Source organism: Brasilonema sennae CENA114 (genome assembly GCF_006968745.1).
In the GTDB taxonomy this organism is placed as follows: domain Bacteria; phylum Cyanobacteriota; class Cyanobacteriia; order Cyanobacteriales; family Nostocaceae; genus Brasilonema; species Brasilonema sennae.
In genome coordinates this window covers 461,373-519,043 of record NZ_CP030118.1, presented here as the reverse complement: position 1 = coordinate 519,043, position 57,671 = coordinate 461,373, and the positions used below count along the sequence as shown (strand labels likewise).

Annotated in this window: 54 protein-coding genes and 1 pseudogene (1 of these 55 only partly in view); 24 read left to right on the top strand and 31 right to left on the bottom strand. The window is 43.0% G+C overall.

Annotation, left to right across the window (positions count from 1 at the left end):
- The 3 genes from DP114_RS02155 to DP114_RS02145 form a co-directional block, all read right to left on the bottom strand.
- A protein-coding gene (locus tag DP114_RS02155; protein WP_216669964.1) for an alkene reductase crosses the window boundary here: on the bottom strand, positions 1 to 127 show its 5' end (the start). Its footprint begins 980 nt before the window's first position; the window shows 127 of its 1,107 coding nt (coding positions 1-127); its start codon is at positions 125 to 127; its stop codon lies beyond the left edge, outside the window.
- A 159-nt stretch (positions 128 to 286) separates the two neighbouring features.
- On the bottom strand, positions 287 to 955 hold the full coding sequence (locus DP114_RS02150) for an antibiotic biosynthesis monooxygenase family protein (protein WP_246163030.1): 669 nt from the start codon (positions 953 to 955) through the stop codon (positions 287 to 289).
- Positions 956 to 1,000: 45 nt separating this feature from the next.
- Complete coding sequence (locus DP114_RS02145) at positions 1,001 to 2,182, bottom strand: RNA-guided endonuclease InsQ/TnpB family protein (protein WP_169264248.1); 1,182 nt, start codon at positions 2,180 to 2,182, stop codon at positions 1,001 to 1,003.
- A gap of 57 nt (positions 2,183 to 2,239) precedes the next feature.
- On the opposite strand from DP114_RS02145, the gene DP114_RS02140 reads away from it, so the two are divergent.
- Positions 2,240 to 2,401 carry a CopG family transcriptional regulator gene (locus DP114_RS02140; protein ID WP_169264249.1) on the top strand — a complete coding sequence of 54 codons (162 nt, stop codon included), beginning with the start codon at positions 2,240 to 2,242 and terminating at the stop codon, positions 2,399 to 2,401.
- Positions 2,394 to 2,546 (top strand): hypothetical protein, encoded by a 153-nt coding sequence (locus DP114_RS02135; protein ID WP_172195148.1) that lies wholly within the window; start codon positions 2,394 to 2,396, stop codon positions 2,544 to 2,546. The genes DP114_RS02140 and DP114_RS02135 overlap by 8 nt, the downstream gene beginning before the upstream one ends.
- A gap of 139 nt (positions 2,547 to 2,685) precedes the next feature.
- Here DP114_RS02135 and DP114_RS02130 read toward each other — a convergent pair whose 3' ends face one another.
- Positions 2,686 to 5,916, bottom strand: a complete 3,231-nt coding sequence (locus DP114_RS02130) for an efflux RND transporter permease subunit (RefSeq protein ID WP_169264250.1) — start codon at positions 5,914 to 5,916, stop codon at positions 2,686 to 2,688.
- A 156-nt stretch (positions 5,917 to 6,072) separates the two neighbouring features.
- On the bottom strand, positions 6,073 to 7,449 hold the full coding sequence (locus DP114_RS02125) for an efflux RND transporter periplasmic adaptor subunit (RefSeq protein WP_171975325.1): 1,377 nt from the start codon (positions 7,447 to 7,449) through the stop codon (positions 6,073 to 6,075).
- Between the two features lie 658 nt (positions 7,450 to 8,107).
- Here DP114_RS02125 and DP114_RS02120 point away from each other — a divergent pair.
- Both DP114_RS02120 and DP114_RS02115 read left to right on the top strand, forming a co-directional pair.
- Positions 8,108 to 8,560 (top strand): peptidoglycan-binding domain-containing protein, encoded by a 453-nt coding sequence (locus tag DP114_RS02120; RefSeq protein ID WP_171975324.1) that lies wholly within the window; start codon positions 8,108 to 8,110, stop codon positions 8,558 to 8,560.
- 142 nt (positions 8,561 to 8,702) lie between these two features.
- A complete protein-coding gene (locus tag DP114_RS02115) occupies positions 8,703 to 9,074 on the top strand; it encodes a hypothetical protein (protein WP_171975323.1) in 372 nt (123 codons plus the stop codon).
- Between the two features lie 99 nt (positions 9,075 to 9,173).
- Here DP114_RS02115 and DP114_RS02110 read toward each other — a convergent pair whose 3' ends face one another.
- The 7 genes and pseudogenes from DP114_RS02110 to DP114_RS02080 all read right to left on the bottom strand — a co-directional run bounded on the left by DP114_RS02110 (position 9,174) and on the right by DP114_RS02080 (position 16,516).
- A complete protein-coding gene (locus tag DP114_RS02110) occupies positions 9,174 to 11,852 on the bottom strand; it encodes an MGH1-like glycoside hydrolase domain-containing protein (RefSeq protein WP_171975322.1) in 2,679 nt (892 codons plus the stop codon).
- 417 nt (positions 11,853 to 12,269) lie between these two features.
- Positions 12,270 to 12,497, bottom strand: coding sequence for a Nif11-like leader peptide family natural product precursor (locus DP114_RS02105; protein ID WP_169264255.1), 228 nt, complete (start codon positions 12,495 to 12,497; stop codon positions 12,270 to 12,272).
- 467 nt (positions 12,498 to 12,964) lie between these two features.
- Entirely contained in the window at positions 12,965 to 13,705 is a 741-nt protein-coding gene (locus tag DP114_RS02100; RefSeq protein ID WP_171975321.1) for an SDR family oxidoreductase, read from the bottom strand.
- Positions 13,706 to 13,852: 147 nt separating this feature from the next.
- Positions 13,853 to 14,569, bottom strand: coding sequence for a pirin family protein (locus DP114_RS02095; protein WP_171975320.1), 717 nt, complete (start codon positions 14,567 to 14,569; stop codon positions 13,853 to 13,855).
- Between the two features lie 536 nt (positions 14,570 to 15,105).
- A pseudogene (locus DP114_RS02090) lies at positions 15,106 to 15,231 on the bottom strand (DNA starvation/stationary phase protection protein Dps); the annotation flags it as partial.
- Positions 15,232 to 15,256: 25 nt separating this feature from the next.
- Positions 15,257 to 15,829, bottom strand: coding sequence for a DUF3124 domain-containing protein (locus DP114_RS02085; protein ID WP_171975319.1), 573 nt, complete (start codon positions 15,827 to 15,829; stop codon positions 15,257 to 15,259).
- Between the two features lie 9 nt (positions 15,830 to 15,838).
- Positions 15,839 to 16,516, bottom strand: coding sequence for a potassium channel family protein (locus tag DP114_RS02080; RefSeq protein ID WP_169264259.1), 678 nt, complete (start codon positions 16,514 to 16,516; stop codon positions 15,839 to 15,841).
- A 944-nt stretch (positions 16,517 to 17,460) separates the two neighbouring features.
- On the opposite strand from DP114_RS02080, the gene folD reads away from it, so the two are divergent.
- The 3 genes from folD (at position 17,461) to DP114_RS02065 (ending at position 19,972) form a co-directional block, all read left to right on the top strand.
- Positions 17,461 to 18,339, top strand: a complete 879-nt coding sequence (folD, locus tag DP114_RS02075; protein WP_169264260.1) for a bifunctional methylenetetrahydrofolate dehydrogenase/methenyltetrahydrofolate cyclohydrolase FolD — start codon at positions 17,461 to 17,463, stop codon at positions 18,337 to 18,339.
- Positions 18,340 to 18,452: 113 nt separating this feature from the next.
- Positions 18,453 to 19,379, top strand: a complete 927-nt coding sequence (gene crtE, locus DP114_RS02070; RefSeq protein WP_169264261.1) for a geranylgeranyl diphosphate synthase CrtE — start codon at positions 18,453 to 18,455, stop codon at positions 19,377 to 19,379.
- 119 nt (positions 19,380 to 19,498) lie between these two features.
- Positions 19,499 to 19,972, top strand: a complete 474-nt coding sequence (locus DP114_RS02065) for a divergent PAP2 family protein (protein ID WP_169264262.1) — start codon at positions 19,499 to 19,501, stop codon at positions 19,970 to 19,972.
- 34 nt (positions 19,973 to 20,006) lie between these two features.
- On the opposite strand, the gene DP114_RS02060 is transcribed toward DP114_RS02065, so the two are convergent.
- The 4 genes from DP114_RS02060 to DP114_RS02045 all read right to left on the bottom strand — a co-directional run bounded on the left by DP114_RS02060 (position 20,007) and on the right by DP114_RS02045 (position 23,079).
- The gene (locus DP114_RS02060; RefSeq protein ID WP_171975318.1) at positions 20,007 to 20,738 is read right to left on the bottom strand and encodes a hypothetical protein; all 732 of its coding nucleotides are present in this window, start codon (positions 20,736 to 20,738) and stop codon (positions 20,007 to 20,009) included.
- Between the two features lie 390 nt (positions 20,739 to 21,128).
- Entirely contained in the window at positions 21,129 to 21,458 is a 330-nt protein-coding gene (locus DP114_RS02055) for an MgPME-cyclase complex family protein (protein WP_171975317.1), read from the bottom strand.
- An 87-nt stretch (positions 21,459 to 21,545) separates the two neighbouring features.
- The gene (locus DP114_RS02050; RefSeq protein WP_169265097.1) at positions 21,546 to 22,241 is read right to left on the bottom strand and encodes a nuclear transport factor 2 family protein; all 696 of its coding nucleotides are present in this window, start codon (positions 22,239 to 22,241) and stop codon (positions 21,546 to 21,548) included.
- 115 nt (positions 22,242 to 22,356) lie between these two features.
- Positions 22,357 to 23,079: a pyridoxine 5'-phosphate synthase gene (locus DP114_RS02045; RefSeq protein ID WP_171975316.1), complete on the bottom strand. Its 723-nt coding sequence runs from the start codon at positions 23,077 to 23,079 to the stop codon at positions 22,357 to 22,359.
- Between the two features lie 407 nt (positions 23,080 to 23,486).
- Between DP114_RS02045 and DP114_RS02040 the strand changes: the two genes are divergently transcribed.
- The 13 genes from DP114_RS02040 (at position 23,487) to DP114_RS01980 (ending at position 35,194) form a co-directional block, all read left to right on the top strand.
- On the top strand, positions 23,487 to 23,747 hold the full coding sequence (locus tag DP114_RS02040) for a DUF4926 domain-containing protein (protein ID WP_169265099.1): 261 nt from the start codon (positions 23,487 to 23,489) through the stop codon (positions 23,745 to 23,747).
- Positions 23,748 to 23,919: 172 nt separating this feature from the next.
- On the top strand, positions 23,920 to 24,168 hold the full coding sequence (locus DP114_RS02035) for a type II toxin-antitoxin system Phd/YefM family antitoxin (RefSeq protein WP_169265100.1): 249 nt from the start codon (positions 23,920 to 23,922) through the stop codon (positions 24,166 to 24,168).
- Between the two features lie 122 nt (positions 24,169 to 24,290).
- Positions 24,291 to 24,860 (top strand): REP-associated tyrosine transposase, encoded by a 570-nt coding sequence (locus DP114_RS02030; protein WP_171975315.1) that lies wholly within the window; start codon positions 24,291 to 24,293, stop codon positions 24,858 to 24,860.
- Between the two features lie 463 nt (positions 24,861 to 25,323).
- The gene (locus DP114_RS02025; protein ID WP_171975314.1) at positions 25,324 to 27,414 is read left to right on the top strand and encodes a pentapeptide repeat-containing protein; all 2,091 of its coding nucleotides are present in this window, start codon (positions 25,324 to 25,326) and stop codon (positions 27,412 to 27,414) included.
- Between the two features lie 729 nt (positions 27,415 to 28,143).
- Entirely contained in the window at positions 28,144 to 28,701 is a 558-nt protein-coding gene (gene efp, locus DP114_RS02020) for an elongation factor P (protein WP_169265103.1), read from the top strand.
- A gap of 132 nt (positions 28,702 to 28,833) precedes the next feature.
- Entirely contained in the window at positions 28,834 to 29,385 is a 552-nt protein-coding gene (accB, locus tag DP114_RS02015) for an acetyl-CoA carboxylase biotin carboxyl carrier protein (protein ID WP_171975313.1), read from the top strand.
- 64 nt (positions 29,386 to 29,449) lie between these two features.
- Positions 29,450 to 29,794, top strand: coding sequence for an ArsR/SmtB family transcription factor (locus DP114_RS02010; protein ID WP_169265138.1), 345 nt, complete (start codon positions 29,450 to 29,452; stop codon positions 29,792 to 29,794).
- A 324-nt stretch (positions 29,795 to 30,118) separates the two neighbouring features.
- A complete protein-coding gene (locus tag DP114_RS02005) occupies positions 30,119 to 30,568 on the top strand; it encodes an NUDIX domain-containing protein (RefSeq protein WP_169265105.1) in 450 nt (149 codons plus the stop codon).
- Complete coding sequence (gene tmpR / locus DP114_RS02000; protein ID WP_169265106.1) at positions 30,562 to 31,281, top strand: bifunctional dihydropteridine reductase/dihydrofolate reductase TmpR; 720 nt, start codon at positions 30,562 to 30,564, stop codon at positions 31,279 to 31,281. Before DP114_RS02005 ends, tmpR begins: the two co-directional genes overlap by 7 nt.
- 54 nt (positions 31,282 to 31,335) lie before the next feature.
- The gene (locus DP114_RS36200) at positions 31,336 to 31,458 is read left to right on the top strand and encodes a transposase (protein WP_169265139.1); all 123 of its coding nucleotides are present in this window, start codon (positions 31,336 to 31,338) and stop codon (positions 31,456 to 31,458) included.
- A gap of 539 nt (positions 31,459 to 31,997) precedes the next feature.
- Positions 31,998 to 32,891: a dihydropteroate synthase gene (locus DP114_RS01990; protein WP_169265107.1), complete on the top strand. Its 894-nt coding sequence runs from the start codon at positions 31,998 to 32,000 to the stop codon at positions 32,889 to 32,891.
- A 186-nt stretch (positions 32,892 to 33,077) separates the two neighbouring features.
- The gene (locus tag DP114_RS01985) at positions 33,078 to 34,238 is read left to right on the top strand and encodes a class I SAM-dependent methyltransferase (RefSeq protein WP_169265108.1); all 1,161 of its coding nucleotides are present in this window, start codon (positions 33,078 to 33,080) and stop codon (positions 34,236 to 34,238) included.
- A 293-nt stretch (positions 34,239 to 34,531) separates the two neighbouring features.
- The gene (locus tag DP114_RS01980) at positions 34,532 to 35,194 is read left to right on the top strand and encodes an HAD family hydrolase (RefSeq protein WP_169265109.1); all 663 of its coding nucleotides are present in this window, start codon (positions 34,532 to 34,534) and stop codon (positions 35,192 to 35,194) included.
- 188 nt (positions 35,195 to 35,382) lie between these two features.
- Here the strand turns inward: DP114_RS01980 and folK are convergent, their stop codons facing one another.
- The 5 genes from folK to DP114_RS01955 form a co-directional block, all read right to left on the bottom strand.
- Positions 35,383 to 35,871 carry a 2-amino-4-hydroxy-6-hydroxymethyldihydropteridine diphosphokinase gene (folK, locus tag DP114_RS01975; RefSeq protein ID WP_171975312.1) on the bottom strand — a complete coding sequence of 163 codons (489 nt, stop codon included), beginning with the start codon at positions 35,869 to 35,871 and terminating at the stop codon, positions 35,383 to 35,385.
- 169 nt (positions 35,872 to 36,040) lie between these two features.
- Entirely contained in the window at positions 36,041 to 37,093 is a 1,053-nt protein-coding gene (locus DP114_RS01970) for a D-alanine--D-alanine ligase family protein (RefSeq protein WP_171975311.1), read from the bottom strand.
- A 524-nt stretch (positions 37,094 to 37,617) separates the two neighbouring features.
- Entirely contained in the window at positions 37,618 to 38,256 is a 639-nt protein-coding gene (locus DP114_RS01965; protein WP_169265112.1) for a GerMN domain-containing protein, read from the bottom strand.
- A gap of 65 nt (positions 38,257 to 38,321) precedes the next feature.
- Positions 38,322 to 39,137: an LmeA family phospholipid-binding protein gene (locus tag DP114_RS01960; protein ID WP_169265113.1), complete on the bottom strand. Its 816-nt coding sequence runs from the start codon at positions 39,135 to 39,137 to the stop codon at positions 38,322 to 38,324.
- Between the two features lie 130 nt (positions 39,138 to 39,267).
- Positions 39,268 to 41,088, bottom strand: coding sequence for a proline--tRNA ligase (locus DP114_RS01955; protein ID WP_246163029.1), 1,821 nt, complete (start codon positions 41,086 to 41,088; stop codon positions 39,268 to 39,270).
- A gap of 84 nt (positions 41,089 to 41,172) precedes the next feature.
- Between DP114_RS01955 and DP114_RS01950 the strand changes: the two genes are divergently transcribed.
- Entirely contained in the window at positions 41,173 to 42,555 is a 1,383-nt protein-coding gene (locus tag DP114_RS01950; protein WP_171975310.1) for a 1-acyl-sn-glycerol-3-phosphate acyltransferase, read from the top strand.
- Positions 42,556 to 43,059: 504 nt separating this feature from the next.
- On the opposite strand, the gene DP114_RS01945 is transcribed toward DP114_RS01950, so the two are convergent.
- The 3 genes from DP114_RS01945 to rimO all read right to left on the bottom strand — a co-directional run bounded on the left by DP114_RS01945 (position 43,060) and on the right by rimO (position 46,935).
- Positions 43,060 to 43,644, bottom strand: coding sequence for a Uma2 family endonuclease (locus tag DP114_RS01945; RefSeq protein ID WP_171975309.1), 585 nt, complete (start codon positions 43,642 to 43,644; stop codon positions 43,060 to 43,062).
- Positions 43,645 to 43,884: 240 nt separating this feature from the next.
- The gene (locus DP114_RS01940) at positions 43,885 to 45,429 is read right to left on the bottom strand and encodes a DEAD/DEAH box helicase (protein WP_171975308.1); all 1,545 of its coding nucleotides are present in this window, start codon (positions 45,427 to 45,429) and stop codon (positions 43,885 to 43,887) included.
- A 186-nt stretch (positions 45,430 to 45,615) separates the two neighbouring features.
- Positions 45,616 to 46,935: a 30S ribosomal protein S12 methylthiotransferase RimO gene (gene rimO, locus DP114_RS01935; RefSeq protein WP_169265117.1), complete on the bottom strand. Its 1,320-nt coding sequence runs from the start codon at positions 46,933 to 46,935 to the stop codon at positions 45,616 to 45,618.
- Between the two features lie 848 nt (positions 46,936 to 47,783).
- On the opposite strand from rimO, the gene btpA reads away from it, so the two are divergent.
- Entirely contained in the window at positions 47,784 to 48,632 is an 849-nt protein-coding gene (btpA, locus tag DP114_RS01930) for a photosystem I biogenesis protein BtpA (protein ID WP_169265118.1), read from the top strand.
- Positions 48,633 to 48,791: 159 nt separating this feature from the next.
- Positions 48,792 to 49,757: a vitamin K epoxide reductase family protein gene (locus tag DP114_RS01925; RefSeq protein WP_169265119.1), complete on the top strand. Its 966-nt coding sequence runs from the start codon at positions 48,792 to 48,794 to the stop codon at positions 49,755 to 49,757.
- A gap of 392 nt (positions 49,758 to 50,149) precedes the next feature.
- On the opposite strand, the gene nadB is transcribed toward DP114_RS01925, so the two are convergent.
- The 4 genes from nadB to DP114_RS01905 form a co-directional block, all read right to left on the bottom strand.
- Entirely contained in the window at positions 50,150 to 51,829 is a 1,680-nt protein-coding gene (nadB, locus tag DP114_RS01920; RefSeq protein ID WP_171975307.1) for an L-aspartate oxidase, read from the bottom strand.
- A 159-nt stretch (positions 51,830 to 51,988) separates the two neighbouring features.
- Positions 51,989 to 52,420 carry a photosystem II complex extrinsic protein PsbU gene (gene psbU, locus DP114_RS01915; RefSeq protein ID WP_169265121.1) on the bottom strand — a complete coding sequence of 144 codons (432 nt, stop codon included), beginning with the start codon at positions 52,418 to 52,420 and terminating at the stop codon, positions 51,989 to 51,991.
- Between the two features lie 58 nt (positions 52,421 to 52,478).
- Positions 52,479 to 52,655 carry a hypothetical protein gene (locus DP114_RS01910; protein ID WP_169265122.1) on the bottom strand — a complete coding sequence of 59 codons (177 nt, stop codon included), beginning with the start codon at positions 52,653 to 52,655 and terminating at the stop codon, positions 52,479 to 52,481.
- Between the two features lie 301 nt (positions 52,656 to 52,956).
- Positions 52,957 to 53,112 (bottom strand): hypothetical protein, encoded by a 156-nt coding sequence (locus tag DP114_RS01905; protein WP_171975306.1) that lies wholly within the window; start codon positions 53,110 to 53,112, stop codon positions 52,957 to 52,959.
- A 467-nt stretch (positions 53,113 to 53,579) separates the two neighbouring features.
- Between DP114_RS01905 and DP114_RS01900 the strand changes: the two genes are divergently transcribed.
- Positions 53,580 to 54,458, top strand: a complete 879-nt coding sequence (locus DP114_RS01900) for an MBL fold metallo-hydrolase (RefSeq protein ID WP_171975305.1) — start codon at positions 53,580 to 53,582, stop codon at positions 54,456 to 54,458.
- 42 nt (positions 54,459 to 54,500) lie between these two features.
- On the opposite strand, the gene DP114_RS01895 is transcribed toward DP114_RS01900, so the two are convergent.
- The 3 genes from DP114_RS01895 to DP114_RS01885 all read right to left on the bottom strand — a co-directional run bounded on the left by DP114_RS01895 (position 54,501) and on the right by DP114_RS01885 (position 57,665).
- Positions 54,501 to 56,219, bottom strand: coding sequence for a Dyp-type peroxidase (locus DP114_RS01895; RefSeq protein ID WP_171975304.1), 1,719 nt, complete (start codon positions 56,217 to 56,219; stop codon positions 54,501 to 54,503).
- Positions 56,220 to 56,555: 336 nt separating this feature from the next.
- A complete protein-coding gene (locus DP114_RS01890) occupies positions 56,556 to 56,648 on the bottom strand; it encodes an MOSC domain-containing protein (protein ID WP_246163476.1) in 93 nt (30 codons plus the stop codon).
- Between the two features lie 66 nt (positions 56,649 to 56,714).
- Complete coding sequence (locus DP114_RS01885; RefSeq protein WP_171975303.1) at positions 56,715 to 57,665, bottom strand: L-lactate dehydrogenase; 951 nt, start codon at positions 57,663 to 57,665, stop codon at positions 56,715 to 56,717.
- Between the last annotated feature and the right edge of the window lie 6 nt (positions 57,666 to 57,671).

Genomic DNA, 57,671 nt, shown 5'->3' with positions numbered 1-57,671 from the left:
TCGCCATCAATGAGTTGGGAATGTTGTCAATGGCTCGCAAACGAGTCATTGGTGACATCACCATCCGGTTTGGTAGGGTATAGCGACCAAGTTGAACAGGAGTGAAAAGATTTATATTGGAAGTCACAGGGATTATCTCCATTATTCTTGTTGACCTCGTTCCCAGACAAAGCGCCTGGGAACGCACAACTGTGGGCTGCTGCGTTGGCTGTTAACAATAGAGGCTGAGCCTCCAAGATTTCATTCCTTGGCTGAGCCAAGGAACGAGGAAAGCAAACAAAGCCAATTAATCGGTAGGCTGAGTGTAGACGACTTCGTAAAGATGAAACTTGTTCTCAGCTAGACCTTGCCAATACTCACTCAAGGGCTTGTACTTTGGATCTTTGAGCAGCTCTTCAAAATCTGCTAAACTGCGCCACTGTCCGTAATTCACATTATGCACGCCATCAAGCGAACGGTGGAAGTTGGCAGAAAGGAGTCCTGGATTTTGCAAACTTACTCCTACATATTCCTTCTCCAATTCCACTAAGCGCATCTGATTTTCTGGCTTGACTCGGAATTCTGCGAGGTGAATCAAACCGCCTTTGGCAATATTGAGTGTAGCGTCATCTGGTTTAGAGACAACCACCTCGTAGATGTGTGACTCATGAATCTGGAACTGGGAAAGTTTAGCTGCTTTGGCTTGCACTTCGGAATTATTGATAAACGCTTGGTAATCTTCCAGCGTTTTCCACTGAGCATAATTCATGACTCGCACGCCATCAATACTTTTGTGGATGCTAGATGAAACAAAACCGGACTGGTGCTTTACCGTTGTTTCAAGAAATTCGATGATAGTATCAATGAGTTCCTGCTGACGTTCCGCTTCTACGGCGAAGATAATGATCACCGTAATGACATCGTTGTTTTTGGCAATGGTGGGCATCCCGTTATCTGCTCCATAAAACTTATACATTGCTGAACAATGCGGTTTATTTCTCGCTTCAGCCAAGGTAGTCGGCTACTTCTTGTCTACGAGCGTCACTTCCGGTTGAGCCAACCGTACAAAATCCAATGGTGCGTTCAACAAGTTATAAGCCGCATTCAAATCCCTATCCATCGTTATTGTGTGAGCCAAGCACGATCTATCTTGACACTGATAAACTCGGTCAGAAAGTTTCAGATTATCGTGCTTGTTCCCGCAGATTGAGCATAGTTTTGACGATGGATACCACCTGTCAACTAACTCTACCTTGGTTCCGAAAAATTCAGACTTGTAGATTAGTTGACGACGGAATTCGTAAAATCCTAAATCAGAAATTGCTGACGAAAGTTTTCTATTAGCCAGCATTCCTGAAACGTTTAGGTCTTCTATCCGAATCCGGTAAAACTTACAGCTTATATCTGTTGTCGTCTTATGCAGAAAATCTTGGCGTTGATTGGCGATTCGAGCGTGTTTCTTGGCAATAGAGTTATAAAACTTCTTTGCTCTATTCGACTGTTTTATTCCTTGGCGACGGTTGCCAGATTGCTTATTTCGATTTCGCCACTGTGCCTTGGCTAGCTTGGTTTTCGCTCTTTTATAAGGCTTGGGGGCTTCAATTTGGAAACCATCACTGAGGGTGCAAAAACATTTCACGCCTAAATCAATTCCTACCGCTTCTTGTGGGTGATAAGTTGGCGGTATTCTATCAGCATCTACTGCAAAAGATACGTACCATTTATCAGCTTGGCGACTGATAGTAAAAGTTTGCGTGCAGTACGAACACGGGTTCGCTTCTTTGAGACGAAAAGTCCCTAAAGTCGGAATCTTTATCTTTTTGCCAAACAAGATTAAAACCTTGCCATTGCTGTCGTAAACAGTAAACGAATCTCCATTCTTCTTCGATTTCAAGACAGGTTTACCAGATAACCCTTTAGCCCATCTTTGGTAAGCCTGTCCTAAATCCATAAAAGCTCGTTGATAAACCTTGGACGATAGCTCGTTCATCCATTGATTTTCTGGTTGCTTTTTGGTGTAGTTGGTGAATACTTTCTTTATTTCGTTTATCTGTTTAGTGATACTTCCTTTTACTCCAGCAGAGTGCAAACCCTGTGTCAGTGCCAAGCCGTAGTTATAAACAAAACGTGCATAACCAGAATGTTTACGCATCAAAGTTTGCTCTTTATTATTTAGTTTTAGCTCTACTTTGATGGCGTACATTGCAGATTATATTTTTGTTTTATACGATTATTGTACGTATAATTGCACGGCATGTCAATGGCTAAACAAACGGAAAGGTTAGAGATTCGGATTACAGCAGACGAATTAAAAACACTAGAGCTATATTGTCAGCTAGTTGATTTGAATAAAAGTGATGTGTTGCGAGAATACATTCAGTCCTTGAAAAAGAAAATAAAGAAAATGAACAGCAATGTTTAGATATGTTCAGAGCTTTACAGTGATTCAACGTTTAGGACGATCTCCTGATGTGTTGGTGAATGACAATTATTTGGAATCACGGAAAATCGAAATCTGGAAGCATCGTACCTTCTGTTATGCACCACTGGTACTAGCCATTTTCTAGGTCGTCAGTGACAAAAGTTACGCAAAACAGACATATTGTATGGCACAGTCGTTACCTGTTTTGTGAATGATTGGCACACAATGTTTAATGATTGACACAAAAAAGAGTAGGTGGGGGATGCCCCACCTACTCAGTCAATTTACCGATGAGTTTCAGTTGGAACTCTGCCATCCTCTACGGGCTGTAGCTGTGGATGTTTGTGGCGTCGTCGTGTTAGGCGATCGCGAATTTTTCCAATTACTATATACAGAATTGGCACAACAAACAGACTTAACAAAGTCGAGACAAGCATCCCACCAACAACAGCAGTACCAAGGGATTTTCGACTAGCTGCCCCAGCTCCTTCTGGAAAAACTAATGGTCCAATACCCAGAATAAAAGCAAAGGAAGTCATGAGAATTGGTCGTAAGCGTTCTTGTGAAGCTTGAATGGCTGCTTTGGTAATCGAAAGCCCCTGCTCGCGTAGTTGATTGGCAAACTCTACAATCAAAATTGCGTTCTTACTTGCCAAACCAATCAGCATCACTAAACCGATCTGACAATAAACATCATTGGCTAGACCCCGCAACGACTGTGCCGACAGTGCTCCCAAGATAGCCAGAGGGACTGTGAGCATAATAATCAAAGGGTCAACATAATTTTCATACTGAGCCGCCAGCACTAGGAATACAAACACAAGTCCTAAGGCGAAAATCAGAGGGGCTTGACCGCCGGACTGTTGTTCTTCCGCAGCAACTCCGGACCATTCATAACCAAAGCCTGCTGGTAAAACCTCCTTTGCCACTTGCTGCATCGCTTGAATTGATTGCCCTGAGCTATAACCAGGAGCGGCTGCACCATTGATTTCAATTGAGCGGAACAAGTTATAGTGATTAATTGTTTGCGCCCCGGTATTTGCAGTCACTTTTACCAGATTACTCAAAGGAATCATTTGATTGTTGGCAGAACTTTGACTATTGGTAGAACTTTGATTATTGGTAGAACTTTGAGTGTTGCTAGAACGGACATACAATGAACCAATATCCGCAGGATTTGAGCGAAACTGAGTATCTGCTTGGACATACACTCGGTAGGTTCTTTGGAGATAATTAAAATCGTTGACGTAGCGCGAACCCAAGTAACTCTGTAGGGTATTAAAGATATCTGAGATGTTGACTTGCAGCGCCTTAGCTTTGTTGCGGTCTACTTCAATTAAAAGCTGAGGGGTATTTGCGGAAAAAGTGCTAAATACAGCTTGCAATCCTGGTGTTTGATTGCCCCGTTGGAGTAACTGACCCATAACTTGCAGCATGGTATTTAAGCCACTATTGCCTTTTCTATCTTGTAGCTCAAATTGGAAACCACCAAAACTGCCTAAACCTTGAATTGCTGGCGGATTAACTGGCAAAATTCTTGCTTCTGTAATCGTTGAGAACTTGGCTGCCAAATTTTTGATGATTCCCTGTGCTGATTGGCTAGCCTCATGGCGCTCGTCCCAAGGTTTGAGTGTTGTAAAAATTGCACCACTGTTCGCAGTGCTACCACTAAAACCAAAGCCACCAATAGCGAAAGTCCCTACAACCTCAGGTAGTTTAAGAATTTCTGCTTCTACCTGACTCATGACTTTACTGGTGTAATTGAGCGAAACACCCTCAGGACCTTGAATAATGGTGATGAAATAGCCTTGGTCTTCATCGGGAAGAAAAGCCTGAGGCACGCGGGTGTAAAGCCAGGCGGTTACCCCTAAAGACAAAATAAACAGCAACACTATGATTGCTGTAAAACGAGTTAAGCCGTAGAGAGTTCGCTCATATTTTCTGCGCGTCCAATTAATTAAGTTATTAAACTTTGTAAATACCCAACCCAGCACACCACCCGGTTTTTGCCCTGGACGCAGTAACAAAGCTGAAAGGGAAGGAGTCAGAGTAAGGGCTAGAAAAGTTGAAATTGCAACAGAAAATGCGATTGTTAAAGCGAATTGGCGATAAATTTGCCCTGTAGAGCCTGGAAAGAAAGCAACGGGAACAAAAACTGCCATTAGCACCAAGGAAGTGGCGATGACTGCCCCAAAAAGTTCACTCATTGCTGCAGAGGCTGCTTGCTCTGGTGACATTTCCTCATCTTCCATCAGGCGAGTGATGTCCTCAACTACGATAATCGCATCATCAACAACTAGTCCTGTGGCTAAAGTTAAACCAAACATGGTCAACGTGTTGATTGAAAACCCAAAAACCTTAACAAAGGCAAAGGTGCCAATTAATGTTAGGGGAATGACAATGACGGGAATCAGAGTGGTGCGCCAGTTCTGTAAGAAGAGAAAAATGACTATAACTACAAGGACAATTGACTCAAACAGCGTTTTGAATACTTCGGAAAGGGATGCTTCCACAAATAAAGTCGTATCAAACGCGATCTGGTAATCCAGTCCTGGGGGAAAGTCTTGAGCAAGTCGCGCGATTTCGGTTTTTACTGCCTTAGCAACATCCAAAGCATTACTTCCTGGAGTCGGAAAGATACCGATACCCACACCCTCTTTGGCTCTAAACCGTAGGAATGAGTTATAGTTTTCTGCTCCCAGTTCTGCTCGACCGACATCTTTGAGCTTGATCAGCGTGCCATTTTGATCTGCTTTGAGAATCATGTCCTCAAATTCAGACGGTTCCTTGAGTCTGCTGAGCGCTTGCAAGTCTATTTGATACGTTTGGTCTTTTGGAGCCGGCTGTTGACCAATTTGCCCAGCACCTACCTGTATGTTTTGTTCATTGAGAGCATTAATCACATCTTGAGCGGTGAGGTTGCGACTGGCAAGGCGGTTGGGATCGAGCCACAGACGCATAGCGTAACGGCGTTCACCAAAAATCCGCGCTTCACTCACACCGCTAATTCTTTTGAGAGCATCTACTATGTAAAGGTCAGCGTAGTTGCTTAAAAATACGTTGTTAAACTCATTTTTCTGACTGTACAAACCTATTGCCAACAGGATATTAGAGGACTGTTTACTAACAGTAACCCCAGTTCGCTGTACCGGTTCTGGCAACTGCGGTTCAGCCAGCGATACCCGATTTTGCACATCGACTGCTGCAATATCCTTATTACGGGACGCGTCAAATGTGACCGTAATCGTACTGGCACCATTATTACTGCTACTCGAAGTCATATACTTCAAGCCCTCGACCCCGTTGATTTGCCGCTCTAAGACAGTCGTAACCGTATTTTCTACGACTTCAGCACTAGCACCGACGTAGTTTGCAGAAACGGTAACTTGCACTGGGCTGATTTCTGGATACTGTGCCGTGGGTAGTGTTGGGATGCTAACTGCTCCAACTAGCAAAATAAGAATAGCGCAGACACTGGTAAAGACTGGTCGCTTGATGAAAAAGTCAACAAACATAAGTCATGGGGGAATAGTAAATTGCACAACAGGCAGTAGGGGAGTGGGCAGAAATTCAAGATTTTGAATTTTGAATTTTGAATTTTGAATTTTGAATTTTGAATTTTGAATTTTGAATTTTGAATTTTGAATTGATTTGTCCCCTTGTTTCCATTCCTAAGACTCAGGAATAACGGGAACGCCATCTCTAAGATTGAGCAGCCCTGAGACAATGATTCTGTCTCCTGGTTCTAATCCTTGAAGAACTTGGTAGTTGTTACCTGTAATGTTGCCTAATTTAACCCGTTTTTGCCGAGCTACTAGTTGAAATGCTGCTTGTTGATTTCCCTGAGGTTTTTCTCCTTGTTGATTTCCTTTAGGTTTTTCTCCTTGAGGAGGTTTTGATGGTGCTGAAACTGTTACATAAACAAAAGTTTCTCCTGCCAAATTAGTCACTGCTGTTGCTGGGATCAAGACCCCTGGGCGCTGACTCCAGATCACTCTTGCGTAAGCAATCTGATCGGTACGTAATTGATTTTGAGAATTGTCATATAGCACTTTAACAAGTAAAGATTGACTATTGTCAGTAGCCTTTGGAGCGACAAAAAATACACGGCTCATTCCTATACTTTTGCCTTGTGCATCCATCACTTCTACTGGTGTTCCTTTACGTAGTTGAGTTCCTCGCTCAACAGGCACGGAAATATTCAATTCTAAAGATTGGTTTTGAGTAATAGTAACTAATTGTGTAGAAGTATTGACAAAATCACCAACTTTTACGGGTATATTTCCAACTGTGCCAGCAAAGGGAGCAGTAATTTTGTAGTACTGAAGTTGGACTTGTTGTTGTCTAATATTAGCTTGTGCTTCCTTTAAAGATTTTTCAGCTTGGCTAATGGTAGCTTGCTGTGCTCTCATCTGGGCTTCGATTTGACCGACAGCAGCACGGGAAGTTGCCAGTTTGTTGGCATACTGATCACTTATCTGTCGAGACACTGCTCCTTGAGACGCCAAACTAGTGTATCTTTCGTAGTCTTGCTGATTCAACTTCAAATCAGCTAGTTTAGATAACCGTTCAGCTTCTAAGGATCTGAGGGTAGCACGAGCATTTTCCACTTGTGACTGAGATACCTCAGCAGCAGCGTTGACACTACCGACAGCTGCTTGTTGCTGTCTAGCATCTACTTGGATAATCGGAGTTCCTGCAATCACTGAATCGCCGTATTTGACAAAGACTTGTGACACTTGACCTTCAATTCTCGGCTGAAGAGTCACTGATCGGCGCGATTCTACGGTAGCAAGGTACCTTTCACTATCCTCAATCATCCCAGCCTGTACTGTAGATATCTTGACTCTTGCTGCTGGCGGTTGAGCGTTAGCAGTTGCGGGTGCTTTGTTTTGAGGAGCCAGCCAACGCCAAAGTGCAAAACCTCCCCCTGCTAGTAGTAGGGCTAACAATAACCAAAGCCACCTTCGCTGTCTGCGGGGTGGCTCTTCTAATTTTGTTTCTTGACGGTTATCTTCAAAATGAGTCTGAGGCTCAGGAGATTTCATGACTTACGCAGCACCTAACAATAAATAATCATACAACTCAAGCACAGTAAAAGCCTTGATATAAAAATTGCTTAACTAACTTCAGGCTCTTACGGAAACCACTTAGTAATTTCTTTAAATGTACTTCTTTCGTCTAGTTGTTTAATCTATCCACAGGACAATGCTATAAATAAGCTTACACATAAGTTTTCCATATTGTCTTTTCAGTTCTTGCGAAAAATGTTTTAATCTTGCTATGACTGACCAAAATAATTCTAAGTCCCAAAGAGCCACGCTCGTTGCAGAAATTCACCCTCTTGCATGCAAACTGCCTTGCCTTGTTGGCATATTTCCTTTTAAGACACTGAGTGTCCTCTTTAAAACTAAATACTTTTAAGTCATGATTTTCGCTGACACTGCGTTTCAAGCTGTGTCATTTATACAAATATACGTAAGATCAAACGTTCTGCAATTACAATACTACCCTTTAGTTACCCGATTGACCGGACTGAGGGAATCGCTCACAAATTGCGGTCGAATTTATCTTCTGTGCAAACACTTGTCCTGGATTTATCCCTGGTGATCGACATGGCAAAATTTGTCAAATCTCTTTTCAGGAATATCAAAGGAATGTGCTGTAGAGGTAGACAGACAATGCATTTTTCAAGGTGAAAAATTAATGGCAATTAGAGGAACTCCTACACCAGAACGTCAGACAGCACAAGGATATCGTATTCCTGATTATTCAAAGAATAATTATAAAGAATTGATGAATATCTTGTATGGTTTTGGATATGTAGACCCAGAAGACCCAAGCAATGATGTTGAGAAAAAAGCTCTGATAGCTTTTCAAAAATATATGAAAATTACAGCCGATGGGGTGTATGGTCCAAAAACCCAAGAAAAACTTGCTGAAGCGATGAGAATTCTGCACGGAAACTTAAATACAGTTCTCAAGACAAACTTTTCCTTTAATGAACCATTTTATGGACCAAAAACGACTGATGCAGTTAAACAGTTTCAGCATAAGTACAACGTAGGAGCACCTGCTGGAGAAGCTAATTTAGTAACTCGTCAAAAACTTGCTGAACAAGTAAGGGTAGTGGTGCATAGTAATGATTTAAGTTCGTAGACTAGCGTCTTACGTCGCTTCCCAAAAATCCGTGTAACAAACCGGAGCAGCGGAGCTGGAGACTCCGCAGCACATTGACGATAGAAATGTTGACGTACTTAGTCCGCAGTCACAGTTTTAGACAACAAACGAGTACAAAACAATGCAAGGTAAAAAAAGAGATTTCCAAGCTATAGGCTTATCTGTATCTCTCTTTGCAGCCTCTACTATTGGCTTGCTGGTCAGCCACACTGCGGTACAAGCCCAGAAGCCAGTTCCAAAACCCACAGTTGCCACAGTAAAAAGCATGTCAAATGGTGACCTCATGTGTTACGTCAACTTAGTAGATGAAAAAGGAAAACAGTATAACAGTGTCGGTGCATCACCTGAGATTTGTGCAAAGGAAAAACGTTTTTTAAATAAGAAAGTGCAGCTATCTTATAGCCAAGCTTCAGTCAATGATTGCCAAAGTGCTGAGCCTTGCGGTAAATCCCGAATAGAAACTCTAATTACGAAGATGCAAATCATTCGGTAATTGTATAAGCAAATTGACAATTATTAAGAATCACAATCATCTTACAGACAATCAACCTTATGGGGAAAATCAACGATTAGAGGTGAGTTGGTATAGCTATTAACTTTTTGCTCTTTTTCTACCACAATCTTCTAGTAATCTAGCAATAAGCGCTGTCCAGCCGGTTTGATGGCAAGCTCCCAAACCATGACCAATATCACCACAGAAGTACTCGTGAAAGAGCATGAGATTGCGCCAGTGAGGATCAGAAGCAAAGTATTGATTTTTACCTTGCCAAGGGCAATATCCCTGCTCATTAGGAAGGAATATCCGGGTAAGGCGCTCTTGTATTTCGTGCGCTACTTGTGATAGGTTCATCATCTGTCCGGAACCTCTAGGACATTCTACTAGGAAGCTATCACCCCAGAAGTGGTAGTAACGCTCTAGGGCTTCTACTAGTACGTAATTGAGGGGAAACCAGATTGGTCCACGCCAGTTGGAGTTACCGCCAAAAATGCCACTGTTAGATTCACCTGGGAGGTACTCGACACGATACTCTTGATCATCAACAGGAAATACATAAGGGTTTTCTAAGTGAAAACGTGATAGTGAACGGATACCGTAGGGGGAGAGAAATTCGTTTTCGTCAAGCAAATATTGGAGTACCCGTTGCAGGCGTTCTTTTGTAGGAATTGCTAGCAAAAGATGATTTGTCGCTTTCGCTTTCTTCATGCAAGAGATATGTTCAGTCACATCTTTGCGGTTTGCCAAAAACCACTCCATCCGTTTCAAAAACCCAGGCAAATGCTCTATGAGTTGAAAATTCAAAACCTCCGCAGCAAATAATACAACAATTCCCACGAGCGATCGCACTTTTAAGGGAGTAGACTTATTATCCACCGTCAGCCAATCATAATAAAAGCCGTCTTCTTCATCCCACAGTCCAGTTCCCCCAATTTTATTCATAGCATCGGAAATAGCAATGAAATGCTCAAAGAATTTTGATGCTATGTCTTCGTAGGCGGGATCGCCATCGGCAAGTTCCAATGCCATAGCCAGCATAGTCACGCAGTAAAATGCCATCCAAGCAGTACCATCTGCTTGCTGGAGATGTCCACCAGTGGGTAGGGGTTGGGAACGATCAAACACACCAATGTTATCCATACCCAAAAAGCCGCCAGCAAAGATGTTTTTCCCTGTAACGTCTTTGCGATTCACCCACCAAGTAAAATCGAGCAAAAGTTTTTGGAAAACACGGGCAAGGAAAACACGATCCCTGTGTCCTTTCTCGGCAGTCATTTTATAAACGCGCCAACAAGCCCAAGGAATAACAGGCGGATTCGTACTAGAGAAGTCAAACTCGAAAGCTGGGATTTGTCCATTTGGGTGCATGTACCACTCGCGAAGGAACAGAATCAGCTGCTGCTTGGCAAAGTCTGGATCAATTTTGGCAAAAGCAATAAGGTGAAATCCCAAATCCCAAGTAGCATACCAGGGATACTCCCATTTGTCGGGCATGGAAATAATATCACGGTTGTACAGGTGAATCCAGTCAGAATTGGGAACGTCTCCATCTCTTTCTAGTGGCGGTTGTGCAGGATCGCCTTCTAGCCAGTCTTTCACCCCATAATGATAAAACTGCTTTGACCACAGCAAACCAGCATATGCTTGTCGCACGACTTGCTGCTCATGTTCGCAAAGTTCTGCGCAAATATGCTTTTCGTAAAATTCTTGAGTTTCGCGGATGCGTTGCTGAAATATCTGCTCAAAATTCTGGTCGAAGGGTTGTTCTGGGGCTTCTTGTTCAGCAAATAACCGCAACCGCACAGTCACCTCTTCCCCTGCTGGTACTTCCAAGCGGTAGTGAGGTGATGCTTTTGTGCCTACCATTTCCGGATTGACGGCATCCTTACGTCCATTGACAATGTAATCGTGAAATGCATCTTTCACGTAATGACTAGGATTTTCTGCACCAAACAACTTTGCTGCGTTTGTTTCATTTTCAGTAAACAGAAAAGTTGGCGCATCAATATTTGGCAGAGGTTCAACGACAAACCGAAATTTACCGAGTGTTTCTTGGGAAAGCAAAAGCTCACCATCTTTTTTATATTCAATGCACGGTTTAGACCAATAGCTTTCGCCTGTACGACCCCAAGACCAAGTATTTTTGAACCAAATTGTCGGCAAAAGGTGTAGTGTTGCAGTTTGTGAACTGCGATTGGCAACAGTAATTTTAATTAAAATGTCATTGGGAGCGGCTTTGGCATACTCAGCAAAAATATCAAAATAGCGGTTTTCCTCAAAAATCCCAGTATCAATAAGTTCAAACTCGCCTAAATCCTTGCTAAGATTGCGGTTTTCTTCAACTAAGCGCGTGTAGGGAAATTCACTTTGAGGATACTTGTAGAGCGCTTTCATATAGGAATGGGTTGGTGTTGAGTCGAGGTAGAAGTAAGATTCTTTTACATCCTCACCGTGATTTCCTTCGTTACCACTCAACCCAAATAGGCGTTCTTTTAAAATGGGGTCAACGCCATTCCAAAGGGCGAGGGCAAAACACAAACGTCCTTGGCGATCGCACATCCCCAAAAGTCCATCCTCACCCCACCGGTAAGCGCGACTGCGTGCTTGCTCATGGGTGAAATAATCCCAGGATGAACCGTCTTTTGAATAATCCTCGCGTACAGTTCCCCATTGCCTTTCTGCAAGATACGGTCCCCAACGCTTCCAGTTTTTCTCTCTTTGCACTTCTTCTGTTAGGCGCTGGGACTCGGTATCAAGACTATCGTTCTGGTGCATCAATTCAATTCCTTTCTCACGCAAAAAGTCTCACAAACGCGCCGCTTACGCGTCATTCGACCTGATTGTTGCTCCGCCTTTTTTGTACAATTTGTTGCAACCCCTCGCTGTAGCTATTATAACGAGGATTCCATACTCGCGGCTGCCGGTTCGAGTCATTCTTGACCACGCTAGAGAGTTTAAGCTATTGCACTTAAGGCAATTTTCCCCTCTAACTTGCCCATACTATTTTTTGTTATTTTTCAGTGGGTTAGGATTTACGCAGCTGCAAAACAAACGTGCCTGGGTAAGTGATCATAGGTAATAGGTGACTAGCCTGTGTTTCCATCACCAATTACCAATTAGCATTTACCGTCTGGCTGCAACTATACGCATTTGCATGATTTTGATAGTTTTAATCACCATTCATACTAAACATTATTGCGGCTTAAGATGCTCACGAGGGGCAATACCGGGATTAACGATTTCTGCCACCTCTTCTTCAGACATACTATTGAGTTCAGTTTGCAATTCTTCGGCAGTGAAGTTATAACCCTTGTCTTGAGCAATTTTGACAAAACCGTGATTATCCATTGCGGCTTTGAGTTGTTTTTTTAATGCTTCGTCTTTTTTGGCAGCTGCTAAAAAATCAGTTACTTGAGACATAACTGTCAATCTCCTTAAAATTCAGTTTCTTGAGTTTGGGATGTTCAACCGGAGGGTTTGAGGCAGTGAGATCGTCCCAGTGCCGCGATCATTTTTTCGCTAAAGTAGGTAGGATTTGAACTACTTGATTTTTTCTTGCCTTGCGGTTCGTGTTCAGTTAAGCAATTGTATGTTGTGTTTTCTTACCGAGATATACATAACTCAACTTGCGATCTGTACCGCCTGTAACGCCGCCGTTCCAATTTCAGCCGGATTTGTCTTCGGTTTATCGTAATCCTTACTGAAGTTATTGTTAACGGTTCTTGGCATCACGGCAACGACTACAGTCCCCTGCGCCGGAACCTTTGAGCATTTATCCCACGACTCATTCATAGATTAGCGGCTTTTGAAGCCGCATAGCTTCCCCTCACAGGCAGATTCACAAGCGCTACTCAAGACAATTGTTAATGTTGTTCTTGCCTGCTATCTTATGCTGCACCGCCGTTAACACGAATATTTTGCCCAGTTATCCATCGCGCTTCATCGCTAGCAACAAACGCCACTACATCGGCGATGTCTTGCACTTGTCCCAGCCCTCCTAAAGCTGCCATTTGAGAAATACGATTTATTTGTTCTTCTGTTTTACCTTCTGTGAACAGTTCTGTATTAGTTGGACCAGGAGAGATTACATTAACTGTGATACCTCGTCCTCCCAACTCTTTTGCCACGATTCTTGTGATTTGTTCAACAGCACCTTTGGTTCCCACATACGCACTATAAGTCGGCATCATCATAACCGTCGTTGATGAAGAAAGATTGATAATGCGTCCACCGTCTGCCATGTGCTGTGCAGCTTGTTGACAAGCAAAATAAGTGCCTTTGACATTAATGGCAAAAATCTTGTCGAAGTCTTCTTCTGTTACATCAACAAGTAGCTTATACAAGGCAATACCAGCGTTGTTGACTAAAATATCGATTTTGCCAAAATGTTCAATTGTCTGCTCAAAAAGTCGCTGGATATCAGTCACTTTGCTCACATCGGCTTTAAGTGCAATTGCTTTTACTCCAAGATTTTCAATTTCTGCAACAACTTCCTCTGCTTTGTTTGGATTACCTGCATAGTTCACCACAACTGATGCACCGTTACCAGCTAATTTGAGTGCGATCGCACGTCCAATTCCTCGTGATGATCCTGTAACGATTGCAACTTTTTCTGAAACAGGTGCCATAAATTCTTTCCTTTACTTAACTTTTACTAAACATTAATCTTGCTCCTAGGTTAAACCTAGGAGCAAGATTGGGAGCTTATATATCCCTAGAGAATTATAGAGGATGAGCTACTACTGATGAAGAATTTTTATTTCTTCAGGTATGTCTTACGCCAAATCGAAAAGCAAGATTTCTGCACCGATGTTGGTGCTAATTTCGAGTTGTTCTTCGCCACTCATTTGCACGCCATCACCTGCTCTGAGTTCTTCTCCATTCAAAGTGGCGATACCTTGAGCTATTTGCAACCAGGCATAACGATTGGGTTTCAGGTGATAGTTGATAACGTCACCAGGTTCCAAAATAGATGTGTATAGGTCAACATCTTGATTGATGATGATAGCACCATCACGTCCATCTTTAGCACCAATTAAACGTAGTTTTCCACGTTTTTCTTCAATGGGAAACGTTTTTTGATCATACCTGGGTTGCAGTCCTTGTTTGTCAGGAAGAATCCAAATTTGCAGAAGGTGGACTGGCTCAGTTTCAGAAGGATTGTTTTCGCTGTGCATAATACCAGTACCAGCGCTCATGATTTGCGCTTCACCTGGACGTATGACTGAACCATTCCCTAAGCTATCTTTATGTTCTACTGCTCCTTCTAGAACATAGGTGAGGATTTCCATATCGCGGTGTCCATGAGTTGGGAAACCAGTACCGGGAACAACGCGGTCATCGTTAATAACTCGTAGAGAACGAAATCCCATACGATTTGGATCGTAAAAATTACCAAAGGAAAATGTGTGGTAACTATCGAGCCAACCTATTTTGGTTTGACCGCGTGCATTTCTATCATGAATGAGGTGAGTTTTGGTGTTGGGAGCCATAAGTTTTATCTCCATTTTGATAGTTTATTGCAGTAAAAACATCAACCATCTTTGTTGGCTACCAGTTAAAAATCATGGTTCCAATAGCCAGCAAGAACAAAGTGTCTTTTAGTGGTAAGAATGATTTTTATTGAAAGTTACTTTGTTGCATCTAGTTTTCAACTATTTCAATCTTAAAATATGTACATATAAAATGAAAAGTACGCACTTAAAAGTGCCGTACTTACCAAAAAGATACTGCTAAATTATTTTTTCACTCAACTATAGGAATCCGATTTGGTTTATGAACGAACTGGTTGAGGTAGGGAACGCTTAACAGAGAATAGGGAACATAAACTGTACCTAGCTTCGTAAAAATCTGCAGAGGAATCCTATACGAATTGTCTTAAGAACATTGCACTAATTTAGATGAATTAAGGCGGAACCTAAAACAGGTTCTTGATTCTATATCTCCTGAAGCAATCGCATCGATTTGCGGATGGGATTACATCATTTGTGCTTTATTAAGTGCAACTTCATAGAGAATTGGTATTAACTTGGGTTTTGAGATCCAAACTCGCTGCTAAAGTTTGGTTGAGAATTCCAACAATTTGCTTGCGCGCCTCAGCAGGAATGTCAATGCGGGTTGGATATAGACGTGTTGATAGCTTTTTGTCGCTCATGGTTTGTGCAGCTCGTGGATCACTTTCAAGAACCCTGTACAGAAGATGATTGCTTAGAATTACTTTGACTTTTAATAACCTTGCCAGGACTAATCCAAGAAATACCTTGCTGAAAATCAGTACCAATCATAACTGCTTCAACCACGGGCTGAAAAACTTTTGTTTGGGCTACCCACTCGACAATAAAGTTAGCCCCAACACCTCCACTAGTGTCAGTTCTATCTACAACAAAATCCGTAGAAGCTAGGGCGTCAAGTTGAATTGGGCGCTCTAAATACTGTTTAAGTTGTTTGCCATTCGAGTCATAGTAGCGCACAGAAGTAATGATGATCGGCTTGGTCAAATCAGTATTACGAATACTCAGAGTCGCTGCTAAATCGAAAACTCTTTTATTATCGCCATGATAGATGTGGGAGTAGATAGGGACATAAATAGTTTCACCCATCACTGCCTTGAAATTTTTATCTAAAGTTACCACCTTTTGAGATTGATTTCCCTGACTCATATCAGCTTGTGACTGCGATGGATTCTGTGGTGATGTGCAGGATGTCAGTAAAATAAGAGCGATCGCTAAATAAAAAACTGGGTATAGCTTCATTAGAAAAAATCATTTACAACCTTCAATAAAATCAATGACTTGATGTAACGACCCTGGTTTAGTCACAATCAGCACAGTTGAATCAGGTTCGAGTACTGTACTGCCGTTAGGAATCATCAAATCTTCGTGGGGATGGGGTTGATAGCCAATAATTAGAGAACCATTAGGAAACCGGGAATCTTGAGCAACTTCGGCAACTGTACGACCAGCAACATAGCAATTATTTGGAATCAAAAGTTTGAGCACCTCAATCTGCCCCTGCTCAAAATGCATGATTGATTCAACTTGCGGATACTCAATGGCATTTACCATTGTTGAAACCGCTAAGTCAATGGTACTGATGATATGATTAGCTCCTGCCAATCGAAAAGGTTCTGCAAAATCGGAATGGCGCATCCGAGTTAGAATGTGGGGAACACGGTAATGCTTGGCGAGAGTTACCATCGCCAAATTCAAGGCATCATTTCGTAAGACAGCTGCCAAAGTGTCGGCTTTACGAATTCCAGCTTCTAACAGCACTTCTGTACTGACAGCACTGCCTTCAAAAGCCATTGCCCCTACTTGTTCGCGCGCATAGCGACAAGCATTAGGATCAAAGTCAATCACAGCTACGGTATGCCCTAGTTCTACCAATTTATGTGCCAAAGTCAACCCTACCAAACCTGCTCCACCAATTAGCACGTACATAACTGCTTCTTGATACTTTTGCCTTCTACTTTACTTTACAAGCTACTGTGCAGGTGAAAGAGTTTGGTATGGTTAACACTGAAAAGAACCAAATTTCGTGATGCATATGATAGTTAATTTGTACAGCGCTTAATTTCTACAAGCAACATTCACTAATTCTGGTTTCTAAAGTCTTCTTAGACAACCAATCTGAGAAGATAATGAATGTGGTTTTGCTGCTTGCAAGGAAAGCGTCAACACCCCTGCCTAAAGGCTAGGGGCTTCTAGCCTCCAGTCTTAGGATTAGTTGACCCGACTCAGTACCTTGTGTACTACGTTATTGGGCAAGTGTTTAAGTTCCTACCTACGGATACGTTCGCGCAGCGTGCCGTTAAGCAAGCCAGTCTGTAGCTCTAGAAATCAAAGATTAAACAGGTTTAGAGGGTTAAGCCAGTGTTCTTGATAAACTGAGGCACTCCGGCCTTGGGGGTTCCCCCCGTTGTTCGCCTTTGGCGTCTCCCTTTGGGAGAAGGAAGTGCCAACCCGTAAGGGTACCGACCAATAACATTGTTTAGGCTAACTTTACTCCCGCAAGGCTTGCCTTGAGCGTAGTCCAAAGGGAAGGCTCTACGGAGCAAAACCGTTATGCGTAGAGGTGAGTCCAGTACTGTTCAAAGCAGCGTGGCACTTTGTGCCATAGTCCTGGTTTCCCTCACGCTTGTTCTGGCGAACCCGAAAGGGCGAACGAATTGAAATGGTAACTGCCCCATTGAAAGTACATCGCAAAAGTACACCGATTCAAGTAACCCCAAGGCGGTAATGGTTCCATAGATATTTAAACGGCTAAAAATAACGCCGCGTCATGTTTCCTCCGTCGTCTAAAGACGCACGGTTTCCACACTTTTGCGAGATCATCATGAAATAGCAACGCGCTTTGGCGCGTTGCGTACTTCTCTTGAATTATCATGGAAACAAAAACGGCCAAACTCCTTGATGGTAAAGCTTTAGCTAACAAAATTCAGCAAGAACTTTGTGCTGCGATTACACAATTGCAACCCAAAATAGGACGCCCGCCAGGTTTAGCAGTGCTGATGGTGGGTGATAACCCAGCCTCAGCAGCTTACGTACGGGGCAAAGAACGAGCTTGCCAGAAAGTGGGTATTGACTCTTTTGGCAAGCATTTTCCCACACAAACGACTCAAGCAGAACTAGAACAAGTGATTGCAGAACTCAATCATGATCAAAGAGTCGATGGTATTCTCGTGCAATTACCTTTACCTAACCACTTGGATGCTGTAACGCTTTTGCATCAAATCGCGCCAGACAAAGACGCTGATGGACTGCACCCAATTAACTTAGGGCGACTGGTGCGAGGAGAACCTGGTTTACGTAGCTGCACTCCAGCGGGAGTTATGCGGCTGTTGCAGGAATATGGTATTCCTTTGAGCGGAAAGCATGCGGTAGTGGTAGGACGCAGTATTTTGGTAGGCAAACCACTGGCTTTGATGCTGCTAGAGGCTGATGCGACTGTGACTGTGGCTCATTCGCGATCGCACTCTTTGCAGTCCATCACCACAAATGCTGATATTCTAATTGCAGCAGCAGGTCGTCCAGGACTCATTACTGCTGAGATGGTGAAACCGGGTGCTGTTGTGGTAGATGTAGGCATAAATCGTGTGACACACTCAAGCGGTGAAAGTCGTCTGGTTGGTGATGTCCACTTTGAGTCAATTGCTGGTGTTGCGGAATTTATCACACCAGTTCCCGGTGGTGTTGGTCCGATGACTGTAGCTATGTTGCTACAAAATACGGTGAATAGCTATAGCCAACGCTCCCATAGTTAGGAATATGTCATTTGTCATTTGTTAAAAACGTAACAAATGACGAATAACGAATGATGGATGACTCTTTCCCGTAAAATTGTTACGTATATAACACAACACTAAGGAATTTAAGAATGGTAACAGCTGATAACATTCAAAAAACTCCACAGCAAGCCAAATTTGACTTACGAGCTTATCTCAAAGAGCGACAAAACCTTTGTGAAGCTGCTTTGGATAAATCTATTTCCATCCGTTATCCAGAAAAGATTTACGAAGCAATGCGCTACTCGCTCATGGCTGGAGGTAAACGTTTGCGCCCTATTCTTTGCCTTGCGGCCTGTGAGATGATGGGTGGTACCATTGATATGGCAATGGCTACCGCTTGTGCTGTGGAGATGATCCACACAATGTCGCTCATTCACGACGACTTGCCAGCAATGGATAATGATGATTACCGTCGCGGTAAGTTGACAAATCACAAAGTTTATGGTGATGACATTGCGATTTTAGCTGGGGACGGGTTGTTAGCCTACGCATTTGAGTATGTAGTCACTCAGACTCATAATGTACCACTAGAGCGAGTTGTACAGGTTATTGCTCGTTTGGGTCATGCGACGGGAGCTACAGGCTTGGTTGGTGGTCAAGTGCTTGATTTAGAGTCAGAAGGAAAGACAGATATCTCGGTAGAAACGTTGAATTTCATTCATCGGCACAAAACAGGTGCTCTTTTAGAAGCTTGTGTTGTCTGTGGTGGGATAATAGCAGGAGCATCATCAACAGAAGTGCAGCGGCTGTCTCACTATTCCGAAAATATTGGGCTTGCTTTTCAAATTATTGATGACATTCTAGATATCACTCAAACCGACGAGCAATTGGGCAAAACTGCTGGTAAAGACCTACAGGCTCAAAAAGTGACGTATCCTAGTCTTTGGGGACTCGAAGAATCAAAACAAAAAGCTCAGCAGCTTGTAGAGGAAGCTTGTGCAGAATTAGAATCTTTTGGAGATAAAGCTTTGCCATTAAAGGAATTAGCACACTTTATCACGAGTCGTAAAAATTAAATAAATCATGAATGATGAATGATATAAGCAGGGCATTATATAATATGTCATTCAGAATTCATATCTCTGTTCATAATTCATCATTCACAACTCATAACTTTTCATCTGATCAAAATAGCATGCAGGATATAGGCGACATATTAGAAAACCGAGTGTTGTGGGTTGCTTTAGGAGCTTGTTTGATGGCTCAAGCATTAAAGCTTGTCATCGAACTACTCAAGAATCGTAAGCTAAATGTTAGAGTTTTAGTCACAACTGGAGGAATGCCTAGTGCACATTCTGCACTAGTAACAGCTCTTGCAACTGGAGTCGGGCAAACTCTTGGTTGGGGTTCTGCGGAATTTGCACTGGCAATGGTTTTTGCGATTATCGTCATGTATGACGCCGCAGGAGTTCGTCAAGCTGCTGGAAAGCAAGCCCGTATCCTTAATCAGATGATTGATGAATTGTTTCACGAACACCCAGAGTTTGATGGCGATCGCCTCAAAGAATTACTGGGACATACACCTGTCCAGGTGATTGTTGGTTCGGCGTTGGGTATAACTATCTCGTGGTTGGCTAAATCAACCGGCGTGTTGGTTGTCAGTCCATAATCAACCAAAAAACCTGACTGTATTTTGCTCCAAGCTACTGCAAACGCACAGATGAGCGCAGTAGCATAACTTTGCGACTATCTACAACTACGGCAAAAAAACCTCGTTCGCTCAACTTTTGCAGTGTGCTGTATGCTTCTTTTTGATTCGTCGTGTAAACCGCCAGCAAATAAGGACGTTCTCCGTAGGAAACAAAACCTACGTCTCCCTTAACGACTTCCCGTACTTTGTTCGCCATTTCAGGACGGTTATAGTAATCTACTAATACAGCCAAACCCTCTCCCAAACGTTCGGGTTTATAGCTGCTTACTGTCTGAGTAGGTGGTTTTTGTGTTGCGGTGGGCGGTTTTTGTGTTGCGGTGGGCGGTTTCTGTGCCACCGTAGAGGGTTTCTGTGCCACTTCTGATGACGGTCGAGTAGAGACAAAAGCAGATAACCCGACTATATTCTTGATATACCTCGCCCAACTATTAGCATCATCTATCTTGTTAAACCCACCAATTCGTGTGACTGTATTTTTGATATATCTACAAGTGCTTATCTTAGTGTTAGACGGTAAAGCTTGACGTAACTGCTTCTGATTCTCTGTAGTGGGACTACTGACTAACAAAAGATACTCACCCAAATTGGGAGGTTGACAGACAGGAATATTTTGTTGTTGAGCAGAAGCAGAATTGATGCTAGCACTTAACCCAACAATAGCTAGCAAGAAACTACTCACTAAAGTATTTGATATCTGAAATTTCTGAACAACACTCTTATACATAAACTTTTCTTAGTTTTTTGATAAAAATTAATGTATTTATAGGAATCCGGTTTGGTTTACGAAGTTACTAGTTGAGGTAGGGAACGCTTAACGCTTAACTGAGAAGATAAACTTTACTGAGTTCCGTTCAAAAATCAAATAGGAATCCTATAGTAGCTATTAGTCAGTAGTTTATAGTCCAATAACTAATGACCCTTCGGGTTCGCCAGATGCCTGGCTGTCGGGAAAACGCCACATGCTATCTCCCAAGGGGAGACGCAATCATGCGAACAAGCCGGGAAACCCGGACGCCAGACGCCTACGGAGGGAGACCCTCCTGCAGCGCGGGCTCTCCAACGCAGTGGCTCCCCTCCCGCAGCACTGGTCTCACTAATGACTAATTATCATACATTAAGATACGGCAGCCAGAGATGCCAAAGCATCAGGAATTTCTGGTGAAGGAGCTTGAAATTCGCCTGTCAGGACATATTCTAATCGAAGTTTCAGCCAGGTAATAAATTGGGGATTCGTGGAGATAATCGCTACTGCTGGCTGGGGGCATTTTGCCTTCGCTTGTGACATTTGGGATGCTTCCAGAAAAGCTGGTTGCTTAACCACCCAAAAATCAATTTCTTTTTCTTGTTCGTGGTAGTGACGAGTGCGTTCCTTGAGAACTTCCTCCATCGGTTCTTGTTCCAGGAGAAACCGTTGACTCGCCAAAATGTAATAATATGTTTGCATTTTCATCCTTTGTTAATCTAGTTATTGTGTAGGACACAGAGGATTGCGCTGTGTCCTACACAATAACTAAAATATAGAGTACCTGATTTAGGAATGGAACGGACAACCACCTTCCTGCTGTTCGCCAGTTGTTTGTTTTTGACCGTTTGTTAGCTTTTTGAGAAACAGACTGTTGTCGAAGTAGTGTTCAATAGAAAGAACTTTCAAATCATCAGTAACACGCGCCAAGCTTATACCGATGACCTCTACTGTCTCTCCTGTTGGTGTATAGTCCTTGTATGAACCATTAAAAGTTCCCCAGTGTCGCCATTTAAATGTAACATTTGGTGGACCCGAATAAACCTCAAGCACTTCCCACAGAAATCCTTGGGGAAATGCTGTATGGAAAAGGTTGGCTGATGATTCAAAGTCTTCCTCAGAAGCCTTGTATTCTTCTGTATCACCAATAAATAAATTATAAGTGCCAGCCTTGACCACATCTGACGCTGTATAAGCAGGACCACCATTACTACTCATACGAAACTGTTCGTTCACAACCGACAACCACTGCTGTGGATTGGTTTTGAACGATGCTTCCATTTCAAAAGTTCTGACTAAGTTTTGGACAATTGCCTCTAGTGAACCTTCGGCGTAGTTGTATGTACTTTGTTTCGCAAGATTTTCTTTTGAGCGAGAGTAATCTGGAGGGGTTTGATAGCGCCACTGGGCGTCAGGACTATGTGCGATCACTGTGTCTCTATCTTGTACCCAAACTGGAGTATCGTTCGACTGTGTTGCGCTCATAATAAATTATGGTCAGAAAATAATCTCTGTCTTGAACATACCAAAGACTTTTTGGATTTACGCAGTCGAACCCCAAAATCGTTATATTATACTGTTAGTTGCTTGCTGATTGTTGTTATAGTTGACCCCGCATTGCTAATTTCATCTCACGGACTGCTCTTTCCATACCAACAAGTGCGGCGCGGCTAACAATCGTGTGCCCAATATTTAGTTCTTCCATCCCTGGCAAATTAGCGAGAGAATAGACGTTCCAGTAAGTGAGTCCATGTCCAGCATTCACTCGTAGCCCTGCATTTATTGCTTGCTCACACCCTTTGGATAGCAAGGCTAATTCCTGCTCGCGGCTAGTTTCATCCTTAGCCTCAGCATATTGCCCAGTGTGTAGCTCAATAAACTTTGCTTGCACCTTGACAGATGCTTCTATTTGTGCTAATTCAGCGTCAATAAATAGACTGACAGGAATACCAGCGCTTTGCAATTTATCAACTACCTGTCCTATTCTATCAATCTGACCAGCAATATCTAGTCCGCCTTCTGTGGTGACTTCTTCTCGCTTTTCGGGTACTAAAGTAACGTAATCGGGTTTGATATCCAGGGCAATACCAACCATTTCATCTGTCGCCGCCATCTCCAAATTCAGATGCGTTCTCACTGTTTGTCGTAACAGACGCACATCCCGTTCTTGAATATGTCGCCTATCTTCCCGTAAATGCGCCGTAATACCATCTGCACCAGCTAATTCTGCTAGTACCGCCGCCGCCACAGGATCTGGTTCCACCGTCCGCCGCGCTTGGCGAATCGTGGCGATGTGGTCAATGTTTACACCAAGTGTAGGCAACTTGATTATCTCCCTATACACAGTCCTCAGGTTTTGATTTTACCAGGGAATAGAGGTTGGAAGGTGAGTGGGGCGATAGCTAGCCCCTAAGGGGCAAAGCTCGCCGGGGGGAGTATCCCCCCGGCAGACTTTGGCGCTGCGCAAACGCTGCTGCGCTCCGCGCAGATCGCCTGTTTTCATTTTGCACTCACCTCGTCCGAATTATGAGGTTAAGGTTTTGAGTTCTGAGGTGATAGAAACGGAATACTAGAGCGAGCGCCTGATAATATCTTTCTTGTATTAGGCTTTTCTGTCTTAGGGCATTTCAACAGACAATGAAATTACCACTGGGGTTCGACTGCGTACCATCTGAGAAATGACCTCGAAAAAACCGAATCCACGTTTAATTTCTGCATTTCTAAAAATCGATGAAAAAATTTAAACTTTTGGATACTGTCGCCCTACTCAACCCAGTTTCAATTGAGCGATTAAGTTTGGTAGAACCGGATTACACTTCTATCAAAAGTTTACCAAGTGGACAAGTCGGAACGATTGTAGAAGTGTATGAAGAAGCAGAAGAATATCATTATTTAGTGGAATTTGCTGACACCCAAGGGCGTGAATATGCAATGGCTACTTTGAAAGCAGATGAGCTTTTACTTTTGCAATATGAACTTACTGTTGCTTGACTTTCTTTAATTTTGGCAAACAATTCTTACTCTCCAAGAAAGCATTGCTCTTATATTTTTAGAATATTTTTCAATATTTTGTGGGCACTGCCTACTCTACGAACTTAATTTTGTTAACTTAGAGTCTAGGTTATTTTTAATAGCTTTTTAAGTAAAGCAATTGGTTCCAATTATGGATGTGATTCATGTTAACGATGCACAACAGCACCTTGATGCTGTCATCAATGAAAGTGCACAATCTCACACACCAGTCATAATTACTGGTAATCAAAATCAAGCGGTACTTGTTGCTCTTGAGGACTGGAACGCAATTCAAGAAACGTTGTACATACTGCAAGTACCTGGAATGCGAGAGGATCTCCTTGAAGGAATGCGTACTCCTCTTGAGGAATGTGTGACCAAACAGGAGCTTGATTGGTAGTGTGGGAATTACGCTTTACCAAACGAGCACAGAGGTAGGGTGGGCATTGCCCTTCAAAAAGTATACTTTATAACAATAATCTGATAGGGCAATGCCCACGAAAATTATTAATATTACCCAATATGTCCCAATATCGTCGCTCCTATGTCCCAGGTGGAACTGTTTTCCTAACTCTGGTGACTTACTACCGCACACCTCTATTTTCCGAGCCAGAAAACATCTCTCGCTTGCGGACTGCTGTCGCCAAGACACGGACTGAAAAACCCTTTGAAATTACTGCAGGAGTCATTTTACCCAACCATATTCATTTCCTGTGGACGTTACCATCTGATGATTTAGATTACTCGCAACGAGTCTCCCGGTTAAAAGTTCTGTTTACAAGATTGCTACGGGGTAAAAAGTCATTACCTCAAAATGTTTCAGCTTCGCGACGCAAACACCGAGAAAGTAATGTCTGGCAACGTCGGTTCTGGGAACACACTATTCGTGATGAAATAGATCTAGCAAGGCATTTGGATTACATCCATTACAATCCAGTTAAACATGGGTTAGTATCCTGTCCCCACTTATGGGAGTATTCCAGTTTTCACAGATGGGTAAAAAAAGGCGGATATCAAGCTGATTGGGCTTGTAGCTGTTGTGGTAAAAAGCCCCAAGTTCCAAATTTCGCTGAGATGGTATTTGGTGAATAAGAGTAAGGTGGGCATTGCTCTTAATCTTTTAGAACATATTGCAAGATTTCGTAAGCAATGCCCACCCTACGGGCGATCGCACTTTTAGCAAGCGCGAGATATTCCTAGACAAAGAGGTAGGGTGGGCATTGCCCAAAATATTGAAATCTATCAAGAATAGAGTAATGCCCACCTTACAGGCGATAGCTAGCCCCTAAGGGGCAAAGCTCGCCGGGGGGAGTATCCCCCCGGCGAGCTTTGGCGCTGCGCAAACGCTGCTGCCTTCGGCAGATCGCATTTATTAAGGTGGGCAAAAATTAAATCCGGGAGTTGCAACTAGCTTTTTTGTGGTGTGTTTTGCCCACCCTACGGGCTTATTGAGAATTATGCAATCTATACTGTTTGACGAAATTTTTCCAAAATCCGGAAAATTGCACAGTCACATTGTATAAATTCTAAAACAAAAACCCTTCATGACCCAGTTATGCCGCCAGACTACTCCGGTCAAAATCTCCGAGGGCGCTCCTTTAAAGGTCAAAATCTGACTGGAGCAAACTTTAGCAAAGCAGATATTAGAGGAGCAAATTTTAGCAACGCTATTCTCAAAGATGCTAACTTCCGAGGTGCTAAGGCTGGGTTACAGAGACATCAGGTAATTGGATTGCTCATAATCTCATGGCTGCTGTCAGGATTATCAGGGTTTTTGTCAATCATTACTGGTAGATTTGTACCATTTGCAGTATTTTTTTTTGACACTACCACCCTTGATTACATCATCGCTAGTGTAATCTGCCTAATTGCGCTTCCAGTCTTTTTTACTGTCACTATTCGCAAGGGTTTAACAGTAAGTTTAGGAACCTCTGCCGCTGCCGCCGTTTTTACTGTCATCGCAGCCTTTGCTCTTTACATTGCTTTCGTCTCCATTAAAGCCATTGCCTTCACTGGAGTTTTTGCCCTCGTCTTTGCTGGAGCCTTTGCAATTAACTTTGCCATCGCCTTCGTCATCACCTTCGCTGTTGCCATCGCCGGAACCTTCGCTGGAGTGATCGCTGGAGTCATCGTCGTCACCCTAGCTATCGCCTTTGCCGCCCTTCCTTTCGCCATCGCTATCACCGTTGCCGTTGCCTTCGTACTGTTTAGCGCTTACATTGGCTGGCGTAGTCTAGCTGGAGATAAAAAATATACCTGGGTTCGCTTATTTGCCATCGCCTTTGCTGCTACAGGTGGAACCAGTTTTCGTAATGCTGATTTAACCGATGCTGATTTTACTGGTGCAACTCTGAAAAACACAGATTTACGAAAAGCTAACCTGACACGGACTCGTTTTTATAAGGCAAAAAAACTTGACTTTGCCAGAGTCGGCGACACCATATTAACTAACCGAGATGTTCTCTATTTGCTCGTCACTGGCAATGGTCGAGGAAAATCCTATGTTGGTGCTGACCTTAAAGGTGCAAATCTCATCAGCGCTGACTTGAAAGACGCTAATCTCAAAGACGCTGATATTAGTGAAGCTACCTTTCAAGGAGCTTGTTTAGAGTCGACAAACTTGACTCTCACTCAAGCTGTTGGCACTGATTTTACCAGCGCTCACATGACTGGTGCTTGTGTGAAAGCGTGGAATATTGAAAGTACAACCAAGTTAGATAATGTCGATTGTCGCTTTATCTATCTTCTAGAAAAACCCAAACCTGAAACCGATGATCGCGAACGCCGTCCGAGTAGTGGCGAATTTCAACCAGGAGAATTTACCAAGCTGTTTGAAGAAGTTTTAACTACCGTTGATTTAATTTTCCGCGACGGCATAAACTGGAAAGCTTTTGCTGCGGCTTTCAAAAAAGTGCAAGTGGAAAATGCAGACACGGAACTCGCTATCCAGAGTATTGAAAACAAAGGTGATGGCGTTGTCGTCGTTAAGGTTAACGTGCCTCTTGATGCCGATAAAGAAAAGATTCATAGTGATTTTACACAAAATTATCAACTAGCACTTCAAGCTGTAGAAGAAAAATATAAAGCACAATTACAAGCTAAAGATGAGCAGATAGTCATCTATCGCCAACAAAGTGGAGACATGAAAGAGATTATTAGCTTATTAGCGAGTAAGCCTGTTAATGTTCAAGTTGACAATAAACTAGAGAATAAAAATATGACTAACAGTAATGATGGCAGCCGCAAAATCGAAATTGGCAGTGTTGGCGGAGATTTTAATGCCAGCGGACAAGCTTTGAATTTCGGTGAAATTGATATTAGCGGTGTGGTAACAAATACCATCAACCAATTACCAGAGTCTCCGGAATCAGAAAAACCAGGAATTAAGGAATTGTTGACGCAATTGCAAGAAGCAATTGAGGCTGAGACAGACTTAAGCCAAGAAGATAAAGCTGAGGCATTAGAACAAGTGAAAGCTTTAGCAGAAGCTGGAAAAAATCCTCAAGAAGGGGCGATGCAAAAGGGAGCGAAAACAGCTATGAAAATTTTAAAAGGCACGGTTGCTGGCTTACCGAGTGCAGCAACATTAGTTGAGGCGTGTAGTAAACTTTTGCCACTGATTTCAAAGTTTCTGGGTTTAGGCTGAGTATAAAGCTTTTCATACGAAATTGTGTTCACAAACCTCCATCCCCTCTCCTTTATAAGGAGAGGGGTGCCCGTAGGGCGGGGTGAGGTAATACGTATGAATGCAACGCGCGTATCAGTTGCTTACACCATACGAAAGTAGAAGCTAATTTCACTCCTAACTTTCCCGATATCCGGATTATTGAATTAGTGAATGAGTATCTGAGGCAAACCCTTCGGGCATATACGGACGATCGCACTTCCCCTCAGCCCTACGAACAACACCATTGTTCGTTTCCTAATGCATATGCACATACTCGTTTATTAGTCAAGCTCCAGTGAACAATTTATTGAGATAAGAGAATTGTTCACTTCAACGCAGGATGATCGAAAATTTAGACAGCTGGACAACTAGAATTTAATCCATTAAAAAAAAGTTGTCGTCTTTTTGACGAAAAACAATTTTTGATTTTTGTTTTTTTATTTTATGAGTTTGTCTGATTTTCCCAATCTCTGGGTACCTTTGGCGCTTTTAGGGTTAATTATCATTGCTGCTGTCTTTTTCAGCCGCAGCAGCTAATATCATGTTGCTGGCATACTAAAAAAGTGAAGTTCGCCGGGAAAGTCGGGGAGGAAGGATAACTGTTGGTTTTTGACTAAGTACTAATAACTAATGATCAAAGAAATAACTAATCACTCCTATTGGAGGTTAAAATAAATCCCGATTGTCTCCCAAAATTTTAAAAGTTTCATGATCTCCAGCAACGATTTTCGACCCGGTGTTTCGATAGTATTAGATGGGTCCGTATGGCGTGTGGTGGAATTCCTCCACGTTAAGCCAGGAAAAGGTTCTGCTTTTGTGCGGACGAAATTGAAAAATGTTCAAAGTGGAAGCGTGGTGGAAAAAACTTTCCGCGCAGGTGAAACAGTTCCCCAAGCTAACCTGGAAAAAAGCACAATGCAACATACCTATAAAGAAGGTGACGAATACGTCTTTATGGATATGGAAACATATGAAGAAGGCAGATTGAGCGCCTCACAGATTGGCGATCGCGTAAAATACCTCAAAGAAGGTATGGAAGCCAATGTTGTTCGCTGGGGCGACCAAGTCCTGGAAGTGGAACTGCCTAACTCCGTAGTATTGGAAATTGTGCAAACAGATCCAGGTGTTAAGGGTGACACTGCTACTGGTGGTTCTAAGCCTGCAACTTTGGAAACGGGAGCAATGGTGATGGTTCCTTTGTTTATTTCTCAAGGAGAACGCATCCGTATAGACACCCGTGACGATAAATACCTTGGCAGGGAGTAACTTTCTTCTCACCTCTAGATGCAAATCCCGATTTTCATCTATGACAGGGATTTCCATCCCTGCCTAACTATACAAATTCATTTCAAAAGATAAAGTCTCTGTACGATCTAATTGCATGAGGTAAGGAAAGCTGTGCCATTGGACTTTAATGAAATCCGCCAACTGTTGACAACCATCGCACAAACGGACATTGCAGAAGTCACGCTCAAAAGTGACGATTTTGAACTCACAGTTCGTAAGGCTGTAAGCGTTCCTCCAATGTTGTCAGCAGCACCTCAAGGGGCGTTAGGGGCGGTTGGTACACCGAACACACCAGTTCCACCGCCTATTCCGTTAGTAATGTCGCCTCCGACAGTGACGGTAACCCCGCCAAACCGCCCCACTGACAGTAATACTTCTGGCGTACACTCACCACCGATTGGTTCCTCTGTTATAGAACAGAAGTTTGTGGAAATCCCTTCCCCAATGGTGGGGACGTTTTATCGTGCGCCGAGTCCAGGCGAAGCACCATTTGTGCAAGTGGGCGATCGCATTCGGAGCGGTCAAGCAGTATGTATCATAGAAGCCATGAAACTGATGAATGAAATTGAAGCCGAAGTATCCGGACAAGTCATAGAAATTCTCGTACAAAACGGTGAACCAGTAGAATATGGTCAACCTTTGATGCGAATTAACCCAGATTAAGTATTAATCTATATATCGATGCCTAGTTGTTAAATTTTTAATGAGTCCTTACGGGTCTGCCCTGATGAAACAAGCGTTGCCTGTACCGCCAGAAGTCGTGCAACAAGTGGCTGAATACTTCAGCCTCTTGAGTGAACCTATGCGCCTACGGCTGTTGCATTTGCTGCGAGATGAAGAAAAATGCGTGCAAGAATTGGTAGAGGCAACACAGACTTCTCAGGCTAATGTATCAAAACACTTGAAGGTCATGTGGCAAGCGGGAATCCTTAGTCGTCGCAGTGAAGGAACCTGTGCCTATTACCGAGTTGAAGATGAAATGATTTTTGAATTGTGTAACAGGGTTTGCGATCGACTCGCCTCCAGGTTAGAACAGCAAGCCCGTAATTTTCGGTTCTTAAATACCAAGTAATTCTTGAGAAAAACGGGCTAGCCCCTTAGGGGGCGCACTCTCGGACGGCCCGCTACGCTAACAAAATGCAGAACACACAACACAAGATAACTCCACGAGCGAGTCCGCGCTTATTCAGTATTAAACTGAACTTAGTTTGCTGCAAAGTACTAAACAAAGCGAATAGACTGATGTCTTAGTATTTACTTTATATTTGGAACACTTAAAACAGAAAGTGAGATTGTGCCCACATAATCACCTTTGTGTCAATGCTTAACTTAGAGATGTTATTCTAGATGGTTAAGGCAAAGTAATGCAAAATCAAACCCAATCGGACAGATATCTGTGGAGAAGCATTTCCCTTTAACGACTGTAGGGGCACTTGCTGTGAATTCTCATGGACAAGTCTTAATAGTCAAAACGACCAAGTGGCGAGGCACATGGGGTGTACCGGGAGGTAAAGTGGAATGGGGCGAAACGCTAGAAGCTGCAGTTAAAAGAGAGTTTCGAGAAGAAGTCGGTTTAGAGTTGACTGACGTACGCTTTGGGTTACTACAAGAAGCAGTTCTAGATTCACAATTTGTGCGGGAAGCCCATTTCATTATGGTGAACTACTACGCGTTCTCGAAGGGCGAAACCATCACACCCAACGAAGAAATTGAGGAATGGGCATGGGTGACTCCCCAAAGGGCAACAGAGTATCCTCTTAATACGTACACCCATGTATTGATTTTGGATTATCTGCAAAAGCAAATCGACAAGTTATATCACAATAAAGTTCAAGAACAATGCTAAAAAAAGCGCTCGTAACCGGATCGTCGGGAGGAATTGGACGGGCGATCGCCCTCAAGCTAGCAAGTCAAGGATTTGATATCGCATTTCACTATAACCGTAGTGCAGAAGCAGCCAGCAAAGCTAGTGAGGAAGCAGCGACTTATGGAGTTAAAGCGATCGCCCTCCAAGCAGATGTTACCAATCCTGATCAAGCTAAGTCCTTGGTAGAAAATGCAGCCAAAGAACTTGGTGGCTTGTCAGTTGTTGTTAATAATGTGGGCAATTTCCTCTACAAACTAACTAGCGAAACATCAGTAGAAGAGTGGCAGGAAGTTCTTGACTCCAATCTTAATGCCACTTTTTACATCACTCAAGCCGCACTTCCCCATCTCAAGGCAGCTAATTGGGGACGCATCGTTAATTTCGCTTGTGCTAGTGCCCAGAATCTGGTCGCGCGGCAGAAAGATACAGGTTATATCATCGCTAAAACTGGTATAATCATCTATACCAAATCTTTAGCTCAGGAGCTAATTACAGACAATATTACTGCTAATGTGGTGTCCCCAGGAGTCGTAGAAAATTCCATTGGTTTGGAAGAAACTACTCCCAAGCTACCGACAAAACGACCGGCAACCTTAGAAGAAATGAGTAATGCAGTTTGTTTTTTTATTAGTCCCGAGGCAGATTACATTACAGGACAAATTTTGGAGGTATCGGGGGGTTGGAAATTGTAGTAGAAAATGAGTTAGTTTGTGCAATTTAATACTTTTTAGACAGTAAGAAGATTAATAGTTCGATGGTGCGAAATCTTTGCCTATTTTGGCAAGATAACCACGAATGCTGTAGTAAAAAGTCTTAAAAATAAGTTGAAGCTGGTTAAATGGTCTGTTTATGGGTTTAGAAACTATTGAATGTTCTAAACTCATAACTCCATTGTATTAACTTATAGAAGTTTTCTGTGATTTTTACGGAGCTTCGTACACCTTTGTTCCTTCTTCTGTGTTGCGTGTTTCCCTTCGGGTGTGCGCAGAGCGCACGCCTTACGCCAGTCTCCGAATCTCCTACAAAGACGCACTCGCTTTCGTGACGGAGACCGCCCTATGCCCTGCGGGCACGCTGAGTCCCAAGGGGACACGCGCAAGGGACGCTAACGGGTTCGCCACTTTGCCAATCTCCTGCACCAGACGCACTCGCTTTAGTGACGGGAACCGCCCCTACGGGGTTCACCAGTCACCTGCGGAGGGAAACCCTCCCGCACTGCTGGTTCACCAAGACGGCAAGTGGACTCACCAAGACGGGGGCTGGTCTCACCTGTTAAGCATCTCTAGTTGATGATTCACAAAAATCTTTGGAGGGTTGCTATTGTTTTTCAACAACTAGTTTGGCATCACAGGTACTAAAAGTACTCAAAAACTTAGAATTCTTATCCTTCACTAACTAAACTTAAAAAATGCTTACTCTCGAAGATATTTACAATATTTATGCAAAGCATCAAGATTCATTCAATGCCAAAGTTGAAGAATTTACAATTGGAAACAAGCACTTGAATTTTAATTCTAGACAAGCAATTTTAGGAGTCGTTAATCTTTCCACTGATTCTTGGTATAAGAATAGCATTTGTTACAGTCCTGAACAAGCGATCCGTCGTGGAGTAGTCTTAACAAAGCAAGGTGCTGATATTATCGACATTGGTACTGAGTCTACAGGCGCAACAGCAGCAAGAGTTGAAGATTTTCAACAAAAAAGTCAACTTCTACCTGTTCTGAAAACTTTTGATCAAGAAGGTGTCTTGACTTCAATTGAAACCTATTATCCGGAAGTAGCTAGAGAATGTTTACGGGCAGGGGCAAATGTCATCAACTTAACTGGAGGTGAGAACAGTCAAGACATTTATCGAGCGGTTTCTGAGTTCGACGCAGGAATTATTATCTGTTATCTTCAGGGAAAAAATGCTAGAGAGGTTGGTGAGTTTACGTTTACTGAAGACCCAATAGATTTAGTATATGATTATTTTGCCAACGAGATAGAAACAGCTACTAAACTAGGTGTAAGAAAAATATTTATTGATCCAGGAATGGGTTTTGGATATCAAAATTTCTACTACCAACACAAGTCGCTGCGAACTCGATATCAGATCAAAACCTTATTAAATTCTTTTAGGCTGAGAAAGTTGGGGTTCCCAGTTTGCAATATAGTTCCTACTGCGCTGGAATGTTTTGGAGAAGAATTCAGAAGTTCTCAGGCTTTTACGGCAGTTCTAGCAATATTGGGAAAAAGCGATCTACTAAGAACTCATGAAGTTCCTAAAGTGAAAGGAGTTTTAGATACTCTCAGTTTATTTTAAAGTCTTAGAAAATCAGAAATAACCGTAGAGGAACCAGCAAGAAATCATTCATTGCTTGTTAATGTCAATCGTTTAACAAACTTTGAGATTGGTTTGATCAAAGATTTGACTGTCAAGATTATAATCTTTTCATATTTGATGGTAAGTTATTAGGAATCTCCCTAAGCAGCGAATCTGTCAAATTTTATGGCGATTGGAAATCAAGATCGATATAAGAGTGCAGTTAACCACTACTTATCTCCCAAAAGGAAAGATAGCGTCAAAAGCGAATGGGAGGAACCATTCTCACGCACCGTGATAGGTCAGGCTATCCAAAAACTACAACAGACATACTCTCCTAAATCATTACGGATTATGGATTTTGGATCTGGAATAGGTGGAGGATTGGTTTTGGTTCAGAATGCTTTAGATGATATCGGACTCGACGGTAGAGATCTCTACTATTTAGGTTTGGATAACAGCTTGGAAATGGTTAAAGTAGCCAAAGAAAAGTGGGCAGACACTCCCAATGTCAATTTTCTAGAAACTGATTTTAGGTTGAACATTCCAGACCAACCAACAGAAATTTATTTATCTTGCGGAGTTCCCTATTCCCATCTCACTAAAGAAGAAAGCCGACATACATTAGAAAATATATTTAAGGCTATTAAAAAAAATAAAACCCAATCTCTAGTAGTTGTTGATGTTTTAGGACGATACTCCATAGAATGGGTATCACAGTGGGATCAAAGCCGTTGGGCTTATCGAATGAGCTTTTTAGCAGAAGGGCAAGAGCAAGAATCCATGATGATGACCTGCTACTACAGTCCAGAACTAAAGCAAATGATCCATGAAGCTGCCCAACAGGCAAATTGTAACATTTCTAGTCTTGAGTTTTTTGATCGATCAATGATGGTCGGACGTCATACATCAACCCGAGAATATAATCCTGCTATCCCCCCCTATCGGGAAGTGATCAACTCTTTGTACAAATCTGAGGAAATAACAGACTTTCAAGAATTGCTCTTTCGGTGTGAATTGCCTATAGCACCATCTCCTGTGAACCAGTTCTTCAATAAGTTTTCTCAAATGTGGAATCAGTTGGTTCTCGAAGCGGCGGAATTTTGTGGGGAACATCTTGGAGAACATCTTAATGTTATACATCAGATTTCATTGCCAGAACCAGTGGCAGGATTGAAACAAGAATTATCACGGCTTCAAGAAAGTAACTCTGACCTCCATTTTCGTGCCAATATTGTTGAACCAACTTTGGCTAAGTATTTGTGTCGCTTGGAATCAAATACACAGCCCGGTTTGGGAGTAGGTCATACCTTGATTGCCATACTTTATGTGAATGGAGAAGACTAATCTGAAGTGGGCTTTTTCATCTGAGGTTAAGGGAACAGTCAAGAAGGAAAAAGGTATATCTAGTTGACCAAAAATCAAATAGGAGTCCTATATTGCCTTTTTTAGTAGTTTTGTCTTTTTTTACTCTTAACTATCAGTAACGATGTAAATATTTGATTGTTACGTTGACTGAATGTGTGCAAGACTTAGTTTTAAAAACTTGCATGGACTTTCTTTGCATTTTCGGAGGAACCCAGGTGTCAAAAACTGTGACAATCTTTAAATTCAACAGAGTTATTTTTCTGTGAAAAATTATGAATATACTGGATCGATATTTTGATGCTGTCATCTTTGATATGGATGACTTAATACTTGATAATGGCTCGTGGTACAAGTATGCATATCAATATGCAGCTCACGAATTAGGTTATTTTATCAGTGATGAATGTTATGCTCAACTCTTAGGAATTCCTCATGCTGAATGCGATAAAATATTGAGTAAAACTTTTGGAGAAGAGTTTTCCGTCGAAATTTTCAATAAAGTTTTACAACAGCAATATCAGGAAACGCTAAACAAAAAAGGCGTGAAGTTTAGAGATGGATTTGAAACATTGTTCTCTTATTTAGAAAAACAAGGGGTTTCTATAGGTTTGGCAACTAGTTCAACTTGGAAACACGTAGAAATGCATCTGAGTCAAACCCGTTATTTACAAGCCTTCGATGTGATTTGTACCGCCGATCAGATCCAACGAGGAAAACCCGATCCTGAAATTTACACCTTAGCAAGTCGTTGTATGAACCGTCAGCCAAAGAATATAGTAGTATTTGAAGATTCAAATAACGGTATCAGATCTGCGATCGCTGCTGGATGTATGGCTATTATGGTTCCTAATCAAGCATTACCAGACGAGGACGTGAAGGAAAAAGCCCTCCTGGTTTTATCTAGTTTGGCTGATGCGATTCCATTAATGTATTAAGAATACAAAGGATACATCGATTTCTTCGTACATCCATTTCGCACGTTTACGCTGCAGGAGACGTCGCAAATCCCAGAGATCCTTGTCTTGCAACTGCGGTAGCTCACAGTGCAATTGCAGCACGCAGTTTGGAACAGGACTTACGACATGATCCCTAGTTCTGCTAAGCAGGAAATGTATTTGTTGGCTTAACTGACCAAACTCACTCCAGAACAATCAACTTTTTGAACGAGTTGGGAGATCGGCATCCCTGAGACGGGTTCTATCCAATCAGGAGCAATTTCTGCTAATGGTACCAAAACAAAAGCTCTTTCTGTCATCCGTGGATGAGGGATTTGCAGATCAGGTGTTTCTAGAATTAACTCATCAAACAGAAGTACATCCAAATCTAGGGTTCTTGGTCCCCAACGTTCTTGACGTACTCTACCAAACTCTTGTTCAATTCCCAGCATAGTCTCTAACAATTTCTGGGGACTTAACTGCACCTCTAATAGGGCGCAGCCATTGAGATAATCTGGTTGTGATGGTCCAATTGGTTTTGTTCTATACCAACTGGAATGTGATTTGACCGTAATATCTGGAGTGTGCTCCAGTTCTTCTAGGGCAGCTTCTAAGATGGCTTGGGAATTACCAAGGTTACTCCCGAGAGCGATCGCACTAACAGAATGCTGTGTCATTGCAAGTTTTTCAAAAGTTTAAGACGATAGCACTTATTTTTAGAGTTTAGACTAGTTTTGCTTATCAAACAGCCAAACCCTTATTCACACAGACTTTCCTGATTTTTAGGCGTGTTTGGATTCCCAACTCTAAAATGCTTGCTACTTCGCCTTATACCCCTGTGTTTCTTCAAATGGATAATTTGTCGAAGATCATATTCTTGCCCAACGCTTGATTGATCATTATTGCGAATAACTCATCTAAAGGAATTCCCACTTTGTTCGCCGTACAGGCAACCACCGCGTTGTGGTCAAAAATACAAAACAACCCAGCTTCTAAGAACCAAGGTTGTCCCTGTGGGTCGATTCGGAAGTCAAATAAACTATAATGGCGACAGCCCAAAGCCAAATGACACTTCTTAACTTCTTGCTGAACCTTTTGGGTGATCGGGTCATTAACATCTACAATCCAACCAGGGACATAGTTCTTAGCAGTTGAAGCCAAGTCGCCCTCGATGGGTATCTTGAATTTGTCAGTATAGCTGCGGATGGGTCTGACTTCGGGGTCTATCTGATACTCTTCCATGGGTAAACCGATGAGTTCCCCATCTTTGACAATGGCACCGCATCTGACTTCTCGACCGGCTTCAATGAATGTCTCTACGATCACCTCCGAAGCAAATTCAAATGCTTTCTTCAGGGCAGCATCATAGTCAGCAACTTCTTTGACTAAGGACACCCCTAAAGAGTTGTCGGCATTTGCGGGTTTGATGACTACTGGAGGTGTAATTGTGGGAACGTCTCCTTTGCGGAGCACTTCTCCAGAAGGAACTTTGACCCCAGCTGCTGCGACAATTGCTTTGGTTTTGGCTTTGTGAGCTGTTAATGCCATCAGATCCGGAGTATTCCCTATGTAAGGGATCTTAAGCAAGTCAAATAGTGCGCGGTACTCAATCATTCCAGGCAGACAAAACATTTGTGGCAACATAACGTCAATGTTTTGCGCTGTTATAAACTCTATAGCTTCTAACAGAGAAAGCGGTTTGGCGACAGCAATATCTTCAAGACTCAGAGAGGAAGGAAATCGCCACAGGCCATCAGGTGTGATGTATGCAATTAAAAATTCGTAGCGCGATGGATTTGCCGTAGCTACCAGACAGCTATGGGCGTAATTGCGTGACAATTCACGGTAAAAATCACTAGATGGAGACCCTGCTACATGAAGGATACGAAGTACTGACATGATTCATCTTCTTAGGCACTGTTATACAGGATATATTAAAAAAAGAATTCAGCAAGTCCTGATTCAGGAGTTAGAATCACTTCCGCCCTTGGATTTAGACAAGGCAGCTTTTGGGTAAGAAGCAACAACCCAAAACGTGCCGCCCATACTCCTCCCTTGCGTCGCACAGAATTCATTCTGACTTCTGGCGACTGACGCCTCTGTTCTTCTGATAATTTTGACAACAAGCCCTAAGCAGTAAATATTTCAGGTGTCTAAACTCCAGTAAGATGGTATTTATTACCCCAAAAGTCCGTTTATATACTGAGTGAATAGAAAAAACTATAAACAACATTGCAAAAGTAACAATTGCCACTCTTATGGGAAAGGGGAAAGGTTTTTTGATAATTCTTTCCCCCTTTGCCTTTACCCCTTATGCTCCGGATAGGAACTGCTCACCCGTTATAAGTTATAGTAATCTGTTGAAGAATTCTAAAAAAATTCATCCCCCAGTTGAAACCGAGGGATGAAACCATTTACCTGACCTAAAGTGAATAATTTTTATTAAAGCTTTCACGTGTCAATGGCTGTTCTAACTCCAGACCTTCGCCGCCTAAAGTTTCTAAAGGTTTGCCGTTTACTTCAATGTAGACTTTGGCATTCTTATCTACAGCCGTAGCGGTGTAGACAACTTGTCCCACACGACCCATCATTGAAGAACTTCCACCTCCACTTTCAAATTCTTCTGATAAATTGACATGGACACCATCACTTGCTGCCTTAACACCTAGTAGCTTTGTTCCTTGTGGAATTGTGGTAGTTTCGCTACTTTCTGTTGGTCCAGCTAATAACTGTTGGAAAGCTCCTTCTAAAACATCGTTAGGCGACTTCCCAAGAGCTTTGACTTGAACTGTTTGGGGAACCAACTTAAACCCACTACCTGTATCTTGCAGCCAAAAAACTTCAGCTTTTTGCTCAGCAGTCAACTGGTTTGTTGATGCTGGAGGTTGACTTAGTGCTGGAACAGGGATTTGTACAGGGGGATTATTAGGAGGATTCTTAGAAATATTATTATCGGGTTTGCTGGCAAAAAAAGCTATACCACCACCCACTGCAATAACCGCTGCTGTTATAGCTGCAATAATACCTGGAGATAAACGGTTAGATCCTTGCTGTTCTTTCATATTGAAAACCTACCTTTAGGCTGAAATAGTATTTGTATGAGGAGAAGCCTGGTTAACGACGATACTTATAAACTAGGGGTTTCCAAAAACCTAGAAGATGGCTCTACTCGCAAAAATGCGGCAATCTCTAACTCTTCTGGTTTCATATTCAATTTTAGGATTCGTACTTGTAGACCGTCACCTTCCAGATTGCTTAAATCCAATCGTTTGTTGAGATTGTTCACAACTGTGTTGACAAATTGAGGTGGAACCTGTTCTCCATTGGCTGCCACAATTGGGTTAACTAACTGGATATTCCTGCCACCAACGATACGAAATCCTGATTCCACCCTAATTGACAAGGGCTTATCCAGACTTCTATCCTGTAATTCTACTTGGGCACTCAAGCGGTTGTCGGCTAAAAATTTTACATTTGGATTGGTAAAATGATAGACAGAATTCTTCTGCGCTGTGTTTAAAGAACCGCCTGTGTTAATTTTTAGCTTTTGTAACATCACCATAAATTGAGGTGATTGTATGAGTTTATTAATATCCTGTTGAGTTAACACCAAACGGACACCAGCTTGTAAAGGTCGTTTGAATAATGGTCGTTTTTTTCCCAGACTGCGCGGTTCTAATTCAATTGCATCAGTTTCCAATTCTAAAGCTGCAATACGAATGTCTTGCCACTTCTTGAGTTGCAAAGAACGCCCTGCAACACGCACTTTTTCTACCTTGCCTTGCAGCAATTGGTGAGTAGGGGCATTGTCAACTCGCACTTGCAATTGTTCTACCTGAGCCAACTGAGAACGGATAGCATTTTCAGCAGTCTGATCAGCCACCAGTCCAACCGGAGTCACTAACCCTAACAAGCCAGATACAAGGAGTATGAAGAATTCCATGTTTTCGTTTGTGATAGTGGTATTCAGTTACCAGTTACCAGTTATCAGTTATCAGTTACCAGTTACCAGTTACCAGTTACAACAGAAAATACGGGTCTGTTTCTTTTGTTAACTGTTCACTGTTAAGTGTTCACTGACTCCGCTGTTCACTGTTCACCGATTGAATCCACTGATTTAGTGTAGATACAACGTCAGCGATCGCAATTTCGTGTGACTTTCGACTTTTTCGTTCCACAACTTCGACTTTGCCATTGGCGATCGCTCGTCCGGTGACAATTCTGTATGGAATCCCAATCAAATCTGCATCTTTGAATTTTACTCCTGCCCGTTCATTCCGGTCATCAAGCAAGGTTTCAACTCCGGCTTGATTAAGTTGGGTGTAGAGTTTTTCAGCGATCTCCACTTGTTGGGCGTCGTTGATGTTAGGAATCGTGATAATCGCGTGATAAGGTGCGATCGCCACTGGCCAAATAATTCCATCTTTGTCGTAAGATTGCTCTACAGCAGCTTGAGCCAAGCGTGAGACACCCACACCGTAGCAACCCATGAGTAGAGGTTTCTCTTCACCCTGTTCGTTGGTAAAAGTTGCACCCATTGCTATGGAATACTTAGTGCCCAGTTGAAATATGTGACCTACCTCGATCCCACGAGCACTTTCTAGGGTTTGCTCTGGGTTGTGCTTTGCGCGATCACCTGGTCTAGCTTTGCGCACATCCACGGCAAACTCTGGTAACTTAACTTGCTCACCCCAATTTGCCCCGACGACGTGGTAGCCAGATTCATTGGCACCCGTGACAAAGTTTTTTAAATCAGTTGCTGTTTTATCGACCAAACGTAAAAAGCCTGGTGCTATATTCTTCACAGATTTAATATAATCATCCGCAACATCAGGAGCAATGTAACCCAAGGGCAAAGGCTTACTAGCCCATTTTGCTTGAGCTTCTGTATCTGGTACTGCAAGTTTAATCACCGTTTTCGCATCGTACTTCGGAGCTAACTTTGTCAATTCATTTTGTAACTTGACATCATTAACTTCTTGGTCACCTCGGATGCTCACCAGCACTAATACTGATGTTCCATTATCAAAAATTGTTTCGTAAAGAACGTTTTTCACAAGTTGGGTGGAGGAACATTTCAAAAATTCACAGACTTTCTCAATTGTTTCCGTCCCTGGTGTTTCTCGTTTTTCGTAATTGGTAAATGCAGAGGGTTGCGCGTCCGGTGGTAAAGAAACTGCTTTTTCTACGTTAGCCGCGTATTGCCCATCTTTAGTGTAGAGGACTTCATCTTCGCCTGCTTCCGCCAGCACCATAAATTCTTGAGAAGCAGAACCACCTATTGCACCAGAATCGGCTTGCACGTCACGAAAAGCCAAGCCAGACCGCCGCAGTATATTACTGTAGGCGATGTGCATATCCTGATATGTTTTTTCTAGACTTTCTTCATCTACGTTGAAGGAGTAAGCATCCTTCATGATGAATTCTCGTCCGCGCATCAAACCAAAACGGGGGCGAATTTCATCACGGAACTTAGTTTGAATTTGGTAGAGCAGCTGTGGTAGCTGACGATAGGAACGAATCATATCACGAGCAATTGTCGTGATGACTTCCTCGTGAGTTGGTCCTAGGGCTTGTTCCTGGTCGCGACGATCTTTGAGGGAGAACATGATACCCTCAGCTTTGGTGTAGGTGTCCCAGCGTCCAGACTCCTTCCACAAGTCAGCCGGTTGAAGTTGGGGTAAGAGACATTCTTGTGCGCCAGCGGCGTTCATTTCTTCCCGCACAATTTGGGAGACTTTTTGCAGTACTCGCCACATGAGCGGAAGATAGGCATAGACACCGCTACCGATGCGACGAATGTATCCTGCACGAAGCAAAAGTTTATGACTGGGAATTTCAGCATCTGCTGGATCATCCCTGAGTGTGAGAAATAACATTTGTGACAGTCGCATCGTTTGTCCCCTTTCCAAATTCGATCATCTCTATTTCAGTTACAGTTTAAAATGAAGGCTTGCAACTTCAGGAGCATTTTTACCTTGCCTGATGTCGTTTATCAAGCACAGCCACCCCTAGAATTTATCCCTCCAGCGCTAGACCCCTGGTTTTTACGACTTTGCCAGTTGTTCCTACCCAGCTTAATACACTGGAGAACGGCAATTAGTCATATTGAAGCAGACAACCCGGAAGTTTTGCTGGATCTTTATCGCCAGTTTCAGGATCGCAAAATCCGTTTTTTAATCGCATTTCGTCATCCCAAGGCAGAAGATCCACTTTGTCTTGTGTACTTGCTTTCCCACATTTTGCCAAAGCTAGCACGACACAAGGGTGTAGTGCTACAGCCTCCGATTCACGCTCATTTTATCTACGACCGGGGAATTCCTTTATGGGCTGGTTCTTACATTGGGTGGGTTGCTTCACGCTTGGGTGGGACGCCTATCGTCCGAGGTAAGGCAGATTGGACGGGGTTACGATCAGCGCGTGATTTGTTTGCCAATGGTCAGTTCCCGATGGCGGCTGCACCAGAAGGAGCCACGAATGGTCTTTCAGAAATTGTCAACCCATTGGAACCCGGCATTGCTCAACTCGGCTTTTGGTGTGCTGAAGATTTGCACAAAGACAATCGACATGAGCAGGTTTTTATTGTACCAGTTGGAATTAAATATAGTTACGTTTCGGCTCCTTGGAATGCGATCGCCAAACTTTTAACCGAATTGGAAGCTGCTTGCGGTTTAGCCGTAGACACACAAAGCCACTCACAACAGAGCAGTTTCGACTCTCTCTATCCACGGTTATTTCGTTTAGGCGAACATTTACTGTCTTTGATGGAAAAGTTTTACACGCGGTTTTATCATCAAAAACTCCCTGTGCAAGAAGAAGCAAAAGATGTCAATGAACTGTTGGCATCTCGTCTCAATGCTTTGTTAAATATTGTGTTACAAGTTGCAGAACAGTATTTTGACTTACAACCCAAAGGAAATTTTAATGATCGCTGTCGTCGCGTAGAACAGGCTGGCTGGAATTATATTTTTCGTGAAGAATTTAAGGATGTCAAAGCACTGTCACCTTTAGAACGTGCTTTAGGCGATCGCATCGCCGAAGAAGCTAATTTACGAATGTGGCACATGAGGCTGGTGGAAAATTTGGTTGCTGTCACAGGTAAATACGTACGAGAAAAACCCACACCAGAACGCTTTGCGGAGACAACCTTACTGATATGGAGTATGGTGACTAAAATCAGAGGCGGTAGCCCCTCACATTACCGAACACTTGGCAAGCAAGAGGTAAAAATAACAATAGGTGAGCCAATATCTGTTTCTGAACGTTATCCGGCTTATCAGGCAAATCGTCAAGCTGCAAGACAAGCGGTTGCTGATTTGACGAAGGATTTACAGCTGGCGATGGAGGATTTGATAAGGTAGTGTTCCGCTTGTGGCTAATCCTTCACTGTAGAATATACTCTCCCCGTTTGGCATATTGTTGTAAGGGAGACTTTGCAGCCATTTTCAATTGAATGAAATAGAGCTTTTTGCAGACGCTGTTAGCTCATAGAAGAGTTACAGGTATTCACGACGATACTGTTTTAGCAGCACAAGTGTTCTTTCTTTTGACTTTTGACTGTGGGCACTTAATTGGCTCTTGCATAGTCTTGTCTGAACTTCGCCCCTACCAAAAAGAGCTAACACCTAACCAGAGCGACAATCATACGGTTTTTTCAATCGCCGTTACGCCCTTACAAATTGTCAAAGGGTCGTGGCATCCCGAATTTGAGGCGTTGACACCCATTTTTTAGCCTACCACAGATGTGCTCTTTAATGCAGACTTTAGATGGATACGGAATTTCAGTTCTCAACGCTCGGAATCATTGTGTGTCAAGGCTTAGGGATATTTGTAGTACATTTGGACCGGGTAAGTTCAGTCTAGTCTCAGACAAATTGCTTAGGAAATACCTTTGACAAATCTAAGAATAAATCAGGAAAATATGGTATGGCAACTGATTCGTTCGGCAGAACAATCAACTTTTTACGATAACCAAATTTTCCTTGTAAGTCTTGATAAGATTCGCTGTAGCATTCTAGGCAATAATGTACTAAATTAAATATCCAATAATCATAAATACCCGCTTGAGCATAAATCGGTAATTTCACCTCTTGGTCATATTTGAGGGAAGAATCAGCAATCTCAATTAACAGTAATATATCGGTGGGACTGGGATGAGCACTGAGATAGTCATCATCTCGATTTTGTGCAATCACAAGATCTGGTTCAGGTTCGTTGTAGTCAGGAATAATAATTGGTTGTTGTCCTCGTAGGGTTGCACGTTCCCCTACAAGTTTGTATAACTCTCGTTCTAAACGGGTTTGGCAAACAGAATGTGGTTTACCTTTCGATAGCATTGGGATAATTTCTCCGTTGATCAGCTCAACTCGATCATCCTCACTGAAAAATCCGAGTTCTGCTAAACGATCGTATTCAGAAATTGTAAAACGTTTTGCTGTGGTTATAGTCATAGCATTTTAGGAACTTCAGGACTTGAAAAAATAGAAGCTACCTATGACTTATTTTAAATTGCGCAAAATAATTCATCACAAATGCAAAAACAGCCCAACCAATACAAATCATGCTGGCACATTGGGCTGATTTTGGTGATGATGAAATTGTCCAGATTGATAAGTTTATCAATCTTTAACTGAACTAAAAGCCAATAGTCAAAAGTCAGGAACTCACGACTTATGACTCATCACAAGAACTTAAGAAGCAGTTTCCCTAGCTGCACCGGAACCTAGCTTTTTGGGAGAAACTGAGGTCTCACGACGTCCTGTCCGCAGTTTGGGCTTGGGACTGCCACGTTTTTCTCCTTCTGTGTTGTTGGTGTCGGATGAAGACCAAGAGGAGCGGGGGCGATCAGAAGACAAATCGCCGCGACGTCCTGTCCGCAGTCTGGGTTTGGGAGTTGGGGGTACAAGATCTTCTTCTGTAATGTCTGGTTCTGATTGCAGCCAAGCAGGACGGGTTTGGTCGTAAGCAATTTGCAACGCTGCTGCAGCGATCGCCTGAGCATCGTATTGTTCAATCAGCTCGCTTACCATTGGTAAAAATGAAGCTAAACGCTCACCTGCCAATGCTTCTCGCACTTGAGTTTGCAATTTTTCTATCTGCCGCGCTTCAATTTGTGTCCGTGTAGGAATCGACAGCACTTGCCAAGTCTGCCGATTATGGCGTTCAAACACTTGCTGCTTGCGTCGTTCAAAGGGCTGCACCAGAGAAATGGCTGTACCTTCTTTACCAGCTCGACCTGTACGACCAATCCGGTGAACATAGGTTTCTACGCTATCGGGTAAGTCAAAGTTAATCACGTGAGACAACTGGTCAACGTCTAAACCTCGTGCTGCAATATCCGTTGCAACGACCCACCTTACTTGACGATTGCGGAACCGTATCAATAACCGTTCCCGTGCTTGCTGCGACAAATCACCGTGATATTCATCCACACTATGACCAGCTGCTTGCAGTTGACTGGTGAGTTCTGCTGCTGTGCGTCTAGTACGAACAAAGATTAAAGCCGATTCTGGATCTTCCATTTCAAGAATGGGCTGTAATGCTTTTGCTTTTGTCCAGTGGCGCGGTACAACATAAGCTACCTGATTAATTTTGTTAGGAGCGGCTTTTGGTTGCTCAACGGTTACTGTGACGGGCGAATGTAAGAACTTGTTGACTAATTGACGAATTGAGGGAGGCATTGTTGCCGAGAATAGAGCTGTCTGACGCTCTTTGGGAGCTTGAGAGAGAATTTTCTCCACATCGTCGATAAAGCCCATGCTTAGCATTTCATCAGCTTCATCCAACACAAACCATTTCACCCGATCCAGCTTCAAACTGCCTCGATCAAGCAAGTCTATCACTCGCCCTGGCGTACCTACTACCATATGAACGCCGCGTTTGAGTTGTAACATTTGACGATCTATCGATTGACCACCGTAGATTGCTAAAACCCGCAAATCTTGGTTTGCAATAAATTGATTGATCGCATCGTGAACTTGAATAGCTAACTCACGAGTTGGTGTTAGAACCAAAGCTTGGACAGCTTTTTGAGTCACATCCACCTGATCTATAATTGGCAGTGAAAATGCTGCTGTTTTTCCTGTTCCAGTTTGGGATTGACCTACAACATCACGACCTGATAACAGGTGTGGGATTGCTTGCGCTTGGATGTTTGTTGGTGCGCTAAAGCCTAGTTTTTCTAATTGCTGAACAGACTCTTGTGAAATTCCTAAATCTGAAAACGAAAGATTCATTAATTCTCCTATATGTTCGTTTGGTTTTTTGATGAGTCATTTGTGATTTCTCAAAAGACAAAGAACCCTTAGGGTATGCCTATAACAGGTCTTTTGACGTTTAAAGTCGCGTACGCTTTGTGATGAGCGACACTCGCCAAATAGTTGAAAACCTGCCTTGGCAACGGCTGGCTCACAAATGACAACTTAGTTGGTGACAACTTGACCATAAAGGTCGTAAGCATCAGCTTTTTGGATAGCTACTGGTACGATGGTTCCTAAGCGTGCTTCTCCATAAACAAATACCTGCCCATCTACTTCTGGGGAAAACCTGCCAGAACGACCAACTAATTGTCCTGTGACAGGATTTTCTTGTTCAATCAGAACATCAACGACTTTGCCAATTTCAAGTTGATTTTTCTTTAAAGAAATCGGCTGTTGGAGTTCCATGATTACGTTCCGCCGCTCATCCATGACGAATTGAGGCAGCTGATTTGGTAGGTTGTAGGCAGGTGTTCCTTCTTCTTTTGAAAAGGTAAACACACCCACATGGTCAAACTCATGACGCTGGATGAACTGCGACAGATGCTCAAAATGTTCCTGTGTTTCTCCTGGAAAACCGACAATCAACGTCGTTCGCAGCACAGCTTTTGGTAATGTCTCTTTTATGCGTTCGATAATCCCATCGTTCACCCGTCCTTGCCAGGGACGATTCATAGCGCGGAGAATGTCTGGATGGGAATGCTGCAAGGGCAAATCCAGGTAAGGTAAGACGTTAGATGTCTCACCAATTGCTGTTATCACATCTGGGGTGAGTCCGGTTGGATAGGCATAGTGTATACGAATCCAAGGAACATTGACTTTCCCCAAAGCACGAAGTAATTCAGCTAATTTCGGCTTACCATAAATATCGATACCGTAATTGGTCGTAATTTGGGAAATCAAAATGATTTCTTGGACACCTTGACTTGCTAGCTGTTCTGCTTCGGTAACTATTGATTCTATGGTACGCGATCGCTGGTTCCCCCGCAGATGAGGAATTATGCAAAAAGCACATCGGTAATCACAACCTTCGGCAACTCGTAGGTAAGCGACTCCTTCTGTTGTGGTGCGGTACCGGGGTGTGGTCTCATCAGCAATGTAGGTTGGCTGTGAACTAACGAGCTTAACCCGCTTACCTTGTTCTACTTGCTGAATAACATCCACTATTTTGTGATAATCCCCGCTTCCCACCACTGCTACTGCCTCAGGCAACTCTTCCAACAACTGTTCTTGGAAGTGCTGCGCCATACAGCCTGTGATAACAATTTTTTTATCTGCTTCTGCCAGTTCTACTAAAGTTCTAACAGATTCTTCTCTTGCCGCTTCAATAAAACTACATGTATTAACTATAACATATTCTGCTAACTCTTCATTAGAATCTACGCCGTACCCTGCTTCTACTAGGAGTCCGAGCATATGTTCTGTATCTACTCTATTTTTCTCACACCCTAAGTGAGAAATTGCAATTGTTGGCTTGTCACCCATATTCACAAAAATCTTTAGGTTTTTTCATGTACTTCAACGGTTTAAGGGCTAGTTTTTTTGCTTCAAACACCATGAGGTTGGTTAAAACCTCCTAACTTTGCTATGACTTTCTAGTTATATACAGCCTCAGGCAGCTATGACCACGAGGAAGATAGAGTTCATGCTATGATAGCTCTATTAATCTGTTGGTCAAGGGAAAATAAGCAACAGTTTGATAAGTTTGACACTAGTCGTTAATCTTTGTTTATAAATTGCCTGTTGGTATTTTACATTACCGCTACGTGTGTGTTGTTAGTTTACCTCTTGGGAAGCCACTCTCGATTTGGAAATTGGTCAGGTTAATGAGAATTATCGCTCATCTCCCCAAAACCAACAGTGTGTGGCGCTTTTGGAGAAGTCGCTACCCTGAGGAAAATAGCGCGTTAACGCCTGCATAACGGTAATGCTACCCCTGTTTTCAGGCAATGCCTGAAACAAGTGATATGCGAGATGCCTTATCCACGGGAAGCTGCCTCGCGTCTGGTGAGTGGCAAACTCCTCTTGCTGTGTCAACAATATCTTAACATATCTTATGGAAACTTTGCCGCCACATTCCATCCTAAGGAGGACGCAAGCGACCCCGGAGCTAAAAGAAAACAAAACACTACTGGCAAGTCGTTGGAAATGCTTGTTGGGTGCAAATAACAAATAAAATTGTTTAAGAGCTAGTTGAACAAATGGTGATCAAAAGCAAACTTAAATAATTAGTAGTGAATTATGAGTCAATAGTCAATAGTCAATAGTCACCAGTGATAATAACAAATGATGAATGACTAAGGACTGATGACTCCGCAAAGCGGGTTAAAAACGTGGACTTATATCAGCTATTTAAAACCCGAACACCAATTATAGGCGTAGTTCACCTACTACCGTTACCTACTTCGCCCCGTTGGGGAGGTAGCCTCAAAGCAGTCGTTGACCGTGCCGAGCAAGAAGCAACAGCCCTGGCAAGTGGAGGGGTTGACGGTATTATTGTAGAGAATTTTTTCGACGCGCCGTTTCCCAAAAACCAGGTCGATCCAGCAGTTGTGAGTGCCATGACTATGTTGGTACAGCGGATACAAAATATGGTAACGCTGCCTGTAGGTATAAATGTTTTACGGAACGACGCTAGGAGTGCAATGGCGATCGCCAGCTGTGTCAGAGCGCAATTTATCCGTGTTAATGTCCTGACAGGTGTCATGGCAACCGACCAGGGCATTATTGAGGGAGAAGCTTATCAACTCCTGCGCTATCGGCGGGAGTTAGGCAGCGATGTCAAAATTTTTGCGGATGTGTTGGTCAAGCACGCTCGTCCGTTGAGTGCTGTGAATCTCACCACAGCAGTGCAAGACACCATTGAGCGCGGTTTAGCAGATGCGGTGATTATATCTGGCTGGGCGACGGGTCATCCTACAAGCCCAGAAGATTTGGAATTGGCATCTTCTGCTGCTAGCGGCACTCCAGTGTTTATTGGTAGTGGAGCAAGTTTAGAAAACATTGCTACACTGATACAGGCGGCAGATGGTGTCATTGTTTCCAGTGCTTTGAAACGCCACGGTCGTCGTGAGCAACCTATAGATCCAAATCGAGTCAGTCAATTTGTGGAAGCTGCACGTAAAGGTTGGAACTCAAAAGGTGAAACCAAATCAATTTCCGAGCTAAAGCTACACTCGTAACTGAGGAATGGGGAATTGGGAATCGGGAGACAAGTAGTAGTTACTAGTAACTTAAGAACTAATAAGTAAAAAACTAATGACTAGCAACCAACAACTCATAAATTCCAATTTCCCATTTCCAAATCCTAGTCTGTTATTTTCAATTCTTTATTGCAGTTTATGAGTCGCCGTCGTTCTATTCCCTGGATTCATAAAAAATCGCGGATATTAATTGCCGCGATCGCATCTTGTGGCGCATTAACAACAGCTTATCTGACTGTCGTTAAGTTAACACAAGGATCTGCCGCTTGCCCCACCAATAGTTGTGATTTAGTACTTGCTAGCCCTTATGCCACAGTTTTGGGGCTACCTCTAGCTTTGTTTGGCTTCCTAGCTTACGCCAGCATGGCTGTCTTCGCTTTGCTTCCTTTGAGAGTTGATGCAGCAAAAAATAAAGATACTCGGACAAAGTTGGAAAACGTGACATGGTTGTTGCTTTTGGCAGGTGCGATCGCCATGTCTATCTTTAGCGGCTACTTAATGTATCTGCTATTTTTCACAATCAAAGCACTTTGTCTGTACTGTCTTGCTTCGGCTGTATTCTCCCTGACTTTGTTAGTGCTAACTATCATTGGTCGCACATGGGATGATATTGGGCAAATTTTCTTTACTGCCATTATTGTTGGCATGGTGACGCTCATTGGGACTTTAGGCGTTTATGCCAATGTAAATAACCCTAATGCTAGAACTGGATCAAATGGAGTTAGCTTAGAACCAAGCGGACAGCCAACAGCCGGTGTTGGTTGGGCGATCACCACAACTTCTGGTGAAGCAGAAATTGAGTTAGCACGTCACTTAACCAAAATTGGTGCTAAAGAATACGTAGCTTGGTGGTGTCCTCATTGCCACGAACAAAAGCAACTGTTCGGTAAACAGGCGTATCCAGAAATTCAAAAAATTGAGTGTGATCCCCAAGGCAAAGACGCTCGTCCAGATTTGTGCAAAGCTGCTGGCATTCAAGGCTTTCCTACTTGGCAAATTAACGGTAAATTATATTCCAATGTACAGCCATTAGAGAAATTAGCTCAAATTTCTGGTTATCAAGGTCCACGCAATTTTAACAATTTTCCTGGTGCTTTTAAGTAGTCGCGCCCTCGTCCCCCGCTATAGTAGTACTCTACTTAGCGCAAAGTCTGCCGGGGGAAGCAACCCAAGCGGCGAGCTTTAGGGGATATAAGGCGGGGAATGACGAAGGCATCGCCGACCTAAGTTGATCCTGGATCAACTGGGGAAGGGATGTCTGAGGAAATGAGTATACCGAACGGAACAGCGGCAAATGAGACAGGAAGCCCCACTATACCGCTTGCGGTTGGTGGTGGGTACTTCACGTAGTTTTCAGTTGCTCAAGTAACCCACCCTGGCTTAGTTGCCTCAGGATGGGTTATACCAATTCAAAATTCAATCCGGAAGAAAGCCGAGACGAAACTTGGGTTTGGGAGTGTGTATCTGTCGCATTCTTTTTTCAAATTGGTATTACTTTACTCCCTCAAAACTGGAGATTTCCACCAGTTGTTTTGTTGTATAAGCGTGTGGACTTGCCAGTCAGGGTCTAGTTGAGGGTAATCTAGGCGGTAATGTCCTCCCCGGCTTTCAGTTCTAAAGGCAGCGCTTTTAAGAATTAAAACACCGATATCCAGTAAATTGCCAGTTTCCGCCCACAACCGCAATTGGCGTTCAACGTCAGGTATCTCTAAACGAGCTGACTCTGTGGGACGCAAAGACAGCAAAAATTGACTCACAGGCAAAGAAATATAATCTTGCTGCCAAGACTCAAGAGTTGCGATCGCGCTTTCCAAACCTGATTGCTCTCGGCAAATACCAGCGCTTTGCCAAAGAAGACGTGGTATTTTATCTCGCAGTACTTCTAAATGTTCTTGCTGGGGTTTCCATTCAGTTACATCGGCGCGATACTCTCGTATAGCAAGAAGTTCTGACAGGTTTGACACGCGACTCACATCTGGAGGAATCTGGAGATCTGCCATTTGTGCGCCAAATACGATACATTCGAGTAGGGAATTACTTGCAAGGCGATTTGCTCCATGTACCCCAGTACTTGTAGTTTCTCCCACTGCGTATAAACCAGGAATGTTTGTCCGGTTCATCAAATCGGTGACAATACCACCCATCCAGTAATGAGCTGCAGGGGCAACGGGAATAGGTTGTGAAAAAACATCCACACCCGAATGTTGACAAACTTTAATGATATTGGGAAAGCGGTGGCGGATTTTTTCAGCAGGAATGGGGCGCATATCTAACCACACATGAGCAGTGGCTGGATCAGTTGAAGTGCCTTGTAAATGGCTAAAAATTGCACGACTGACCACATCTCTGGGAGCAAGTTCGCCTGCTGGGTGATAATCAAAGGCGAAACGCCGTCCCTCGTCATCAACAAGATGCGCCCCTTCGCCGCGCACAGCTTCACTGATCAGAAAGCGACCTGGTTTTGTTAAAGCAGTGGGGTGGAATTGGACAAATTCCAAATCCCTGAGAATTGCCCCAGCACGCCATGCGATCGCCACGCCATCACCTGTGCTAACAGCAGGGTTTGTGCTTTGGGCAAACACTTGACCCCCTCCACCTGTTGCCAAAACGACAGCATTTGCTCTAATCCATCTGACATGACCTTGAAAAAACAGGCTAATACCTTGACATCTGCGTGTTTTTGGTTCTAGCCATAAACTCAAAGCCAAAGCTTGCTGAATCACTTGAATGTTTTGGCGTCGCAGAACTTGGTTGGCGAGAGTAGTAGTGACTTCTCTACCTGTTGTGTCTGCAGCGTGAAGAACGCGGTTGCGGGAATGAGCAGCTTCTAAGGTTAAAGCCAACTGGCTGCCATGACGGTCAAACGCTACTCCCAAGTTTACAAGGGATTGAATGCAGCTAGGAGCAAGTTTTGCAAGAAATTCCACAGCAGGGCGATCACACAAACCTACACCCGCTTGGATTGTATCTTCAATGTGTAGAAAAGGAGAATCTTCTGGGGCGACTGCTGCAGCAATTCCACCCTGCGCCCAATCACTAGCTGAGAGAGAAACTGTTTCTTTAGTAATCAAGCCGACTTGCAACTCGGCAGGCATGCATAGTGCTGTGTATAGTCCAGCAGCACCAGCACCGACAACAATAACATCAAATTGGCTTTTAATATCTGTCTGAGGCAAAGCAGGGAGTGTGGGGAGTGGGGCAAATGGGATGAGGGAGTGAGGGAGTAGGGGAATTCCCCTTGTCTTTTATCCTCATTGTCCCTCTTCCTAAATAAACTAATTTCCACTCCCACAAAGGAGTGGATCACATAGCAGCTTGATGATCTACAAATGCGATTATCTGTAGATACCGTTGTTGAAGCGCTCGGCTCCTTCTGTGAAGGCAGGTACAACTTCTGATACGGTAAAGTGGTCTAGGTTACCTTCCAGAATTTGTTTCTGACGTTCGCTCAATCCGGCAATATCCAACACATCCTCTACTTTTTGGTAAGGAGCATTCCTGATGATTTTATTTGCAAGGGTGGGATACAGTCCTCGATACTTTTGAAAAGCTCGCACGTTGGTATTATTCAAATCAATTTTTTTACCATAAACCTCTGCAAGTTTTTCATCTGCAGGGTTGCGGAGGGTTTGAGCAGCCAGAACTGGGACTGAACGAAAAGCAGTTAGGTTCAAATCAGCTGCTTGAGCTGTTTGAGTTGTTCCCAGCCATCCTAAGCATCCCAACAACAAACTAAACACTGTTAATAAACGCACCAATCCTTTCACGATTTTTTACCTCTTTTCATCCACTAAAAATGAAATAAAAGCCTTAAGCTAAAAGCAGTCAGTGTGCAGAAAGTTCTGAGTAGGAAGTGCTGTAGACGCCACGGACACTCTCCAAGGGTGGAGAAGAATTGTAGACGGAAGTGTTCTGCGGGCGATTTTCCGTAAAGCCCGTTGGGCTTGCCGTAAACGCTTGCAGGGCAGCTATCTCTACGACTCGGTAGGCAGTTTGCCGCACTCGGTACTTTGTACTCAGAACTGATGAAGGCTGATAGCCGACAGCTTAATCAACACAGCAGTATCAGAAACTAATATACAGCGATTAATATCCACAATTCTTACCGCCGCCTAGCTTTACCAGATTTTTGCTAAAAATTATTTCCAGTCACAAAACTACTTACTCTTACTTTAACTGAGTTTGTCTTAACTAACTGTAGATGAATACGATACACGTGTATGTAAATAGTATACGTAGCTGCTCTAAAGTTGACCAGCATTAGTTACGGGATTACTAAGATTGATCATCTTGTAAAATTTTGTCAAATTTTATTGACACCAATCACTTTAATCTGAAAAGTCCAAATGATTGGTAAAAACTCTTGTGCGGGTGGCAGTGTAGGAGTGTGGCGAAATATCTCTCCCTTTTTGTCTGACTGATTTAATACTTTGTTTAACAACTCAAATAGGATTGTCATAAATTACATCCCCAAAAAAACATGATTTTTTTCTGGAAACGCAAGCGGACACGTTGAAGATATCTTTAGAACACCAATTACAAAATCAAGGAGTTTACCATGAAGAAAGTTTTAAATATCATTTATCGCTTGATTGGTCTAGAAAGCGACGAATCAAAACTTACTGATTCTTATAAATAGTCTTGGATAAGTGAGTATCAGGGTTTTTTAGGTAAATTGTTGCTTTTTATGACATTTCAATTTAAAAGTTCTAAACTTTCTTTAACTTTTTAAACCTGTCTAAGTTTTACTAATGCTTTAAGTTTAATTTAATCGAAGATTACAAGCCTTGAGATCAGAATAATCATGACTAGCACTCAAAGAACATCTGGGTGCTTTTTTGACGAGTTCTTCAACGCTTTTGCTAACCTGGAGATATAGCGTTCGTTACCCTTCCTTTGCAAATGGTTGGGTGAAAGAGGTTTTATATGGCTCATTTAAATCTGCGTCGCCCCCAAAATGTCAGTGGGGATTTTTATGTTGATACTTCGTGTATAGATTGTGATACTTGCCGGTGGATGGTTCCAGATGTGTTTACAGAAGTTGATGAACAGTCGGTGGTTTATCACCAACCACTCAATGAGGTGCAAAGATTAGCAGCACTTCAAGCTCTGTTAGCTTGTCCCACCAGTTCCATTGGTACAGTAGAAAAGCCCCAAGATGTCAAAGTTGCTCAACTGAGTTTTCCGATTCCTGTAGAGGATAATGTTTACCATTGCGGCTATCACTCGGAAAATTCCTACGGCGCTGCTAGCTACTTCATTGAACGACCGGAAGGTAATATTCTGGTTGATTCTCCCCGGTTTACTCCTCCCTTGGTGAAACGTTTGGAACAGATGGGGGGAGTTCGTTATATGTACCTGACTCACAGAGATGACGTAGCGGATCATCAAAAGTTTGCTGAGCATTTTCAGTGTCAGCGCATCCTCCACGAAGATGACATTACTTCTGGGACTCGCAATGTGGAAATTCCGCTCAGTGGAACAGAACCATTTGAGTTCGCTCCCGATATACTCATTCTTGCTGTTCCTGGACACACCAAAGGACACACTGTCTTACTTTATAAGAATAAATTTTTGTTTTCTGGCGACCATTTGGCATGGTCTGATAGTCTCAAGCAACTCATTGCTTTTCGCGATTACTGCTGGTACTCTTGGCCAGAGCAAATTAAATCTATGGGTGAACTGGTTCATTACACTTTTGAGTGGGTGCTTCCAGGTCATGGGCGTAGATATCATGCTGATGTGGAAACTATGAAAAAGCAGATGGACAAGTGTGTTGAGTGGATAGAATCGGTTGGGCGGTAGGTGTTACAACTTAAGCGTGACACCACCGCCCGACTCTGTGCTTTAGCTAGACAACACTTTTCCTAGAGCACTAATTGACGGTGCAAAGAAGTAGCCGCCACCCGTCGGAATCACCCAGTCTTCAGGAGCGGTTAACTTCTTACACTGAGAGCCACCCTGCTTATCTTCAAGGCGGATAAAGAAAGTTCGTGTGCGATCGCCTCCTTCATTACTTTGACCAATGATCGGATCATGACCAAGAGGTATTTCAGGGATACCCTCACACTGGTGACCTTCAGCAGCCGTATCGCTGAAGTTCGCATTATTAACCCAAAACCGGGTTACAAACTCAAACTGGTCTACAATCGAGGTCTGATAAGCCAAGAAGTGCAAACCGCGATCAACAAAGTTTGGATCTTGCTGTGGATTATCTGGGGTTGAAGGAGATACAGGACCATAAGGAATACCCCGACGCAGCAAGCGACGCTTTTGGGTAGTCACTTCACTAGTATCAATAATCTCTTGCTCGGTTTCCCCTGTTCCTCCTGGTGTTTTGTCGTTGCGTGGATAGGTTTTGCGGGTATGGGCAATAAATGGACAGCGAATACCAGTCGCATCCTTGGAAGGGGGAACAACGTCGTTCTTGAATCCTTTCTCATCTGGTGCATCTTCGCCGTTGAATTCAAAATCATTGTTGGCGAGCTCATCATCACCTAAACTTGGGTTATCTTTTTCAGGTGTGCGGACAGTAGGAGCACCACTAGGCCAACGACCAACCAGCTTCGCGCTGACCTTTCTGGGGTTGGTGTCTAAGTCTTCAGCAGTATCCTTGAGAAATTCATGGAACTTGAACACATCTTGACGTAACCGGCGGAACACAAGGTAAGAGCCATCATCTGCCCAGCTAGGTCCTGCCGATACCACCTCACCCTTGCTATCATCCAAGGTCTTGGCACTCCCATCCTGACCCTCATAGCCAAAAACAAACTCTCCTGACCAGAGAAGATCCTGCCCTGGTTTGCCTTGGTTCGGATCCTCTGGATTTTCCCGAGGAGTGAGAACGTCTTTGGGATCATCAGAAACCCTACCACGAATACCAGGTTGTGAGAGTCCATCTAAGTTGCCGAAGTGCTCATGTCCTGAAAGGGGCGGGGGTAAAGTAGCACCCTCTTCAATAAAAGTGATTTTGGCACCGCTCCCTTTTGGGAATGTCACAATGCTTTCTACAATCCGCGCGACTTCTGCCTGCAAGTCGCTATGCTCATCGCTCGCAACAATGAAAACCACGTCAACTTTGCCGTTGTCTGGTCCACCCACAACCCAGCCTATGGGTTTGCCGTCCTTATCCACTGGGTCGTTCAGTTGAGCGGCGCGTGCTGCTAGACCAGATTTAAATGCTTCATCTGTGAAAGCATCAGCATCGTTAGTTAGTTTCTTTAGTCCCTCAAAAGAGAAGGCTACATTGACCCAGGTTGCTTTAACACTGCCTTCACGACCCCGCCGTTTTCGAGTGGCTTTGAATATGCGGTTAAAGGCAATCACTTCTGACGCAGTGGCAATGAACTGAATCTGCGTCTTGAGCCATTGCTTGAAGGCACAAGCATTTTCAATTTCTAGAAAGAGGAGTGTCTGTAAGTCTTTATTGAAGCCACCCAAAATGTTGCCTTGAATATTGTTCACACGGAGAACTGGTTCATCGGGCGTAGGTGGGCGCATTTTGCTTAGGAGTTGACCCGCCAAAGGAGGAGGGGTGGGTGCTTCACGAATGATTTGTTGAGTCATAATGCAAGTCCTCTTTTTAAGTTAAGCAAGTTATTTAGAACTTAGGCATTGACAAATTTTGTTGTATGCATTAAGAGCTACCTAAGTGGCTAAATAAAAGTTAAGCCTTTTGAACTTTCCTTCTATTTGTAATAAATGCAAGCAAAATTAACTTATGCACTTTTGTGAGAAATAAGTAATACCATTTCACGAAATCCCTGATACAAATGATTGGTTTATAATTCTTTCCCCCTGCTCGGGTGCCCCCTGCTTCCTGCCCCCCATTTGTATCAACCTTAAAGTGAAAGGGTATAAGTCGGCGCAAAGAATACGCGACTAAACCCATGACTCATTCCTTCATAACGATAGATGGAAGCAATCCCCAATGTTCAGTTCTTCTTCTGTGAGTCCAGTGGTCGTGAAATTTTCACCAAATATGCCTAATGGCAGATCAGTACCAGGTAATTCACCTTGCCAGTAACGTAATGCTCGAAGGTGATATGATTTTAGTTGATTTTAATTATGCAAAGAATTATAAGCTTCATTGAGTTTGGTGGCTGATTCTTCTAATAAGCGTTGTTCATGAGCATTTCTTGATAACAGCAGTTGGCGCTCAATACCTGTTGAGCCAATGATACATGGAAGTCCAAGAACAACTTCACTGCCAACTCCATAGTTAGAATCTGCTCTGGCCGATACTGGAAATATCTGCTTTTCATCTCGCAGAATGGTATCAACTAACTGACAAACTACTATTGATATACCATAGCTTGTATTTCCTTTGCGTTCAAAAATGTTATAGCCTCGTTTACGAGTTAACTGTGCGTACTCTTGCTGAATTTGTTCTAGCGTTGTTCCTTGTGGAATGGGAAATTCAATTAACGAAATTCCCCCAATAAATGCACTAGACCAAACGACAAATTCACTGTCTCCATGCTCTCCAATCACATAAGCATGAACGTCTTGTTTGGCAATATTTAGTCGCTTTCCAAGTTGATATCTCAGTCTAGCAGTATCAAGAACGGTTCCCGAACCGAAAATTAGGTTTTCTGCTCTGGTGGAAGTAGCGATTGCAATCCGTGTGAGTACATCCACTGGATTGCTAACGATAAGTACGATTGAATTTGGTGCAACTCGATCCAATTCTTTTATTGTCGAACGTATAATCTCTGCATTGTCGCTCAATGTATCTAATCGGGTCTGTCCTTGTTTTTGCTGCACTCCAACAGTCACAATAATGATATCTGAATCAGCTAGATCTTCATACTGATTTGATGGTATGATCTCCATCTCTTTAAGTAGGGGAATGCTGTCTTCAATATCCCATGCTTGCCCCTCAGCTTTTGATAAGGTTCGGTCAAAAAGGACGACCCTTACACATTTACCGAGTAGGACTAAAGCATTTGCAACCTCTGCACCTACATTACCTGCACCAATAATACCGATTTTAGATGTTTTACTAATCATGCTATA

What these genes read in the sequence shown, in the direction of transcription:
- DP114_RS01955 (WP_246163029.1), bottom strand. Translation starts at nt 41,088, where the DNA reads ATGCGACTGTCACAAATGTTATTTCTCACACTCAGGGATGATCCAGCA.
- rimO (WP_169265117.1), bottom strand. Translation starts at nt 46,935, where the DNA reads ATGGGTGACAAGCCAACAATTGCAATTTCTCACTTAGGGTGTGAGAAA.
- DP114_RS02035 (WP_169265100.1), top strand. Translation starts at nt 23,920, where the DNA reads ATGGATGTGATTCATGTTAACGATGCACAACAGCACCTTGATGCTGTC.
- DP114_RS01900 (WP_171975305.1), top strand. Translation starts at nt 53,580, where the DNA reads ATGGCTCATTTAAATCTGCGTCGCCCCCAAAATGTCAGTGGGGATTTT.
- DP114_RS01990 (WP_169265107.1), top strand. Translation starts at nt 31,998, where the DNA reads ATGCTTACTCTCGAAGATATTTACAATATTTATGCAAAGCATCAAGAT.
- DP114_RS02055 (WP_171975317.1), bottom strand. Translation starts at nt 21,458, where the DNA reads ATGCAAACATATTATTACATTTTGGCGAGTCAACGGTTTCTCCTGGAA.
- DP114_RS02130 (WP_169264250.1), bottom strand. Translation starts at nt 5,916, where the DNA reads ATGTTTGTTGACTTTTTCATCAAGCGACCAGTCTTTACCAGTGTCTGC.
- folD (WP_169264260.1), top strand. Translation starts at nt 17,461, where the DNA reads ATGGAAACAAAAACGGCCAAACTCCTTGATGGTAAAGCTTTAGCTAAC.
- DP114_RS01960 (WP_169265113.1), bottom strand. Translation starts at nt 39,137, where the DNA reads ATGGAATTCTTCATACTCCTTGTATCTGGCTTGTTAGGGTTAGTGACT.
- DP114_RS02065 (WP_169264262.1), top strand. Translation starts at nt 19,499, where the DNA reads ATGCAGGATATAGGCGACATATTAGAAAACCGAGTGTTGTGGGTTGCT.
- crtE (WP_169264261.1), top strand. Translation starts at nt 18,453, where the DNA reads ATGGTAACAGCTGATAACATTCAAAAAACTCCACAGCAAGCCAAATTT.
- DP114_RS02120 (WP_171975324.1), top strand. Translation starts at nt 8,108, where the DNA reads ATGGCAATTAGAGGAACTCCTACACCAGAACGTCAGACAGCACAAGGA.
- tmpR (WP_169265106.1), top strand. Translation starts at nt 30,562, where the DNA reads ATGCTAAAAAAAGCGCTCGTAACCGGATCGTCGGGAGGAATTGGACGG.
- DP114_RS02050 (WP_169265097.1), bottom strand. Translation starts at nt 22,241, where the DNA reads ATGAGCGCAACACAGTCGAACGATACTCCAGTTTGGGTACAAGATAGA.
- DP114_RS02135 (WP_172195148.1), top strand. Translation starts at nt 2,394, where the DNA reads ATGTTTAGATATGTTCAGAGCTTTACAGTGATTCAACGTTTAGGACGA.
- DP114_RS01885 (WP_171975303.1), bottom strand. Translation starts at nt 57,665, where the DNA reads ATGATTAGTAAAACATCTAAAATCGGTATTATTGGTGCAGGTAATGTA.
- DP114_RS01970 (WP_171975311.1), bottom strand. Translation starts at nt 37,093, where the DNA reads ATGTCAGTACTTCGTATCCTTCATGTAGCAGGGTCTCCATCTAGTGAT.
- DP114_RS01945 (WP_171975309.1), bottom strand. Translation starts at nt 43,644, where the DNA reads ATGACTATAACCACAGCAAAACGTTTTACAATTTCTGAATACGATCGT.
- DP114_RS02030 (WP_171975315.1), top strand. Translation starts at nt 24,291, where the DNA reads ATGTCCCAATATCGTCGCTCCTATGTCCCAGGTGGAACTGTTTTCCTA.
- DP114_RS02085 (WP_171975319.1), bottom strand. Translation starts at nt 15,829, where the DNA reads ATGAAGCTATACCCAGTTTTTTATTTAGCGATCGCTCTTATTTTACTG.
- DP114_RS02140 (WP_169264249.1), top strand. Translation starts at nt 2,240, where the DNA reads ATGGCTAAACAAACGGAAAGGTTAGAGATTCGGATTACAGCAGACGAA.
- DP114_RS02110 (WP_171975322.1), bottom strand. Translation starts at nt 11,852, where the DNA reads ATGCACCAGAACGATAGTCTTGATACCGAGTCCCAGCGCCTAACAGAA.
- DP114_RS01895 (WP_171975304.1), bottom strand. Translation starts at nt 56,219, where the DNA reads ATGACTCAACAAATCATTCGTGAAGCACCCACCCCTCCTCCTTTGGCG.
- DP114_RS02010 (WP_169265138.1), top strand. Translation starts at nt 29,450, where the DNA reads ATGAAACAAGCGTTGCCTGTACCGCCAGAAGTCGTGCAACAAGTGGCT.
- DP114_RS02145 (WP_169264248.1), bottom strand. Translation starts at nt 2,182, where the DNA reads ATGTACGCCATCAAAGTAGAGCTAAAACTAAATAATAAAGAGCAAACT.
- DP114_RS02125 (WP_171975325.1), bottom strand. Translation starts at nt 7,449, where the DNA reads ATGAAATCTCCTGAGCCTCAGACTCATTTTGAAGATAACCGTCAAGAA.
- folK (WP_171975312.1), bottom strand. Translation starts at nt 35,871, where the DNA reads ATGACACAGCATTCTGTTAGTGCGATCGCTCTCGGGAGTAACCTTGGT.
- DP114_RS02115 (WP_171975323.1), top strand. Translation starts at nt 8,703, where the DNA reads ATGCAAGGTAAAAAAAGAGATTTCCAAGCTATAGGCTTATCTGTATCT.
- DP114_RS01980 (WP_169265109.1), top strand. Translation starts at nt 34,532, where the DNA reads ATGAATATACTGGATCGATATTTTGATGCTGTCATCTTTGATATGGAT.
- DP114_RS01965 (WP_169265112.1), bottom strand. Translation starts at nt 38,256, where the DNA reads ATGAAAGAACAGCAAGGATCTAACCGTTTATCTCCAGGTATTATTGCA.
- DP114_RS02150 (WP_246163030.1), bottom strand. Translation starts at nt 955, where the DNA reads ATGTATAAGTTTTATGGAGCAGATAACGGGATGCCCACCATTGCCAAA.
- DP114_RS01905 (WP_171975306.1), bottom strand. Translation starts at nt 53,112, where the DNA reads ATGACAATCCTATTTGAGTTGTTAAACAAAGTATTAAATCAGTCAGAC.
- DP114_RS02105 (WP_169264255.1), bottom strand. Translation starts at nt 12,497, where the DNA reads ATGTCTCAAGTAACTGATTTTTTAGCAGCTGCCAAAAAAGACGAAGCA.
- DP114_RS01940 (WP_171975308.1), bottom strand. Translation starts at nt 45,429, where the DNA reads ATGAATCTTTCGTTTTCAGATTTAGGAATTTCACAAGAGTCTGTTCAG.
- DP114_RS02100 (WP_171975321.1), bottom strand. Translation starts at nt 13,705, where the DNA reads ATGGCACCTGTTTCAGAAAAAGTTGCAATCGTTACAGGATCATCACGA.
- DP114_RS01925 (WP_169265119.1), top strand. Translation starts at nt 48,792, where the DNA reads ATGAGTCGCCGTCGTTCTATTCCCTGGATTCATAAAAAATCGCGGATA.
- DP114_RS02025 (WP_171975314.1), top strand. Translation starts at nt 25,324, where the DNA reads ATGCCGCCAGACTACTCCGGTCAAAATCTCCGAGGGCGCTCCTTTAAA.
- DP114_RS02095 (WP_171975320.1), bottom strand. Translation starts at nt 14,569, where the DNA reads ATGGCTCCCAACACCAAAACTCACCTCATTCATGATAGAAATGCACGC.
- DP114_RS01985 (WP_169265108.1), top strand. Translation starts at nt 33,078, where the DNA reads ATGGCGATTGGAAATCAAGATCGATATAAGAGTGCAGTTAACCACTAC.
- DP114_RS02080 (WP_169264259.1), bottom strand. Translation starts at nt 16,516, where the DNA reads ATGTACGTGCTAATTGGTGGAGCAGGTTTGGTAGGGTTGACTTTGGCA.
- DP114_RS02060 (WP_171975318.1), bottom strand. Translation starts at nt 20,738, where the DNA reads ATGTATAAGAGTGTTGTTCAGAAATTTCAGATATCAAATACTTTAGTG.
- efp (WP_169265103.1), top strand. Translation starts at nt 28,144, where the DNA reads ATGATCTCCAGCAACGATTTTCGACCCGGTGTTTCGATAGTATTAGAT.
- DP114_RS02040 (WP_169265099.1), top strand. Translation starts at nt 23,487, where the DNA reads ATGAAAAAATTTAAACTTTTGGATACTGTCGCCCTACTCAACCCAGTT.